At 69.0% G+C, this 54,905-nt stretch carries 65 protein-coding genes and 2 pseudogenes; 41 read left to right on the top strand and 26 right to left on the bottom strand.

Annotated elements, in window-relative coordinates:
• Positions 1–407 precede the first annotated feature (407 nt).
• From M3677_RS13475 to M3677_RS13435, 8 genes are all read left to right on the top strand, one after another.
• Entirely contained in the window at positions 408–824 is a 417-nt protein-coding gene (locus M3677_RS13475; RefSeq protein ID WP_308201983.1) for a M23 family metallopeptidase, read from the top strand.
• A gap of 12 nt (positions 825–836) precedes the next feature.
• Entirely contained in the window at positions 837–1,433 is a 597-nt protein-coding gene (locus tag M3677_RS18155) for a copper resistance CopC family protein (RefSeq protein ID WP_175325095.1), read from the top strand.
• 23 nt (positions 1,434–1,456) lie between these two features.
• Complete coding sequence (locus M3677_RS18485) at positions 1,457–2,689, top strand: M23 family metallopeptidase (RefSeq protein WP_251155654.1); 1,233 nt, start codon at positions 1,457–1,459, stop codon at positions 2,687–2,689.
• 15 nt (positions 2,690–2,704) lie between these two features.
• Positions 2,705–3,382, top strand: a complete 678-nt coding sequence (locus M3677_RS13455; RefSeq protein ID WP_175325093.1) for a thioredoxin domain-containing protein — start codon at positions 2,705–2,707, stop codon at positions 3,380–3,382.
• A gap of 23 nt (positions 3,383–3,405) precedes the next feature.
• Entirely contained in the window at positions 3,406–3,996 is a 591-nt protein-coding gene (locus M3677_RS13450) for a TlpA disulfide reductase family protein (RefSeq protein ID WP_251155653.1), read from the top strand.
• Positions 3,993–4,577: a signal peptidase II gene (locus M3677_RS13445; RefSeq protein ID WP_175325091.1), complete on the top strand. Its 585-nt coding sequence runs from the start codon at positions 3,993–3,995 to the stop codon at positions 4,575–4,577. Before M3677_RS13450 ends, M3677_RS13445 begins: the two co-directional genes overlap by 4 nt.
• A 40-nt stretch (positions 4,578–4,617) precedes the next feature.
• Positions 4,618–5,346 (top strand): cytochrome c biogenesis CcdA family protein, encoded by a 729-nt coding sequence (locus tag M3677_RS13440; protein ID WP_175325090.1) that lies wholly within the window; start codon positions 4,618–4,620, stop codon positions 5,344–5,346.
• Positions 5,347–5,511: 165 nt separating this feature from the next.
• Positions 5,512–6,435: a cytochrome c oxidase assembly protein gene (locus M3677_RS13435; RefSeq protein ID WP_251160807.1), complete on the top strand. Its 924-nt coding sequence runs from the start codon at positions 5,512–5,514 to the stop codon at positions 6,433–6,435.
• A gap of 78 nt (positions 6,436–6,513) precedes the next feature.
• On the opposite strand, the gene M3677_RS13430 is transcribed toward M3677_RS13435, so the two are convergent.
• From M3677_RS13430 to M3677_RS13420, 3 genes are all read right to left on the bottom strand, one after another.
• Positions 6,514–7,470: a peptidoglycan DD-metalloendopeptidase family protein gene (locus M3677_RS13430; RefSeq protein ID WP_251160806.1), complete on the bottom strand. Its 957-nt coding sequence runs from the start codon at positions 7,468–7,470 to the stop codon at positions 6,514–6,516.
• 142 nt (positions 7,471–7,612) lie between these two features.
• Positions 7,613–8,209, bottom strand: a complete 597-nt coding sequence (locus M3677_RS13425; RefSeq protein WP_251155651.1) for a DUF305 domain-containing protein — start codon at positions 8,207–8,209, stop codon at positions 7,613–7,615.
• A gap of 107 nt (positions 8,210–8,316) precedes the next feature.
• The gene (locus tag M3677_RS13420) at positions 8,317–8,769 is read right to left on the bottom strand and encodes a hypothetical protein (protein WP_251155650.1); all 453 of its coding nucleotides are present in this window, start codon (positions 8,767–8,769) and stop codon (positions 8,317–8,319) included.
• A 228-nt stretch (positions 8,770–8,997) separates the two neighbouring features.
• Between M3677_RS13420 and M3677_RS13415 the strand changes: the two genes are divergently transcribed.
• Entirely contained in the window at positions 8,998–9,474 is a 477-nt protein-coding gene (locus tag M3677_RS13415; RefSeq protein WP_251160805.1) for a DUF4396 domain-containing protein, read from the top strand.
• Positions 9,475–9,508: 34 nt separating this feature from the next.
• Here M3677_RS13415 and M3677_RS13410 read toward each other — a convergent pair whose 3' ends face one another.
• Positions 9,509–10,693 carry a permease gene (locus M3677_RS13410; RefSeq protein ID WP_251155648.1) on the bottom strand — a complete coding sequence of 395 codons (1,185 nt, stop codon included), beginning with the start codon at positions 10,691–10,693 and terminating at the stop codon, positions 9,509–9,511.
• A gap of 391 nt (positions 10,694–11,084) precedes the next feature.
• Here M3677_RS13410 and M3677_RS13405 point away from each other — a divergent pair, with 391 nt between their 5' ends.
• The 6 genes from M3677_RS13405 to eno all read left to right on the top strand — a co-directional run bounded on the left by M3677_RS13405 (position 11,085) and on the right by eno (position 15,212).
• The gene (locus M3677_RS13405) at positions 11,085–11,591 is read left to right on the top strand and encodes a universal stress protein (protein ID WP_175324845.1); all 507 of its coding nucleotides are present in this window, start codon (positions 11,085–11,087) and stop codon (positions 11,589–11,591) included.
• Positions 11,588–12,334, top strand: a complete 747-nt coding sequence (locus tag M3677_RS13400) for a 2,3-diphosphoglycerate-dependent phosphoglycerate mutase (protein ID WP_251160804.1) — start codon at positions 11,588–11,590, stop codon at positions 12,332–12,334. Before M3677_RS13405 ends, M3677_RS13400 begins: the two co-directional genes overlap by 4 nt.
• Positions 12,331–12,834 carry a CrcB family protein gene (locus tag M3677_RS13395; RefSeq protein ID WP_251160803.1) on the top strand — a complete coding sequence of 168 codons (504 nt, stop codon included), beginning with the start codon at positions 12,331–12,333 and terminating at the stop codon, positions 12,832–12,834. The genes M3677_RS13400 and M3677_RS13395 overlap by 4 nt, the downstream gene beginning before the upstream one ends.
• Positions 12,831–13,202 (top strand): CrcB family protein, encoded by a 372-nt coding sequence (locus M3677_RS13390; protein WP_251160802.1) that lies wholly within the window; start codon positions 12,831–12,833, stop codon positions 13,200–13,202. The genes M3677_RS13395 and M3677_RS13390 overlap by 4 nt, the downstream gene beginning before the upstream one ends.
• Before the next feature lie 47 nt (positions 13,203–13,249).
• Complete coding sequence (locus M3677_RS13385) at positions 13,250–13,735, top strand: inorganic diphosphatase (RefSeq protein WP_251160801.1); 486 nt, start codon at positions 13,250–13,252, stop codon at positions 13,733–13,735.
• 142 nt (positions 13,736–13,877) lie between these two features.
• Entirely contained in the window at positions 13,878–15,212 is a 1,335-nt protein-coding gene (gene eno / locus M3677_RS13380; RefSeq protein ID WP_251160800.1) for a phosphopyruvate hydratase, read from the top strand.
• Here the strand turns inward: eno and M3677_RS13375 are convergent.
• A complete protein-coding gene (locus M3677_RS13375; RefSeq protein ID WP_251160799.1) occupies positions 15,197–16,123 on the bottom strand; it encodes a LysR family transcriptional regulator in 927 nt (308 codons plus the stop codon). The two genes, eno and M3677_RS13375, sit on opposite strands and share 16 nt — an antisense overlap.
• A gap of 70 nt (positions 16,124–16,193) precedes the next feature.
• Here M3677_RS13375 and M3677_RS13370 point away from each other — a divergent pair, with 70 nt between their 5' ends.
• The 6 genes from M3677_RS13370 to M3677_RS13345 all read left to right on the top strand — a co-directional run bounded on the left by M3677_RS13370 (position 16,194) and on the right by M3677_RS13345 (position 21,986).
• Positions 16,194–17,351: a TDT family transporter gene (locus M3677_RS13370; RefSeq protein ID WP_251160798.1), complete on the top strand. Its 1,158-nt coding sequence runs from the start codon at positions 16,194–16,196 to the stop codon at positions 17,349–17,351.
• Positions 17,348–17,932, top strand: a complete 585-nt coding sequence (locus M3677_RS13365) for a uracil-DNA glycosylase family protein (RefSeq protein WP_251160797.1) — start codon at positions 17,348–17,350, stop codon at positions 17,930–17,932. Before M3677_RS13370 ends, M3677_RS13365 begins: the two co-directional genes overlap by 4 nt.
• Before the next feature lie 140 nt (positions 17,933–18,072).
• Positions 18,073–18,675 carry a recombinase family protein gene (locus M3677_RS13360; RefSeq protein ID WP_002857200.1) on the top strand — a complete coding sequence of 201 codons (603 nt, stop codon included), beginning with the start codon at positions 18,073–18,075 and terminating at the stop codon, positions 18,673–18,675.
• Positions 18,676–18,681: 6 nt separating this feature from the next.
• A complete protein-coding gene (locus tag M3677_RS13355) occupies positions 18,682–20,076 on the top strand; it encodes a Mu transposase C-terminal domain-containing protein (RefSeq protein ID WP_251160796.1) in 1,395 nt (464 codons plus the stop codon).
• Positions 20,073–20,885 carry an AAA family ATPase gene (locus M3677_RS13350; RefSeq protein WP_251160795.1) on the top strand — a complete coding sequence of 271 codons (813 nt, stop codon included), beginning with the start codon at positions 20,073–20,075 and terminating at the stop codon, positions 20,883–20,885. The genes M3677_RS13355 and M3677_RS13350 overlap by 4 nt, the downstream gene beginning before the upstream one ends.
• Positions 20,886–21,083: 198 nt before the next feature.
• A complete protein-coding gene (locus M3677_RS13345; protein ID WP_251160794.1) occupies positions 21,084–21,986 on the top strand; it encodes an arginase family protein in 903 nt (300 codons plus the stop codon).
• A gap of 36 nt (positions 21,987–22,022) precedes the next feature.
• Here M3677_RS13345 and M3677_RS13340 read toward each other — a convergent pair whose 3' ends face one another.
• Both M3677_RS13340 and M3677_RS13335 read right to left on the bottom strand, forming a co-directional pair.
• Positions 22,023–22,163 (bottom strand): hypothetical protein, encoded by a 141-nt coding sequence (locus tag M3677_RS13340; RefSeq protein ID WP_251160793.1) that lies wholly within the window; start codon positions 22,161–22,163, stop codon positions 22,023–22,025.
• A gap of 64 nt (positions 22,164–22,227) precedes the next feature.
• Positions 22,228–23,199 carry a phosphotransferase gene (locus tag M3677_RS13335; protein ID WP_251160792.1) on the bottom strand — a complete coding sequence of 324 codons (972 nt, stop codon included), beginning with the start codon at positions 23,197–23,199 and terminating at the stop codon, positions 22,228–22,230.
• 178 nt (positions 23,200–23,377) lie between these two features.
• Here M3677_RS13335 and M3677_RS13330 point away from each other — a divergent pair, with 178 nt between their 5' ends.
• From M3677_RS13330 to M3677_RS13320, 3 genes are all read left to right on the top strand, one after another.
• Positions 23,378–23,749, top strand: coding sequence for a PadR family transcriptional regulator (locus M3677_RS13330; RefSeq protein ID WP_251160791.1), 372 nt, complete (start codon positions 23,378–23,380; stop codon positions 23,747–23,749).
• A complete protein-coding gene (locus M3677_RS13325; protein WP_251160790.1) occupies positions 23,746–24,717 on the top strand; it encodes a hypothetical protein in 972 nt (323 codons plus the stop codon). The genes M3677_RS13330 and M3677_RS13325 overlap by 4 nt, the downstream gene beginning before the upstream one ends.
• Positions 24,718–24,787: 70 nt before the next feature.
• Complete coding sequence (locus M3677_RS13320; RefSeq protein WP_251160789.1) at positions 24,788–25,435, top strand: hypothetical protein; 648 nt, start codon at positions 24,788–24,790, stop codon at positions 25,433–25,435.
• Between the two features lie 219 nt (positions 25,436–25,654).
• Here M3677_RS13320 and M3677_RS13315 read toward each other — a convergent pair whose 3' ends face one another.
• Positions 25,655–26,497, bottom strand: a complete 843-nt coding sequence (locus M3677_RS13315) for an alpha/beta fold hydrolase (protein WP_251160788.1) — start codon at positions 26,495–26,497, stop codon at positions 25,655–25,657.
• A gap of 201 nt (positions 26,498–26,698) precedes the next feature.
• Entirely contained in the window at positions 26,699–27,265 is a 567-nt protein-coding gene (locus tag M3677_RS13310) for a histidine phosphatase family protein (protein WP_251160787.1), read from the bottom strand.
• 95 nt (positions 27,266–27,360) lie between these two features.
• On the opposite strand from M3677_RS13310, the gene M3677_RS13305 reads away from it, so the two are divergent.
• Positions 27,361–27,930, top strand: coding sequence for a GNAT family N-acetyltransferase (locus M3677_RS13305; RefSeq protein WP_251160786.1), 570 nt, complete (start codon positions 27,361–27,363; stop codon positions 27,928–27,930).
• A 91-nt stretch (positions 27,931–28,021) separates the two neighbouring features.
• Here the strand turns inward: M3677_RS13305 and M3677_RS13300 are convergent.
• The 4 genes and pseudogenes from M3677_RS13300 to M3677_RS13285 all read right to left on the bottom strand — a co-directional run.
• Positions 28,022–28,201 (bottom strand): annotated as a pseudogene (locus tag M3677_RS13300) (AAA family ATPase); the annotation flags it as partial.
• 39 nt (positions 28,202–28,240) lie between these two features.
• Positions 28,241–28,432: pseudogene (locus M3677_RS13295) on the bottom strand (helix-turn-helix domain-containing protein); the annotation flags it as partial.
• Between the two features lie 6 nt (positions 28,433–28,438).
• On the bottom strand, positions 28,439–29,041 hold the full coding sequence (locus tag M3677_RS13290; RefSeq protein WP_251160785.1) for a recombinase family protein: 603 nt from the start codon (positions 29,039–29,041) through the stop codon (positions 28,439–28,441).
• A gap of 238 nt (positions 29,042–29,279) precedes the next feature.
• Positions 29,280–30,053, bottom strand: a complete 774-nt coding sequence (locus M3677_RS13285; protein ID WP_251160784.1) for a hypothetical protein — start codon at positions 30,051–30,053, stop codon at positions 29,280–29,282.
• 68 nt (positions 30,054–30,121) lie between these two features.
• Between M3677_RS13285 and M3677_RS13280 the strand changes: the two genes are divergently transcribed.
• Positions 30,122–31,000 carry a hypothetical protein gene (locus tag M3677_RS13280; RefSeq protein WP_251160783.1) on the top strand — a complete coding sequence of 293 codons (879 nt, stop codon included), beginning with the start codon at positions 30,122–30,124 and terminating at the stop codon, positions 30,998–31,000.
• A gap of 259 nt (positions 31,001–31,259) precedes the next feature.
• On the top strand, positions 31,260–31,784 hold the full coding sequence (locus M3677_RS13275; RefSeq protein WP_251160782.1) for a GNAT family N-acetyltransferase: 525 nt from the start codon (positions 31,260–31,262) through the stop codon (positions 31,782–31,784).
• 222 nt (positions 31,785–32,006) lie between these two features.
• Here the strand turns inward: M3677_RS13275 and M3677_RS13270 are convergent, their stop codons facing one another.
• The 6 genes from M3677_RS13270 to M3677_RS13245 all read right to left on the bottom strand — a co-directional run bounded on the left by M3677_RS13270 (position 32,007) and on the right by M3677_RS13245 (position 36,055).
• The gene (locus tag M3677_RS13270; RefSeq protein ID WP_251160781.1) at positions 32,007–32,432 is read right to left on the bottom strand and encodes a hypothetical protein; all 426 of its coding nucleotides are present in this window, start codon (positions 32,430–32,432) and stop codon (positions 32,007–32,009) included.
• A complete protein-coding gene (locus M3677_RS13265) occupies positions 32,425–33,015 on the bottom strand; it encodes an RNA polymerase sigma factor (RefSeq protein ID WP_251160780.1) in 591 nt (196 codons plus the stop codon). The genes M3677_RS13270 and M3677_RS13265 overlap by 8 nt, the downstream gene beginning before the upstream one ends.
• Before the next feature lie 125 nt (positions 33,016–33,140).
• On the bottom strand, positions 33,141–33,950 hold the full coding sequence (locus M3677_RS13260; RefSeq protein ID WP_251160779.1) for a hypothetical protein: 810 nt from the start codon (positions 33,948–33,950) through the stop codon (positions 33,141–33,143).
• 207 nt (positions 33,951–34,157) lie between these two features.
• A complete protein-coding gene (locus M3677_RS13255) occupies positions 34,158–34,331 on the bottom strand; it encodes a hypothetical protein (protein ID WP_251160778.1) in 174 nt (57 codons plus the stop codon).
• Between the two features lie 337 nt (positions 34,332–34,668).
• Complete coding sequence (locus M3677_RS13250; RefSeq protein ID WP_251160777.1) at positions 34,669–35,193, bottom strand: adenylyl-sulfate kinase; 525 nt, start codon at positions 35,191–35,193, stop codon at positions 34,669–34,671.
• A 124-nt stretch (positions 35,194–35,317) separates the two neighbouring features.
• Positions 35,318–36,055 (bottom strand): alpha/beta fold hydrolase, encoded by a 738-nt coding sequence (locus M3677_RS13245; RefSeq protein WP_251160776.1) that lies wholly within the window; start codon positions 36,053–36,055, stop codon positions 35,318–35,320.
• A 70-nt stretch (positions 36,056–36,125) separates the two neighbouring features.
• On the opposite strand from M3677_RS13245, the gene M3677_RS13240 reads away from it, so the two are divergent.
• From M3677_RS13240 to M3677_RS13230, 3 genes are all read left to right on the top strand, one after another.
• Positions 36,126–36,842, top strand: coding sequence for a YafY family protein (locus tag M3677_RS13240; RefSeq protein WP_251160775.1), 717 nt, complete (start codon positions 36,126–36,128; stop codon positions 36,840–36,842).
• Positions 36,843–36,921: 79 nt separating this feature from the next.
• The gene (locus M3677_RS13235) at positions 36,922–37,614 is read left to right on the top strand and encodes a YafY family protein (RefSeq protein WP_251160774.1); all 693 of its coding nucleotides are present in this window, start codon (positions 36,922–36,924) and stop codon (positions 37,612–37,614) included.
• A 131-nt stretch (positions 37,615–37,745) separates the two neighbouring features.
• Complete coding sequence (locus M3677_RS13230) at positions 37,746–38,129, top strand: VOC family protein (RefSeq protein ID WP_251160773.1); 384 nt, start codon at positions 37,746–37,748, stop codon at positions 38,127–38,129.
• Positions 38,130–38,165: 36 nt separating this feature from the next.
• Here M3677_RS13230 and M3677_RS13225 read toward each other — a convergent pair whose 3' ends face one another.
• The gene (locus tag M3677_RS13225; protein WP_251160772.1) at positions 38,166–38,744 is read right to left on the bottom strand and encodes a TetR/AcrR family transcriptional regulator; all 579 of its coding nucleotides are present in this window, start codon (positions 38,742–38,744) and stop codon (positions 38,166–38,168) included.
• Positions 38,745–38,821: 77 nt separating this feature from the next.
• On the opposite strand from M3677_RS13225, the gene M3677_RS13220 reads away from it, so the two are divergent.
• Positions 38,822–39,556, top strand: a complete 735-nt coding sequence (locus tag M3677_RS13220) for an SDR family NAD(P)-dependent oxidoreductase (protein WP_144411401.1) — start codon at positions 38,822–38,824, stop codon at positions 39,554–39,556.
• Positions 39,557–39,670: 114 nt separating this feature from the next.
• On the opposite strand, the gene M3677_RS13215 is transcribed toward M3677_RS13220, so the two are convergent.
• Positions 39,671–41,332, bottom strand: coding sequence for a putative Ig domain-containing protein (locus tag M3677_RS13215; RefSeq protein ID WP_251160771.1), 1,662 nt, complete (start codon positions 41,330–41,332; stop codon positions 39,671–39,673).
• A gap of 245 nt (positions 41,333–41,577) precedes the next feature.
• Between M3677_RS13215 and M3677_RS13210 the strand changes: the two genes are divergently transcribed.
• Positions 41,578–41,934, top strand: coding sequence for a hypothetical protein (locus tag M3677_RS13210; protein WP_251160770.1), 357 nt, complete (start codon positions 41,578–41,580; stop codon positions 41,932–41,934).
• 55 nt (positions 41,935–41,989) lie between these two features.
• Here the strand turns inward: M3677_RS13210 and M3677_RS13205 are convergent, their stop codons facing one another.
• From M3677_RS13205 to M3677_RS13195, 3 genes are read right to left on the bottom strand one after another with little or no spacing between them, the layout of a single operon-like run.
• Positions 41,990–42,544: a GNAT family N-acetyltransferase gene (locus M3677_RS13205; RefSeq protein WP_251160769.1), complete on the bottom strand. Its 555-nt coding sequence runs from the start codon at positions 42,542–42,544 to the stop codon at positions 41,990–41,992.
• Positions 42,545–42,567: 23 nt separating this feature from the next.
• A complete protein-coding gene (locus M3677_RS13200) occupies positions 42,568–43,047 on the bottom strand; it encodes a MarR family transcriptional regulator (protein ID WP_251155627.1) in 480 nt (159 codons plus the stop codon).
• Between the two features lie 9 nt (positions 43,048–43,056).
• Complete coding sequence (locus tag M3677_RS13195) at positions 43,057–43,710, bottom strand: response regulator transcription factor (protein WP_251160768.1); 654 nt, start codon at positions 43,708–43,710, stop codon at positions 43,057–43,059.
• Positions 43,711–43,901: 191 nt separating this feature from the next.
• On the opposite strand from M3677_RS13195, the gene M3677_RS13190 reads away from it, so the two are divergent.
• Genes M3677_RS13190 through M3677_RS13175 form a run of 4 tightly spaced genes read left to right on the top strand, consistent with a single transcriptional unit; the run spans position 43,902 to position 48,475 of the window.
• Positions 43,902–44,822 (top strand): bacteriorhodopsin, encoded by a 921-nt coding sequence (locus M3677_RS13190; protein WP_251160767.1) that lies wholly within the window; start codon positions 43,902–43,904, stop codon positions 44,820–44,822.
• Complete coding sequence (locus tag M3677_RS13185) at positions 44,809–46,257, top strand: lycopene cyclase family protein (RefSeq protein WP_251160766.1); 1,449 nt, start codon at positions 44,809–44,811, stop codon at positions 46,255–46,257. Before M3677_RS13190 ends, M3677_RS13185 begins: the two co-directional genes overlap by 14 nt.
• The gene (locus M3677_RS13180; protein ID WP_251160765.1) at positions 46,254–47,378 is read left to right on the top strand and encodes a Brp/Blh family beta-carotene 15,15'-dioxygenase; all 1,125 of its coding nucleotides are present in this window, start codon (positions 46,254–46,256) and stop codon (positions 47,376–47,378) included. The genes M3677_RS13185 and M3677_RS13180 overlap by 4 nt, the downstream gene beginning before the upstream one ends.
• A complete protein-coding gene (locus tag M3677_RS13175; protein WP_209684795.1) occupies positions 47,375–48,475 on the top strand; it encodes an AI-2E family transporter in 1,101 nt (366 codons plus the stop codon). Before M3677_RS13180 ends, M3677_RS13175 begins: the two co-directional genes overlap by 4 nt.
• 45 nt (positions 48,476–48,520) lie before the next feature.
• Here M3677_RS13175 and M3677_RS13170 read toward each other — a convergent pair whose 3' ends face one another.
• Together M3677_RS13170 and M3677_RS13165 are read right to left on the bottom strand one after the other, a co-directional pair.
• Positions 48,521–49,504 (bottom strand): TerC family protein, encoded by a 984-nt coding sequence (locus M3677_RS13170; protein WP_209684796.1) that lies wholly within the window; start codon positions 49,502–49,504, stop codon positions 48,521–48,523.
• Positions 49,505–49,579: 75 nt separating this feature from the next.
• A complete protein-coding gene (locus M3677_RS13165; RefSeq protein WP_307810414.1) occupies positions 49,580–50,032 on the bottom strand; it encodes a MarR family winged helix-turn-helix transcriptional regulator in 453 nt (150 codons plus the stop codon).
• Positions 50,033–50,196: 164 nt separating this feature from the next.
• On the opposite strand from M3677_RS13165, the gene M3677_RS13160 reads away from it, so the two are divergent.
• The 5 genes from M3677_RS13160 to M3677_RS13140 all read left to right on the top strand — a co-directional run bounded on the left by M3677_RS13160 (position 50,197) and on the right by M3677_RS13140 (position 54,875).
• Positions 50,197–50,850: a hypothetical protein gene (locus M3677_RS13160; RefSeq protein WP_209684798.1), complete on the top strand. Its 654-nt coding sequence runs from the start codon at positions 50,197–50,199 to the stop codon at positions 50,848–50,850.
• Between the two features lie 294 nt (positions 50,851–51,144).
• A complete protein-coding gene (locus tag M3677_RS13155; protein WP_209684801.1) occupies positions 51,145–52,026 on the top strand; it encodes a S26 family signal peptidase in 882 nt (293 codons plus the stop codon).
• A complete protein-coding gene (locus tag M3677_RS13150) occupies positions 52,023–52,874 on the top strand; it encodes a LamG domain-containing protein (protein ID WP_209684803.1) in 852 nt (283 codons plus the stop codon). The genes M3677_RS13155 and M3677_RS13150 overlap by 4 nt, the downstream gene beginning before the upstream one ends.
• A gap of 142 nt (positions 52,875–53,016) precedes the next feature.
• Positions 53,017–54,225 (top strand): sensor histidine kinase, encoded by a 1,209-nt coding sequence (locus M3677_RS18480; protein WP_251160764.1) that lies wholly within the window; start codon positions 53,017–53,019, stop codon positions 54,223–54,225.
• Positions 54,222–54,875: a response regulator transcription factor gene (locus tag M3677_RS13140; RefSeq protein ID WP_251160763.1), complete on the top strand. Its 654-nt coding sequence runs from the start codon at positions 54,222–54,224 to the stop codon at positions 54,873–54,875. The genes M3677_RS18480 and M3677_RS13140 overlap by 4 nt, the downstream gene beginning before the upstream one ends.
• Positions 54,876–54,905: the final 30 nt, after the last annotated feature.

Here is a 54,905-nt window from a genome sequence, read left to right as displayed (position 1 = left end):
GAGCGCCTCGAAACCCGTTCGCGCCCCGTCACCCGCAGACGGGTGACTGCAGGAACCGGTGGTCGCAGCACCCCTCGCCGGACTGTGACGCCGCCGGCTCCAGTCGCAACGTCCGCTGGTCGGGCGCGTCCCGTCCCGTCAGCTGCAGCCGCGACGGCGGCAGCGGCAGCGGTGGTGCTATTCGCGTCCGCAGCCCTCCCGGGCCCGACTGCGGTCGCGGCCACACCCGGGATGCCACTAGCAACTGCGGCGCCCGCGCAGACACTGACCGTCGCAGCCGCAGCACTCGACCCGAACCTCACCCGCGACAGCTTCACGGTCTCCGCCCCTGCACCGGCCCCCGCGACGTCGGCAGGCTCGTCAGGAATACCGGCAGTGGGGGCGTCGACCGGCGGTGGGGACGTGCAGTGGCCGTTCCCCGGCCCGGTGCCGATGAGCTCCGGGTTCGGGTACCGGATCGCCCATGCGCAACCTGCTCAAGCGCCCACCAGGGGCTGGATTTGACGCCTGGTATGGGGACGCCGATCGGTGCCGTCGCTGCCGGCACCGTGCGCGTCGCCGGCCGACATTCGGAATTCGGCCAGTACGCGATCATCGACCACCGCATCAACGGTCGACTGGTTTCCACCCTCTACGCACACATGATCGTCGGCTCCTCGCCGCTGCGGGTCGGGCAGACCGTGGCCGCAGGCGACCGGGTCGGTCTCGTCGGTTCCTCCGGCCGGAGCACCGGCGCGCACCTGCACCTCGAAGTGCACCAGGACGGCACCACGCCCATCAATCCGGACACGTGGCTTCGCGCCAACGCTGGCCGTGTCTTCTAGGAAAGGTTCCCCGTGCGTCTTCGCGCTCTGATCGCCACCGCAGTTCCCGTTGCGGTCCTCGCCGCTGTCCTCGTCACCGCAACCCCAGCCGCAGCCCACGACGCCCTCGCGTCCGCCAACCCAGCCGCCGACAGTACTGTCGCCGGGGACCTCGACCAGATCACCCTGACGTACTCAGAGCCGCCGCTCGCAGCGCTGGAGAGCGGCATCATCATCAGCGTCGTCGACCCGGACGATGAAGAAGTCACCACCGGCCAGATCACCGTGGACGGCAGCACCCTCACCAAGCCGATCACCATCACCACGCCCGGTTCCTACACCGTCACCTGGCGGAGCGTGTCTGTCGACGGTCACCCCATCTCCGGCAGCTACCAGTTCACCTCCACCGGCAGCACACCCTCCCCCACCCCATCCGCGTCAACCCCGCAGGAGACCCCCACTCCGACAGCTGCAGCGTCATCCGCGGCGACTCCTGCCGCCTCCGGCGCGGAATCGGCCCCGAGTAACAGCGCCGGAATCTGGGTCCTTGCCGGCCTGACCGCCCTCTTCATCGTGGCAATCGTCGGGATTCTTCTCCTCACTCGCCGCCGCCCGAAGGCACCCGAGTGATGCGCCGGCATGTCCTCGCCGCCGTGACTGCCCTCACTGTCGCCGTCGCCAGCTTTGTCATAGCCGTCCCCGCCGCCGCGGCGACCGCGCCGACATGGGCTGATGTGCTCGAGGCGCGGAAGAGTGAAGCGGCCGCGGAATCGAAAGCCGCGGAGATCACTGCCCTGGTGCAGCAGCTCGAAACCGCGACCGCCGCAGCGAAGCAGACTGCAGCAGCCCGCGGCAAGGAGCTGCAAACTGCGCAAGATGCAGCGGACACCGCAACCGGCAAGTACGACACCCTCACCAAGCAAGCCAGCACCGCCCGTTCAGAAGCAGCAGGCGCTGAGGAGCAGATCGCGGCGTGGTCGGCGTACCTGTCCCGGTCGGCCGGGCGTGACCTGACCGCATCGATCACCGCGGATAGTGACACCCTCCTCGAGCGGCTCGGCACCGCGTCAAAGGTGACCGACACCATGAACGCTGCGCTCGAGGACGCGGCAACCCGCGCCGGAACCGCGGAGGCGTTAACCAAGCAAGCAGCCGCCGCCCGCCGCGAACGGGACCGGTTGCAGCAGAAGGCAGCTGACACCTTCGCTGCCGCTACGGCAGCCGCCACAGAGGCTGCCGAGGCCGAGACGGCGCAACGATCCCGGAAGCAGGAACTCACCGACCAGCTTGCAGTCCTGCGGGACCACACGCTCAACACCGAGTCGGCGTACGCAGAAGCGGAACGGCGCCGCGTCGCAGCAGCCCGAGCGGAAGCTGCCCGGATCGCCGCAGCAGCAGCTGCGGCCCGCGCAGCACAGACCCCACCAAGCACTGCAGACTCAGCGGCTGCACCAGGCGGGAACCCAGGGGCCGCGTCGTCGTCCGGATGGACGAAACCGATCCGGTCGTACTCGTCGTACCAGGCCTACGGCAACCGCCTCCACCCAATTCTCAACTACTACCGGCTGCACGCCGGCGACGATTTCGGAGCCGCGTGCGGCACCGGCCTCTACGCCGTCGCTGCCGGCACCGTCACCTACGCGGGCCCCTATGGCGACTACGGCAACCTCATCACCATCGACCACGGCGGCGGCGTCACCAGCAACTACGCGCACATGTTCTCCTCGGGGGTGCTCGTGCGAGCTGGCCAGAAAGTCAGCGCCGGCCAGACCGTCGCCGCAGTCGGTAACGCCGGCCTGTCCACCGGCTGTCACCTCCACTTCGAGATCCGTCAGAACGGCACCCCCGTCCCCCCGACACCGTTCCTCAACGCGCGCGGCGCGTGATTGAAAGGCCAGCACATGACCAAAAGCGCCCGCATCGGCATCATCTCCGGCGTCATCGCCGGAGCGCTCGTCATCATCCTCATCGCCGTGTTCGTCATCCGGGCGAACATCGAAAACACCCGTGCTGGTACTCCAGCCAGCACGGCAGCGGCCACAGCTGAAGCGCTCACGCCGACGCACGTACTCGGCGAGGAAGGCGACGGAGCGATCACCGTCGTTGAGTTCCTCGACTTCGAATGCGAAGCGTGCGGTGCGTTCTACCCCTACGTCGAACAGCTCCGGAAGGACTACGCCGGCAAGATCACGTTCGGGTTCCGCTACTTCCCGCTCCCCGGACACGGCAACTCCCGCACCTCCGCAAGCGCAGTCGAAGCAGCAGCTCGCCAGAACCAGCTCGAGCCGATGTACCAGCGGATGTACGAGACGCAAGCCGAGTGGGGTGAGCGGGGCACCGACTCCCAGGCCGACCGGTTCCGCGGCTACGCCGAAGACCTCGGCCTCGACATGCGACAGTACGACCGCGACGTCGACAGCTCCAGCGTGCAGAAGCTCATCCAGGACGACGTCAACCTCGGCACCCAGCTCGGTGTGAGCAGCACCCCGACGTTCTTCATCAACGGCAAACCGGTCACGCTGCAGTCGTACACCGACCTGCAGGACGCCGTCGACGCAGCACTCGAGGAAGCCCAATGAGGCCCCGGCAAACCCGGATCATCGTGGCAACCGTTGTGCTCGCCGTCAGCAGCGCGCTCGTGCTCACCGGCTGCTCCTCCAACAGCGACACCAACACCGGTCTGAGCGCGCAATACCGTGACGGCGGCACGAAAAACTACGTCTCCGGGGACGGCACTGTCACCCAAGTGCCCACTGCGAACCGGAAAACCGTCATCGACTTCGACGAGGTCTCCTCGGACGGAGAACCGATGCGCTCCGCCGACCTTCAGGGCAAGGTCGTCGTGCTCAACTTCTGGTACGCCGCATGCCCGCCGTGCCGCGCGGAAGCGAAGCACCTCAATACCGTCTGGGATCGCTACCAGGACCAGAACGTGCAAATGATCGGCGTGAACGTCCGCGACGCGAAGGGCACAGCGGACGCCTTCGAACGGCGCTTCAACATCCCCTACCCCAGCGTGCTCGACAATGATCAGGCCCGGATGCAGTTGGCGCTCTCCGGTGAAGTAGCCCCGAACGCTGTCCCCACCACCATCGTGCTCGACACCAAGGGTCGCGTCGCCGCTCGCATCGTCGGCGCGATCGATGGACCCGGCACCTTGTCCACACTCATCGACGACGAGCTGCGCCGATGACGCAGCCCGCACCCGTCGGCGCTGACCGACAACGATCACGCTGGCGATCCCGGCGCACACTCATCGCGGTCATCGTCACCGGTACCGCCATCGCGGTCCTCGACCAGATCAGTAAGCAGTGGGCCCTCTGGCACCTCGACCCGCACCGGACGATCCCCCTCGTCGGAGAGCTGCTCGGCCTGCGGCTGGCCTTCAACACCGGGGCAGCGTTCTCCCTCGGTAGCGACACGACCTGGATCCTGTCGCTGGCCTCGACCGTTGTCGTCATCGGACTCCTCACCCGAACCGTCCTCGGCATCCCGCCGAAATACACCGCAGGAGTCGGCGTGCTGCTCGGCGGCGCCGTCGGCAACCTGTTAGACCGGCTCGCCCGCGGCGACCAATTCGGCAGCGGCGTCGTCGTCGACATGATCAACTACGCCAATCTGGCCATCGGCAACATCGCCGATATCGCCATCGCGGTCGGCGTCGGCCTCCTCGCCCTCACCTACGCACGCACCTCGCCGTCCAAACGCCGCCACCGCGGAGCTACCACCGCCACCACCAACGCGGCGACCTCGACGTCAGAGAAGCTGCGATGACCTCGCTCGACGCAGCCTGCCCACGTGAGGAGCTGGAACGATGAACTGGCAGGAAGCCGTCTTCAGCGGGCAGATGATTGCAGCGATCCCGATCGCGCTCTTCGCCGGCCTGATCTCCTTCGCATCCCCGTGCGTGCTGCCACTCGTGCCGGGCTACCTCGGCTACGTCACCGGATCCGTCGCCGCATCCACGACCAGACGCACCATCATCGGCGCGCTGCTGTTCGTCACCGGATTCGGCATAGTGTTCATCGCCTACGGTGCACTGTTCGGCGCCCTCGGTACTTGGCTCGTGCAATGGCAGGACCTCATCATCAGGCTCCTCGGCGTCATCGTCATCGTGATGGGAGCAGCCTTCATCGGGTTACTGCGCCCACTGCAGCGCACCGTCCGGACGTCCTGGCGGCCACCCACGGGACTCACCAGCGCACCGCTCCTCGGCGCGACCTTCGGTCTCGGCTGGACCCCGTGCTTCGGCCCCACCCTCGCCACCATCACCGCACTCAGCCTCGACGCGGGCACCGCGGGCCGGGGCGCACTCCTCGGCCTGGCCTACTGCCTCGGCCTCGGGATCCCGTTCGTCCTCATCGCAGCCGGACTGGGCTGGGCGAAGAACACCGTCCGGTTCCTACGCACCCACATCCGCGCGGTCAACATCATCGGCGGCGCGATCCTCATCCTCACCGGCGCGGCCATGGTCACCGGCGTATGGACACGCATCATGTACGCCATGCAAGCCCTCATCTCCGGAACCACGATGCCGATCTGAGACCAAGCCACGACGACCCAGTTCCCCCCGCTGAGTCGCCGACTCAACGCGATCAGCCGTCACCACCGCAGACGAGGAAACGATGCAACCGCCACTCACCGACAGCGTTCACCGAGAACGAGCTCGACGGAGCTGCCCGGTTGAACAGCAGGAGCGACTGTAACGATGCCCCGTCTCGATTCGAACGTCCTCTGGTCCTGGGCGACGGGACCGCTGTCGCCCGTAGCGGTCGTCGCTGTTCTCCTAGCGACGACCTACCTCGTCCTGTACGTCAACGCCCGGCGCGGACCGCGTGCCCCAGCTCTCGGTCGGGCCGTGGTGTTCATCCTCGGGTGCGCGGTCATGTTCACAGCGACGACAACCGGCCTCCAGACCTACAGCCGCGAGCTGCTCTCAGCGTTCATGTTCCAGCAGCTGACTCTGCTGCTGATCGTCCCGCCGCTGCTGATTCTCGGTTCCCCGGGAACGGTGCTCCTGCGAGGCATGCCGCGTCGCGGATTCGGCCGCCGTGTGCTCAGGCTGGCGGTCGGCGTTCTCCGATCCTCGTTCGCCCGGCTGATCCTGCATCCGCTGGCAGTCGTGCCGCTGCTCGTCGTGCCCCTCTTCGGGCTCTACCTCACCGGGGCAGCGGATGCGCTTCTCTCCACGGAAGCAGGTCGAATCGCGCTCCAACTGACGTTCGTGGCTCTTGGCACAGTGATCATGCTGCCGCTCGCAACCGTTGACCCACTTCCCCGGCGCACGTCGTACGTCATCCGCATCGTCGATGCGTTCGTCGAGATGCAGATCCATGCCGCATTCGGGCTCACCCTGATGTTCAGCAGCGCACCCCTTGTGGCGACATTCGCCTCGCCGAGCGCCGAGTTCGAGACCACCGCACTTCGCGATCAGCAACTCGCCGGAGGTCTGGTCTGGACGTACGGCGAGCTACCGGTCGCCATCATCCTGCTCGCCAGCATCATCCGTTGGCAGCGACAGGACTCCCGAAAAGCCGCTCGCGCCACTCGCGAAGCCGACCGGCATGGAGACACTGAGCTCGACAACTACAACGCCTACCTCCAAGGCCTCCGACAAGGCAGTGGGCGCTGACTCGCATTGTTATACGAGGGCGCCCCCTCCACCCGTCTTAATAGCCGATGGCTGGTTGGACACCGCTGGGGCTAGGTGCTACAGCGTGCGTCCGGCGTTGGCGGTGAGCCACGGGATCGGGTCGATGGGTGTGGTGCCGCCGGGCATGACCTGCAGGTGCAGGTGCGCGCCGGTGCTCGCTCCGGTGTTGCCGACGAGGCCGACGAGCTGCCCGACGGCGACGATGTCGCCTGGTCGGAGCGGCGAGGAGCCGAATATCATGTGCGCGTACAGGGTGGACACGAGGCGACCGTCGATCTGGTGGTCGATGATGACGTACTGCCCGTACTCGGGGTGCGTTGTCGACACTCGGACAGTGCCGGCAGCGACAGCTCCGATGGGGGTGCCGGCGCCGGGGGTGAGGTCCGCGCCCTGGTGAATCGACGAGCAGGTCGCGCATGGGGCGCTTCGCGGACCGAACGGTGAGCTGACGGTGATAGTTCCGGCGACAGGCCATCGGATGTCGCCGATTCCGGTGTTCACGATCGTGCCGCCCGTGGTCGTGGGAACGCTCTGTTTCGTCGAGGCCGGTGTGGCCCCCGTTGGCGCGGCCTGCGAGGCGGGTGCGGTCTTGGTGATCACGGGCTTCGGGGCCGGCTTGGTGATCGTGTACCCATCGCGGTCGACCGTGAGGGCCAGCCCGGACGCGGTGAAGCTCTGCCCGGCGGCGGCAGGAGCGACACTGGACACGACTGCGGCGGAGCCGGTCGTCGCCTGCGCGGGCAGCGCCGCGGCAGCGGTGAACAGCGCCATCGCGGCCGCGGCACCAGTGATCGGGACCGCGGCGAGAACGCGTGACCGCAGTGAGCGGACCGGTGTTGCGGGTGCAGCCGCGACGGTCGGTAGCGGCCGCAGCGCCGGCTGGGCAGCGGCAGTGATCGTCGCGGTTCGGGTGCGGCTGGCGGTCGGGGCTGAGGCGGAGCGTTCGGCGGCGAGGGCTTCGCGGCGCGTCCGGGGTGCGGGAATGGCGGGGGTCAGGGGATGCTGCTGAGGCACGGGCAGGCTCCAAGAGTGGTGGTGGCCGGCAGGCCGAAACGGGAGGGGTGACCCGAACGCAAGTCGAGCAGGGAGGAGAGGGCGGGCCGGTCGTGGGCCGCGGCAGGAAAGGGGGGAGCCCGCCGCGACCCACGCCGGGGCTTTAGAGGGACGCGAGCATGTCCTGCATCTGGGTGATCTGCTCGGTCTGGCTGGACACGATCGACTTCGCCATCGCGACGGCGTCGGTGTTCTTGCCCTTGTCGACTTCGGTCTTGGCCATGTCGACGGCGCCCTTGTGGTGCTGGATCATCTGCTCGAGGTAGAGCTTCCCGGCGTCCTTCGCGGACGCCTTGTCGAGGTCGGTCATGTCGGAGTCGGACATCATCCCGGACATGGAGTGCCCCATCCCGGAGTGCTCCGACTCGACCGGCTCGCCCCAACCCTTGAGCCAACCGGTGAGCTGGTTGATCTCCGGGGACTGCTCGGCCTTGATCTGCTTCGCGAGTCCAGCGACGTCGGTATCGACGCCCGAGCCCTTGGCGAGGAGCATGTCGCTCATCTCGACGGCCTGCTTGTGGTGCGGCAGCATCATCTGCGCGAACATCACGTCCTGGTCGTTGTGCGCCGACGCCGCCGACGTCGACGAGGACGACGAGCCCGCGTCGGAGCCGCTATTGCTGGTGGAGCAGCCTGCGAGGGTGAGGCCGAGGGTCAGCGCGGCAGCGATCGCGAGCGTGCGCGTGGTGGTGGTGTGCATGATCTTCCGTTCCCGTGAATGCGTCAGGCGTTCCGGGCAGGCGGACGCCTCCCGGTTCTGGGCATGCGGAGGCCACCCATCGGGGGTGGGATCCCGCTGGGGGCGGATCAGATGCGGATGATCTGCAACGCCGTCAGTGATGGCGGTTTCGGTGCCGCGATGCGGCGCGGCAGCCGGTCAGCCAGCGCGAGAAGCCGCGCGAGCAGGTAGAGGATGCCGCCGGTCCGTGCGCGCAGCAGCGCCCACGTGAACAGGGCGATCGTCAGCGCGCACGCCATCCCCATCAGCGAGCACATCAGCGCACACAGGCCGCTGTCGCAGCCCGCATCGGTGAGGACGGTCATCACCGCAGTCGCAGGAGCCGCGTGCTCGGTGTGGCCGGCGGCGACGTGGCTGTGCTCGGCGGTGGCTGCGGGAGCAGCCATCGGGTGCTCGTGGCCGGCGGTGTGCCCGGCCATCGTGTGCATCAGGACCGTGAACCCGACCAGCAGCAGCAACGCCAGCGTCGCCGTGGCCTGCAACAGCAGCCGGCGACGCGGGGAGGTGGCGGTGGTGAGCATCAGTCTTTCGAGCAGACGGGTCGGAGGAGCGCTTCTATGGTGCGGTACCCCGAACGGCGGCGGCAACCTGGTGTCCGGATTCACACCGAACCCGCCGCGACCGGCCGAACCGGGAACATCGCGTGGAGTTTCGCGTCACAGCGCATGGTACCCCCTAGGGGTATATGTGAACTGTTGGCGTCGACCGCGCCAGATCGGAGCAGCATGGACACGCACGAGCACCATCAGATGAGCGGAGACGAGCACGCCGGCCACAGCGGCGGGCACGGGGCGACGACGTGGTCGATGGCTGCGCAAGCGACGCTGCACTGCCTCACCGGCTGCGCGATCGGTGAGGTCCTCGGCATGGTCATCGGCACCGCTGCCGGCTTCCACAACGCCGGCACGATCGTCCTGTCAATCGTCCTCGCGTTCATCTTCGGCTACGCCCTCACCATGCGCGGCGTCATCAAGTCGGGTCTGAGCCTCGGCGCTGCGTTCAAGGTCGCTCTCGCCGCGGACACCGTGTCGATCGCGGTCATGGAGCTGATCGACAACACCGTCATCGTTGCGATCCCCGGCGCGATGGACGCGCAGCTCAGCGACTGGCTGTTCTGGACGGCGCTGCTGTTCTCCCTCGCGATCGCATTCGTGATCACCACGCCCGTGAACCGGTGGATGATCAGCCGCGGCCTCGGCCACGCCGTCGTCCACGGCCACCAGTGACCGGTCCGCTAGTCAACTCGATCGCGGCGCGCGGTCAGGCGTGTGAGTGTTCGTGTGCGGGGTGGTCGTGGCCGCCGTCGTCGGGTGCGCCCTTCATCATCCGTAGCATCGACCAGGAGCCGCTGCGGATGAACACGGCCAGCAGGAACGACGCGATCAGCAGGAACACGATGTTGAGCCAGGTGGTGTAGTTCCAGCTGATAGAGGTCGCCACGATGCTCAGATGCCGGTTCGTAGGGATCAGGCCCAGCGGGGTGAACAGCAGTTCGACGGCGTAGCCGGCGAGGACCATCGCCCCGTAGAAGATCCCGGTGATCCGGAGGGCTGCCTTCCAGCCGTAGTACTTCCGGTAGATGACGATGATCGGGATGATGATCAGGTCCGCGAAGATGAAGCTGACCACCCCGCCGAAGCTGATCCCACCGTTCCACAACACCGCCGCGAGGGGCACGTTCCCCACGGAGCAGACGAAGCTCACCATCGCCAGCACCGGCCCGATGATCGGGTCGATGATGAACGCCAACGTCGGATGTCCCTCGAAGAAGACCGCCTGCAGCCAAGCCTTCGGCACCCAGGCATCGAACGCGCCGGCGATGAGCAGACCGATGATGATGTCGCGGAGCACGGACGCCCAGTCCATCACGAAGTACTGCGACACGCTCGTCAGCCCAGGCTTCGAGAACAACCGTCGCCAGAACCCCTGATCGCCCGGCACCGACATGTCCATCGCCGCGTGCCCCTCCATCGACCCAGCGAGCCCCTTGTCGGCCTGCTCACGGGCGGCGTCGAGGATCCTGCCGCGCATCCAGAGCCGGAAGCCGAGGGCGATGAGGATGATCATGATCGGCCCGCCGACAAACTCCGCGACCGTGAACTGCCACCCCATCACGAACGCCAGGATCAGCCCGAGCTCGACAACGAGGTTCGTCGACGCAACCTCGAACGCCATCGCGGCGCTCAGGCTCGCACCCTTCCGGAACAGGGCCCGCGCGAGCGCGACCGCGGCGTAGGAGCACGACGATGACAGGGCGCCAAGCCCGGTCGCGACACTGATCGCGCGTGGCGAGTCGTCGCGCATCAGCTTGGTGATCTGATCCGTACGGACGATCGCCTGGATGATGCCGGACAGGGTGAAGCCGAGCACGAGGGGCCAGAGGATCTCCCACCCCATCGAGCCAGCAGCCGCCAGCGCATCACCAACTCCTCGCAGCACGAACACGGGACCCTCCTTCGTCGGAATTCAACCTTGCTCCGCTGCAACGATCTCGGTATTGGCGCGAACGTGTGAAAGCACGCACGCGCAAGGCAGACGATGTCTCACTAGACGATCCCCAACCGGACACTTGGGCCCTCGGAGGCGGTCCGCGTCGGCTGTGAGCAGCTCCGCTCAGTGTCGCCCTTCAAGCTTCTTTCCCTGTCGTCCCGCGTCACGAAGCGGACCGGTTCTCGAGGTGCGGAAGATCGTCGGTGCGGGCATGGGGTGGTGGGTGCATACTGGTGGTGTCTTCGGACCCGGCAGTGGGGCTTGCCGGACCCAACCTCGACACTCGTCGACAACAGTCCCTATCTCAGCTGGTCGCGCTTCTGCACGCCTGAGGTAGGGAGATGTCATGGTCGAATCGAACACTGCCGGTGTTGTCGTCGTCGGTGTGCAGTCCGGGCAGGCGCACGACGTCGTCGGTGTCGCGGCTGCCGTCGCTGAACGCTTCAGCGCCCCGATGGTGTGTGTGGTCGTCGATCCGGCGCTGCTGTCAGCGGGGATGCGTGCGGACGGGTCGGAGATCATCGAACCGATCGACCCGGACACGGCGGACAGCGACCCGCAGCAGCTTCCCGACGATGACGTGCGGGTCATTCACGGTCTTGCTGCGGCGCGGTCAGTGGGCGTCGAGATTCTCTCCCGGGTCGGAGATCCGAGTCACGCACTCGCTGCGGTGGCTGAGGAACGTGACGCGGTGATGATCGTCGTCGGATCCCAGGCTGGCCGACGCCGGATGGCGGAACTGCTCACCGGGTCCGTCGCCGCGCATCTGACGCATCAGCAGCACCGGCCGGTGCTGGTCGTCCCGCACGACCCGGTCGGCGCCACCGTCCTCCTCCCGTCGGAAGCCCCGTGACTGGCACGCTGACGCTCCTGCGGCATGGGGAGAGCACCGCGAACGAAGCCGGCACCTTCACCGGGCTCCTCGACGTCCCGCTCACGCCCCACGGACGACGGCAAGCGTCCGCAGCCGGATGGCTCCTCCGGTCGAACCACATCACGCCGGACGTCGTGGTCACCTCCACACTGCGCCGTGCCGTCCGCACCGCCGAACTGGTCTGCGACGCCCTCGGGACACAGCTGCCCACAGAAGCGGTGTGGCAGCTCAACGAACGCAACTACGGCGCCCTGACCGGGATGACGAAGACCGACGCCCGCTACAGGCTCGGTGACGACGAGTACATGCGGCTCCGCAGGTCCCGTACCGGCACACCGCCACCGATGTCGCTGCAGCTATGGGAGGAACTGCGGTCGAGCTCCGCGCTGCACGGCCTGCCCGACGGCGCCCTCCGACGCACCGAGGCACTCTCGGACGTCATCGAGCGGGTCCGCCCCATCCTGCAGGAACGACTCCTGCCGAGGCTGCGGGCCGTGCGGAGCGTCCTCGTCGTCGCGCACGGGAACTCGCTCCGTGCGTTTTGCGCATGCATCGACGACCTCACCGACCCGGAGCTCGAGCAGCTCAACCTGCCGACCGGGCAACCCGTGCAGTACCACCTCGCCCCGACGGGTGCTCTCGTCCCTCGGGGTGGGGCGTTCCTCGATCCGGTAGCAGCACAGCACGCCGCGGCGCTGATCGCGGCAGAAGGCGGAACATGACCACCCGAACGGACACCCCGATGCCCGACGACCAGCTCCCTCCCGACCCCGACGTCGACGTCTCCGACCCGGCAACGACCATGCGGCCGGTGCATCTGCGGTGGCGGTACGTCGGCCTCGTCGCCATCGGTGGGGCAGCCGGTACTGCCCTCCGCGACGTCATCAGTAGCCTGCTCCCCGCCCAAGGCGGGGCGAGTTGGTCGATCTTCTGGATCAACATCACCGGAGCGCTGGCCCTCGGTGTGCTGTTGGAAGCGCTCGCGCACCGCGGGCCCGACGCCGGCCGCCGACGCGTGCTGCGGCTGCTCCTCGGCACCGGGGTCCTCGGCGGGTTCACCACCTACAGCACCCTCGCCGAGTCCACCGCCGCCCTGTTCCTCGACGGGCACGGCCTCGCCGGCACCGGCTACGCACTCCTAACCGTCCTGTCCGGCGCGATCGCGACCGCGGTCGGTCTCGTCGTCGCCGGCTGGTTCCGACCCCGCACGGAGGAAGCATGAGCCCGCTCCTGGTCCTCGCCGTCGCCCTCGGCGGCGGTGCCGGCGCTGCCGGCCGGTTCCTCCTCGACGGGCTCATCAACACCGGCCGAGAGTTCCGGCTCCCTGTCGGCACGTTGACGATCAACATCACCGGGTCGCTGCTGCTGGGGATCACCGTCGGCGCCGCCACCCACCTCGGCGCGGTGCCGGTCGCCGTCCTCGGCACCGGGGTGATGGGCGGCTACACCACGTTCAGCACCGCCAGCTTCGAAACCGTCCGCCTCGCCCGCAGCGGCCGCATCACCGCCGCCGCGATCAACGGTCTCGGAATGCTCGTCGTCTCCGTCACCGCCGCGACCGCCGGCATCCTCCTCGGCGGCACCCTGTGACCACCCCGCCCACGGACCACACACCCGCTCCAGAACCGGAGGCATCCATGCTGTTCGACGTCACGATCGAGATTCCCCGCGGTAGCGGCAACAAGTACGAAGTCGACCACGCCACCGGCCGGATCCGGCTCGACCGGGCGGTGTTCACCAGCATGGTGTTCCCCCAGGACTACGGCTCCATCGACAACACCCTCGGCGATGACGGCGACCCCCTCGACGCCCTCGTGCTCCTACCCCGTCCCACGTTCCCCGGCGTCGTCATCACGGTCCGGCCGGTCGGGATGCTGCGCATGGTCGACGAAAACGGCGGCGACGACAAGATCCTCACCGTCCCCGCCAACGACGACCGCTTCGCGCAGCTGCAGGACATCACCGACGTGCCGGAGCACACGCTGGCGGAGATCGAGCACTTCTTCTCCCACTACAAGGAGATCGAGCACGGCAAGCACGTCAGCACCAACGGGTGGGCCGACCGTGCTGCTGCCGAAGCCGTCATTCGCACCGCGCAGGAAGCCCACACCCGACACCCGTGACCCACGGGTCCACAGACTGCCACGGGGAGGCACTGGCGCCGAGTGATCGCCAGCAGGTCGTCCCTCCGCCTCCCCGCGGCTTCCCCTTCCAACCACACCCCCGCTCGACGCATGACCCGAACCGAACCGAAGGAGCGTCACCATGAACGACTACATCAGCGGCATCCACCACCACGGAGCCCATCAGGGTGAGTACGTCACCCACCACGACCACCCCGTCACCATCGACGCCGTCCACGGCGCCCGCATCCTCGACTCCCGCGGCTACCCGACCGTCCGCGTGTCCCTCGAGCTCGACGACGGCCGCACCGTCACGGGGGACGCCCCCGCGGGCGCATCCACCGGCGCCCACGAAGCCGTCGAGCTCCGTGACGGCGGTTCCGCGTTCGGGGGCCGGGACGTCGCCCAGGCGCTCCACCTGATCGACACCGACATCTCAGGGCTCCTCACCGGCCGGTCGTGGTCGGCGATCGGGCAGATCGACGCCGCCCTCGCCGAACTCGACGGCACCACCGGGTACCGCCGGCTCGGCGCGAACAGCGTCGTCGCGACCTCGATCGCCGCATCCCGAGCTCTCGCCCACGCCGCGGACCGGTCGCTCTGGCAGTGGATCGCCGAGATCACCGGCTCGACGCCGCGGATGCCGGTGCCGCACTTCAACGTCCTCAACGGCGGCGCGCACGCAGCGAACAAGTTGGACTTCCAGGAGTTCATGATCGCCCCCGTCGCGGCGACGTCGATGGCCGACGCCGTCCGCGTCGGCGCGGACGTCTACCACGCCCTCGCGGCCCTAGTGCGGGACCGGTTCGGCAGCCTCGGCCTCGGCGACGAGGGCGGCTTCGCACCGTCGATTGCCGCCCCCGAGGAAGCGCTCGACCTGCTCGTCGCTGCGATCCGTAGCGCCGGCTACGAGCCGGGCGTCGATCAGGTGGCGATCGCGCTCGATCCGGCCGCGAACGAGTTCTCCCAGGGCGACGGCTCCTACCGGGTGCTCAACGACAGCCTCGACCGGGACGGGCTAGTCGACTACTACCGGCATCTGGTCGACGCATATCCGATCCGGAGCATCGAAGACGGGTTCGCGGAAGACGACCATGAGGGGTTCCGCCGCATGCAAGCGGCACTCGGCGACCGGATCCAGATCGTCGGCGACGACCTCTACGTCACCGACCCACAGCGGATCCGCGAGGGCGGCGAGCAGCAGCTGACGAACGCGGCACTGATCAAGCCGAACCAGATCGGCACCGTCTCGCAAACCCTCGGCGCGATCGCCACCGCCACCAGCGTCGGGATGGCCAGCATGGTGTCGCACCGTTCCGGCGAGACCACGGATACATTCATCGCGGACCTCGTCGTCGGGACCGGCACCGGGCAGCTCAAGTCCGGCGCACTCGCCCGCGGGGAACGCGTCGCGAAGTACAACCGGCTCACCGAGATCGCCGAGCAGCACCCGGAGCTGCCCTACGGACTGATCTGACCACCGGTACTCGAGCTGCGGACGGTGTCCAGGAACGCCGTCACAGCGGGCCCCGGGCGGCCCGACCAGATCGCACGCAGCGGCCGGATCAGTGGCGGGCCGAGCAGCGGCACCCGGACGAGGGCACCGTCTTCGAGGTCATTGCTGACGGTGCGGAGGCTCATCACCGCGGGCGCAATGCCCGCTCGAGCGTTGGCGCGGATGATGCCCGTCGTCTCGAGCACCGCCGCTGGCGCGACCGGGCGGAGCCCAGCATCGTTGAGCCACGTCTCGACCGTGGCGCGGGTTCCGGACCCTTCCTCGCGCAGCAGCAGCGGCGTCTCCGCGAGGTCATCCGCGGTAATGCCAGAAGCGCTTGCCCACGGATGGTGCGGAGCGACGACGACCACGAGTTCGTCCTCATCGACCACCAGCGATGACAGATCAGCCGGCGCAGCAGGAGTCTCCGTGAACCCGACGTCGGCAGCGCCGGAACGGACGAGGTCCATCACAGCAGCAGAGTTCCCCGCGATCAAGCGCACCGACGCATCCGGCGCAGCAGCCCGGTGGGCGAGCAACCATGCGGGCAGCAGGAGTTCGGCGATCGTCTGCGACGCTGCAACGGCGAGGGACCCCGCGGGTTCTCGAAGCGCGGCGACTCCTGCTTCGAGCCGACGGGAGGCTTCCAACACCGGAACAGCCAGACCGAGCACCACTCGGCCTGCGTCGGTCATCGCGGTCCCTGATGCCGTCCGGCGCGCCAGCGGCTGACCGATCGCCTGCTCCGCGGCACGCAGGCGCGCCGACACCGCCTGCTGCGTCACCCCCAACACGTCCGCCGCGCGGGTCAACGAACCGGTATCCGCGACGCGGACGAGGAGCTCGAGAGTGTCGAGGTCCAGAGTCCGGTCCGTCAACCGCCGCAGTGCCACAAACGACCATTGTGCCCTGCCAACGAGTTCGCCGTTCCCGAACCACGGGGCACACGCGCACGCTTAGTACATGTCCGCTCACTTCGCCCACGCACCCGCAGCTTCCGAGCACGGTGCGCGAGACCGGCGGCTGTTCCGGGAGCTGGAGCGGCCGGGCCTTATCGTGTCGAACCTGACCCCGAACTGGTTCGCGTCGATCATGGGCACCGGGATCGTCGCCGTCGCCGCTGCATCACTGCCGCTGCAGTTCCCGGGCCTCCGCACGGCGGCGACGATCGTGTGGGCGATCGCAGCGGTGCTGCTCGTCGCCCTCACGGTCGCGACGGTCCTTCACTGGGTCCGGTACCGGAGTACCGCAGCGAAGCACCACCTCCACCCGGTGATCTCGCACTTCTACGGCGCACCGCCGATGGCGTTCCTCACCGTCGGCGCCGGCACCATCCTCCTCGGCAAGGACTGGATCGGCCTCCCCGCCGCCGTCACCATCGACTGGGTCCTCTGGAGCATCGGCACCATCGGCGGCCTGCTCACCGCGGTCCTGGTGCCGTACCTGGCGTTCACCCGCCACGAGAACAAGCCCGACTCCGCGTTCGGGGGTTGGCTCATGCCGATCGTCCCGCCGATGGTGTCCGCCTCCACCGGCGCACTCCTCCTGCCCTACGCCCCCGCCGGTCAGGCGCGCGAAACCCTGCTGTGGTCCTGCTACGGCTTCTTCGGCCTCAGCCTCATCACGTCCCTGGTCGTGATCACGCTGATCTGGAGCCGACTCGCGCAACACAAGGTCGGCGCCGCCGGCATGGTCCCGACCCTGTGGATCGTCCTCGGACCCGTCGGCCAGTCCATCACCGCAGTGAACCTCCTCGCATCGAACGCCCCCACCGCCGTCGACGCCTCCACCGCCCACGCCCTGCTGGTCGTGGCGTTGGTGTACGGGTTCGCGATGCTCGGCTTCGCGCTGCTGTGGACCGTCATCGCCCTCGCCATCACCATCCGCACCGCCCGCGAACACCTGCCGTTCAGCCTGACCTGGTGGTCATTCACGTTCCCCGTCGGCACCTGCGTCACCGGCCTGAACGGCCTGGCCCTGCACTCCGGACTCACCGTCGTCGCCGTCCTCGCAGTCGTCTACTACGCCGGCCTCGTCGCCGCATGGATCACCGTCGCCGTCCGCACCTTCCACGGCTCCGTCATCCGCGGCGCCCTCCTCGCACCACCACAGCCGGCATGAACACCCCCGACGAACTCGCGGACGAGGTCGCGGACGTTCGATCCCTGAACGCCCTCGCCGAGGCATGGCGCACCGCACCCGACGGCTCACGGCGGTTCGTCCCGAACTTCGACCCGAGATCCGGCGGCACATCCAGCCGCGTCCTGGTCCTCATGCAGTCACCCGGCCCCCAGACCATCGCCGCAGCGCACACGGCGATCTGCAGCGAGGACAACCCGGGCCCGACCGCGGCCGCGTTCCGCGCAGCCCGCATCGAGTCCGGACTCGCACGCAACGACTACCTCCGCTGGAACCTCATCCCGTGGGAGATTCTCGGCCGCGTCCGACCTGTGGACATCGACGAGGGGCGACACGCCCTCGAAACTCTGCTCGAGGTGCTCCCCGTGCTCGATGCCATCGTCACGTACGGGACCGCCGCCCTCGACGGAGTCATGCGGCACCTCACCCTGGACGAGCACCCCCGACTCGTACCCGTCATCGCGGCACCACACCCCTCTCCGGCCAACGGCCGCCATCGCGCGGAACAACAACGACGTTCCGTCCAAGCGCTCCGGCTTGCGGCGCTGACTCACCGGCTGTAGCAAATACGAACGATTCCGCTACAACTGCCCGTGCCGACGGTTCGGCAGCGTGTGAGGCGGCGTGTCTTGTAACGGAACCCAATCCCGGAATCTACGTGCCGCCACTACCCCTCCTGGTCGAGTTTCGCTACGTTCTCTCCATGGGTCACCTCCTCGGGTACGCGCGCGTGTCCACCACCGACCAGGACGCGTCGCTACAGATCGACGCGCTAGGCGCCGCCGGCTGCTACCGCGTGTTCGTCGACACCATGTCCGGGTCGCTGCAACACCGGCCCGAGCTCGACAAGCTCCTCGACCAGCTCCGCCCCGGCGACACTCTCGTCGTCTGGCGACTCGACCGGCTCGGTCGATCCATCCGGCACCTCATCGACCAGCTGCACGCACTCGCCGAACGCGGCATCGGGTTCCGGTCGCTGCAGGAGACCATCGACACCACCTCACCCGGTGGCCGGCTTGTGTTCCACGTCTTCGCTGCGCTGGCAGAGTTCGAACGGGACCTCATCAAGGAACGCACCAACGCCGGCCTCGCCGCCGCCCGAGCCCGCGGCCGCACCGGAGGCCGACCATCTCGGCTCTCCGCGGACCAGGTGCGCACCGCACGCCGGCTCTACGAACAGCAGGACATGACCGTCGCGCAGATCGGCGATGTCCTCGGCGTCAGCCGCACCACCATCTACCGGACGCTCGCGAAGCACGCCGAACCCGTCGCCCGCCGACGCGCAAAGCCCTCACCGACGATGTAGCCGGTCATGGACGCGAGCGAGCGGTGGCGAATCCTTCGACTGCACGTCGAGGACGCAATCCCGCTTGCCACCCTGGCCCGCAGCACGGGCGTCACCGAGCGCACCCTGCAACGCTGGCTCGCCCGCTACCGGACAGGCGGATATGCCGCCCTCGCCGACGACGCTCGCGCCGACCATGGCGTCCGACGCACAGCACCGGAACTCGTCCGCCTGGTCGAAGGGCTTGCGCTCACCAAGCCGCGGCCGTCGATCGCCACCATTCACCGTCAGGTTGGCGTCCACTGCGCTGAACGGGGACTGCCGTCGCCGTCGTACTCCGCCGTGCGGTCGATCGTGAACGGGCTCGATCCCGGAATGGTGACGCTCGCACTCGAGGGGCCAGCGTCATACCGTGACAAACACGAGCTACTGCTCCGACGTCGCGCGGACCGCCCGAACGCGATCTGGCAGGCGGACCACACGATGCTTGACCTGCTCACCGTCGGGCCCGACGGCAAGCCCGCACGACCGTGGTTGACGGTGATCCTCGACGACTACTCCCGCGCGATCTGCGGGTACATGGTGTTCCTCGGTGCCCCGTCAGCGGCGAACACCGCGCTCGCGCTGCGCCAAGCGATCTGGCACAAGCCGGAACCGGACTGGCCCGTCTGCGGGATCCCGGACGTGCTCTACACGGACCACGGGTCCGACTTCACCAGCCATCGTCTCGGCGACACCGCGGCTGTGCTGCACCTCCGCATCATCCACTCGCAGGTCGCCCGGCCCCAGGGGCGCGGGAAGATCGAGCGGTTCTTCGGCACGATCAACACCGAACTGCTCCCAACGCTCCCCGGCCACCTCGCAGCCGGATCCTCGGCGCCGACGCCGGCGCTGGATCTCGGCGGCGTCGACAGTGCCATCAGCACGTTCATCCGCAGCTACAACGCCCGCTCCCACCGTGAGCTCCGGACGAGCCCACTGCACGCGTGGATTGCAGACGGGTGGCTGCCACGGCTCCCGGAGTCCCTTGAACAGCTCGACGGGTTCCTGCTCACCGTCCCCACGACGCGGGTCGTGCAGCGCGATGGCATCCACTTCGAGGGCCTCCGCTACACCGCGGCCACTCTCGCGCCGTTCGTCGGTAGCACCGTGAGTGTCCGGTACGACCCACGCGACGTCACCGAGATCCGCGTATTCCACCGCGACGTGTTCCTCTGCACCGCGATCAGCACCGAGCACCAGACCGAGACGATCAGCCTCAAGCAGATCCAAGCCGCCAGGAACGCTCAGCGCCGGGCTTTACGCGGGCAGATCCACGAACGCATCGCGATCGTCAATCCCAAACTCGACGACACCACCACACCGCCAGCCGTCGAGACGGATCGGCCGCGACTGAAGACCTACGAGGAGGACCGGTCATGACGAGCCAGTTCATCGTCACCAAGGAGCACCGCCGGTTCGCGGAGTTTGCCGACGCGGTCCGGAAGCAGAACACCATCGGCGTCTGCTTCGGGCCCGCCGGCGTCGGCAAGACCCTCTCAGCGCGCCGCTACGCGCACTGGGACAGTATCGGCCCGTTTATCGCCAGGTGGGCCGCACGCAGTGAAGACGACACCAAGATCTACGCCGCGGCCCACCGCGCACGGACCGTCTTCTACACGCCCGAGGTCTCCGCGACGATGCGCGCCCTGCAAGAGGACCTCCGGCACGACATGGTCCGCACCGAACGCTGCATCGAGGAACACCTCGTCCTCCACGGCGGCCACGTCGACCACGCGCACGGCCCCAACCCGTCACTGCTCGAGCTGATCATCATCGATGAGTCCGAACGCCTCACCGGCAACGCGATCGAGTGGCTGCGTGACCAGTACGACCGCACCGGGATCGCGATGATCCTGATCGGCATGCCCGGCATCGAGAAGCAGTTCACCCACTACCCGCAGCTCTACAGCCGCCTCGGTTTCGCCCACCAGTACCGTCCGCTCGGCCACGACGAGCTGCTCTTCGTCCTCGAACGTCAATGGCGCAAGCTCGGCAAGACAATCGACCCCGACGACTTCACCGACGCGCAAGCCATCGCCGCCGTCGAACGCATCACCCGCGGCAACTTCCGGCTCCTCGAGCGCCTCCTCCCGCAGATCCAACGCGTTCTGAAGATCAACGAGCTCGACGTCATCACCAACGACGTCGTCGAAGCCGCCCGCAGCACCCTCGTCATCGGCACCACCTGACCCGACACCGATCGCAGCGAGAAGGACGACACAGAGCGCGGCTGCTCACAGTTCATCGGCGCAGATTGCTGCGGACCGCGTCGAAGTGCCCGAGCGTCCGGTTGACGACCGCCAATCGGACGCCTCTTGCCGCGGTGTGCCGTCGTATCCACTTAGCTTCGCGAGGAGACGCGGAGTCGTTCTGTCAGACTCGGTCGGATGATCGCGCTTGTTTCGGCCCCGACGAACCTCGGCCTGCGGCCACCAGAGCCGGGTGCGGTTCCCGGAGCGGCGAAAGCACCCGAGGCGCTTCGCGAAGCAGGTCTCTACCGCCGGCTCGTGGAGCAGGGAGCCACCGACGCCGGCGTGGTCCTTCCTGGCCGGTACGTCGACGACGACGCGACCCGCATCCCGGGCGTCGTGCGAAACGAGGGCGCGATGATTGATCACGCGCGGCGGCTCGCGGACCGCATCGACGCGGTACTGGCAACCGGTGCAGCGCCGTTGGTCATCGGCGGAGATTGCAGCGTGCTCCTCGGCGCGGGTCTTGCAATGAAGCGACGGGGCGGTGTCGGGCTGGTGCACGTGGACGGGCACACCGACTTCCGGCACCCGGGCAACAGTGACGAGTGCGCGAGTGTCGCGGGGGAGGACCTGGCCGCTGCAGTTGGGTCCCACTGGCCATCTGTGTCTGACATCGACGGTGCCGCCCCGTACTTCGACCCCGCACGGACCGCCCACGTCGGCTGCCGCGATGACGACGCCGAACTGGCGGAGGTTCGCCGCGTGGTCGGTGCGGTCGTCCCGACCTCGGAGTGGAGCGGTCGCGGTACTGCTGCCGTCGTCGACGTCCTGCGAACGACTGCGGGTGCTGCTGGCTACTGGTTGCAGGTCGACGTCGACGTGCTCGACGCAACCGTGATGCCTGCCGTGGACAGTCCTGACCCGGGCGGCTGCACGCCCGAGGAACTAATCGAGCTGCTTCGCGGGCTCGCACCTCGCGCTATCGGTGCGTCGATCACGGTCTATGACCCGGACCTCGACCCCGATGGCACGTACGCGCTCCTCTTGACGGACATTCTCACGGTCAGCCTTGGTGACCTCGGCAGCGAGTTGCGGTAGCGACGTCCGGTAGCGGATGGCCTGGCGGACTCCCACTCAGTAATCGGGGTCCTGACGGTCCTGGTCCTGCCAAGGGAGCATCCGGCCAGCGACGAGCGACAGGACCCCGCCGAACATGAACACGAGGGCGACAGCCCACCACGGGTTGCGTCGCTCTCGCTGTCCTTCATTGCTCATACGCTCACGGTAGCGAACCGCCATCGCCGTCCGATAACCGATCGGCTAACGAGACTGCGTTTTCCTACCTCGCCGTCTGCTCGTCGAGTACGTCGATTGCGGCTTGACCCCACCCCATCGGGTCGTCGCCGGGAGGCACGAGTGCGAGCGAGTACCAGAGCACGAGGACCGGCCACCACTGACGTTCCGCATCGGTGAGAGCTTGGACCGTTTGGTAGCCGTCCAGGAACTGCTGCCGAACGGAAGCTGAGACGGGCCCCCAGTCGCGGAAGAGCGTGCCGAGCATGACCGCCGAACGAGCGAGCTCGACGATTCGGTGATCGAGCCGGAGCTCCTCGAAGTCGAGAACGCCGACGACAGCGCTGCCGACGCACAGGATGTTTGCTGCGCGGTAGTCGCCCTGCACGATCTGTACAGACGGGAGGTTTGCCGACGCTTGTTTGAGCATCCGCCCGAGGACGTCCCGTGCGTCCGGGGACAGCGTCGACGGGTTGGAGGAGACCCAGCCTGCGATCTGCTCGGTGAGTGGTGCCGGTACGGACAGGAACTCGGATGGCGAGTTGCGCAAGGGGTGCTCGTGCAGCGCATCGTGCAGCCGTGCGAGCATCGCTCCCGCTGCACGAACCTGATCAGGGTCCTCGACATTGAGGTGGCTGCCCTCAATGACGCGTTGCAGTCCCATCGAGACACGATCGCTCGTCACCTGAACCTCATCCGCGAGGGTCGGTACCGGTGTCGACACGGGTAGTCCGAGTGCTCCGAGCGAAGCGGTGACCGTGGCGGCGAACGCGAGCCGATCGAACCGGTCAGGTGCGACCGACCACTTCAACAGGAGCCGTTCGTCGCCGGATCGCAACCATGCAAGTGCGTTGCTGTCGCTGATCACGACCCGCTCCGGGGACCCGACACGGAGACCCCAATGGCGCTCGACGGTCGAGGTGGCCCAATCGCCCACCGCCTCCGCATTGGCGAAGCCGAAACGGTCTCGGAGCACTTCAGTCGGGTCGTCCTGCGCCCACAACATCTCGATCGTCATTGATCCCCCTGCATCAAGAGCCAGGCATCGAGCCCGACACCCCACTCAATCTTGCCTTGTCTGACCCGCCTGCTTCCGAGTTCATGTCAGAGCCTCAGAACCCGAACGGCTATGGACGGCGCAAGGTTCGTATGAGCTGCGCTTCCAAATACTCTGATCGAATGAGTATTATGACGGCATGAGTAGCGGTGAGATGCGAGAGCCGACACTGCTGGTGCTGACGGCGCTGGCGGGGGGTCGGGCGCACGGGTACGCCCTGATCGCGGAAGCGGAGTCAATCTCGGACGGCCGGGTTCGGTTGAAGGTCGGCACGTTGTACGCGGTGCTCGGCCGTCTTCTCGATCAGGGGTTGGTGCAAGAAGCCGGAGAGGAAGTTGTCGATGGTCGCCTGCGGAAGTACTTCGAGATGACACCCGCGGGTGGAGACGCTCTCGAGAGCGAGGTGCGCCGACTCGAAGCGAACGCGAGCGCGGCGCGCCGGCGCATGCAGGGCTTCAAGACCGGGCACGTCACCGGTTCAGCGTTCATTGCTCGTGGAGGCATCGCATGACCAGCACGAACCTGGAAGAGCAGTACCGGGCAGCGGTGCGCTGGTACCCGCCGAAGTGGCGACGCCGATTCGGCGAGGCGATGGTCGGGGTCCTCCTCGACGTCGCGGACAATGAAGGCCGAACCGCCCCGGCCACCGGCGAGCTCGCCGACCTTCGTGGACGAGGGCTGGCGGAGTGGATCAACGTCGTGTGCCCGCAGGACGTGCGGGCACTCGTGGCGTCTATCTCGGTCGGAGCTGCCGCCGCGTTCACGCTGACGTACTTCTTCTTCGTCTCATGGCCGCAAGGCTTCGACAGGGGCACCATCCCCGACAACGTTCCACTCTTCGGGCCGTTCCTGAACGCCGCGCCACTGTTCATCGCGCCTGTGCTGCTCATGTTCGTCGCGGCCGTCGCCGGGTCGCGGGTACTTACCCATGCGATCGGGGTTGTGGCGTTGCTCGGAGTAGTCAGCGCAGCCCTGCTTCGCTCGGCAACTGGAAACTGGAACGGACCTGGCTCAACCACCGTCGTGTTCGTCGCGTTGCTGGTCATCTTCGCCTCCATCGGCGATCCACGCCGCAGACTCCCAAGCCTTGCCGCGTTCGGCTTCGTCGGGATTGCGTCGGCGCTCTTCGGTTTCCTGCGACTCCCCACTGCGCGTCCGTGGGAGACACAATTCGTCGGAGATGCCGGCTGGTGGAGCATCGCGCTCGCTCCCTGGGTGCTGGCATCAGCTGGAGGAATCGTCCTCGTCAGCGTCCTCGTCCTCCTTGCTCAGCGGCGGACGGTCCTGGCTGCGGCGATCGCCGTCGCCTGGCTCCCGTGGGCGGCCGCAGCGACTGTGACACTGAAAGTGTTCGCCGGCGAGGAAGCCGACTCGTTCGTGATGGCGATCGGCTCGGTCGCACTCTGCCTCTTCGCGTTGCAGCAAGTGCGCACGAGAATGATCCGGCGAGGCACAAGGGACGCGCCCACACGAGCTTGAAGCCACCGACCTCAGTAGACCGTCCGATGATCGATCGGCTATCGGGACGGTGTTCTCGTAGTGTGCGGGGATGCAGTGGCAGCAGGCGCTTCTCGATCAGCTCGGTGTCGCGAGCCCGGCCGTAGATGCGGTGCGGCCGTACGGTTCCGTGCCCACACCCTCGGAACTCGATCGGTGGAGCGACCTTGACGCTGAGGTCGATCTCTCCGCAGACGTCGAGGGCCGACTGCTCCTCGGAGCTGAACTATGGGCGTGGCAAAGCAGTCTCGATGACGATGTGCAGCGGGTTCGCGCGGTGCAGCGGGTTCGCGCGGTGCTGCGGGACGGTCGCCGCTGCGACTTGGCGGTGCGTGGCGCAATGCTCACGCTTCCGCCGCCGCCCGTCGACAACGCTGTGCGGTTCGACCTTGCCCTCGCGGCGGCACGCTTCGGTCGGGGTGCGAACGTCATCGGGCTGCACCTCACCCTCGGGGTGGTCCGTGAAGCCCTCGTTCACAGCATGGTCCTGGCGGATCGGCAGAGCGGCAGCGGGCATCACCGGTCGGGAACACCCACCGACGTCGTTGCCACGGAGGCGCTGGCGCTGTTGCCCACTGCCCCAACGCCAGATCTGACAGTGCGAGTGGCGAAGTTCTACAGCGAGCGTCGTGCACTGATCGAGTCGGACTACGAGCCCGATTGGAGCGGGCTGACAGCGATCGTCACACCATCGAGCTAGGTGCCCGCCGTCCAACAGTTCATCGGTCGGTGAGGCAGGTCGACTACGAACCGAATAGGCCGAGAGCCCCCGCAACGGCCACAGAGCAACCCGCAACCACCGCCACCACGCCCCCGATGATCGCGGCCAGTCGCTGATCCTTGTTCATCCCCATGCCCCGAGCTTAGAAGTGTCCGATAGCCGATGGGTGGCCGGGCCCCTCGGACCCGGCCACCGAAGTCACCGACTCAGCAGGGCCGTACGCGCGGACTCTACGAAAGCGTGCGGATCATCGACCCACGGGAAGTGTCCTGCCCCGTCCTGAACTCGGAGGGTCGCGTGCGGGAACAAGTCGACGAGCTGCTGCATGACCGGCAGCGGCAGGCCCACGTCGACGCCGCCGGCGATGACTGTCACTGGCGCGCGCAGCTCAGCAAGAGCTTCCCGCGTGGTCGGTGGATCGAATGCGCCGTCAGCCCCGAAGGCGGCGGCGGCACGCGGGTTCCTAGCGGTGTTCATTGCGGCCTCATACTGAGCCACACCGTCGTTCCACCGCCCGTATGTGAACGGGGCAATCGCGTTCCAGTCAGTGTCCGTGGCTTCGTCGGCTTGGATGCGGGCGAGCGCTGCGGCGGCCTCGGCATACCAGGACTCTCCGGCTCGTAGGCGCGCGACCGCGGAGCGGTCGGCGTCAGAGATGTTGAGTCCGACGGCACGTGTGCTCGGGGCGACGAGAACGAGGCGCTTCACGTGCTCGCCGTACCGCTCGGCGTACCGAGCGACGATGTTCGCGCCCGCCGAATGACCAAGGAGTGTGACGCGATCGAGCGCGAGATACTGTCGGAGGGCTTCGAGGTCTTGGACGATGAGGTCGCATCGGAGAGCAGCAGCATCGGTTACGACGCCAGGCAGAGCCCCGGGCAAGTTGAACAGGATGAGTTCGGCGTGCTGGCTCAACCCGCCGAGGTCCTCTAGGTAGTCGGCTGGTAGGAGCGGACCGCCGGGGATACAGATCACGGGTTCCCCGTGCCCGATGCGGGTGTAGGTGAGAGTGCCGACGCGCGGCGAAGTGAATGACTGCATGTGTGCGCTTTCGTGGCTCAGGCGCGCAGCAGTTGACTGAGGTCGCTGTCAGATGAGCGACGACGGAGCCTGATGCTGGCGCGTCCATTGGACTGTCGTAGTAACTGGACTCACCCCCTCAGGTCTTGTGATGCTCACCGTAGCAAGGGTGCATCCGCGTCCGATAGACGATCGGCCGCCGAGCCTGCCCACCACCCTTGCCTAGCGAAGGTGACCGGTGTCGTTGAAGGCCACCAGGGAAGGGCCTCGATCTGCGTCCCACCGGATCGCAGTTACTGCGCAGTTGTCATGATGCAGAGCCATCCAGCGCCAGGACGGTGCGTCGAGAACTTCCCGGACGAACCACCCGATCACGAAATTGTGAGTCACCACGAGGTCCGTAGAGCCCGCGTCGGACTCGATCGACAGCGACTCGAAGGCTTGCCGAAGCGCACGCGCGTCCTCATCTCGCTCGTCAGCAGGAACAGCGTCCAACCAAGCCAACCAGCGATGCGGGTATTCACGGCGACGATCCACTGACGGAACAGGGGTGCGGTCGCGCACGAGGTCAGAGAGGCGACGCTCGGCCGCGGGTAGATGTCGCGACACGATGCTTGCCGTCTCCGCTGCGCGAGTGAGGGGGCTCTCGTAGATACGACCGATATCAGCACCTGACAATCGCTGGCCGAGCAGTTCGGCCTGCTCGCGACCTCGCTGAGACAGCCCGCCGTCTGGCCGGGCGGGGTCCTGCTCACCATGCCGGGTGAGGTAGAGCAGCCGTTGACTCATGTCCGCACCGTAGCGTCACTCCATCGACAGAGCGATGGACTGGCCGTCTCGATAGCCGATCGGTCACTGAAACTGACTCTTGGGAGGATGACAGGGTGCGCACTTCTCCGTGGCCCGCTCAGAGCGGGGCCCTCCTCCTCCGCGATCCTCGGCCCGAGGATGCAGACCAGCTCGTCGCGCTGCGGAACGACCCAGTCGTCAACCGGTTCATGCTTCGCACCCACGTCGATCCTGACGCCTACGCGAGGGAGTGGGCCAGCATCCCCGACAGCGACACCGACTTCTCCTGCATCGCAGAGCTAGACGGCCAGCTCGCTGGCCTGGGCTTCCTCGACGTCATCGACGGCCTAGGACAACCCGATATGCCGCTGGCGACGCAAGGCGTCATCGGTTATATGCTGCAACCCGACCTCGCCGGACAGGGACTGGGAACAGTCCTGGCACGCGGCCTACTGACCGCAGCGTTCGACGTGCTCCGGCTCCGGCGCGTCACCGCGAGCTGTAACGCCGACAACATCGCCTCCGCCCGCGTCCTCGAAAAGAACGGCATGCGACGCGAGCAGCACGGCATCGAGGACTCCTGGCACGCCGACCTGGGCTGGGTCGACGGCTACCAGTACGCGATGCTCGACCGCGAGTGGGCCGCCGCTCGGACCGTCCGATAGCCGATCGGCTACTGAGACGGTCCTGACGTCGATCTTCCGTCTGTGAGCAGCTTCGCTCGGTGTCGTCGTTTTCGCGGCGATCGGTGGTCGGTCAGGTGGTACCGATGACGAGGGTGCTGCGCGCGGCTTCGACGACATCGTTGGTGATGACGTCGAGCATGCCGATGAGAATCATCGCGATGCCGGTGCGATCGTACTGGTCACGCAGCCACTCGATGGCGTTCCCGGTGAGGCGTTCGGACTCGTCGATAATGATCAGCTCGAGCAGGGACGGGTTAGGGGCGTGTGCGTGGTCGAAGTGCCGGAGTTCCGGCGCCGTCCGTCGGACGCCACGATCGGTCCGGGTGCCGTCGGCCAGGGCGACGTACCCGCCGGTGCGGTAGCGGGTGAGCCAGCGTTGCAGGGTGCGCTCGCTGACACCCGTACTGCGGGCGAGGGCAGCGAGCGGGATGGCGTCGTCGACGTGTAGTCGAAGGATCTGCCACCGCTCGCTCGCGTCCATGACTGGTTACATCGTCGGTGAGGGCTTCGGCCGCCTGGCGATGATCGGTTCGCTGTGGCGGGCGATGGCCCGGTAGATGGTGGTGCGGCTGACGCCGAGGACATTGCCGATCTGCGCGACGGTCATGTCCTGCTGTTCGTAGAGCCGGCGTGCGGTGCGCACCTGGTCCGCGGAGAGGCGAGATGGTCGGCCGCCGGTGCGGCCGCGGGCTCGGGCGGCGGCGAGGCCGGCATTGGTGCGTTCCCTGATGAGGTCCCGTTCGAACTCCGCCAGCGCGGCGAAGACGTGGAACACGAGCCGACCGCCGGGTGAGGTGGTGTCGATGGTCTCCTGGAGTGACCGGAACCCGATCCCGCGCTCGGCGAGTGCGTGCAGCTGGTCGATGAGGTGCCGGATGGATCGACCGAGGCGGTCGAGTCGCCAGACGACGAGGGTGTCGCCGGGGCGGAGCTGGTCGAGGAGCTTGTCGAGTTCAGGTCGGTGTTGGAGCGACCCGGACATGGTGTCGACGAACACTCGGTAGCAGCCGGCGGCGCCTAGCGCGTCGATCTGCAGCGATGCGTCCTGGTCGATGGTGGACACGCGCGCGTACCCGAGGAGGTGACCCATGCGAAAAAGGTAGCGAAACTCGACCAGCAGGGGTAGTAGCGGAACATAGATTCCGGGACTGGGTTCCGCTACAAGACACGCCGCTTCGTCGAGGTCGTCAATGTGTTAGCCGTTGGATGTGGCGGAATCGGAGGTTTGAGGGACGCCCTGGATAGAGACCGCGAGTACGTGTTGACCAGGCACTGGGGGTAGGCGACCAGGTCGTCCCGGCCGGAGCGGTCGCCTGCGGGCCGCAGCATCAGGTGGTGAGGGCGATCTGGGTCGCGCGCGCGATCACGTCGGGCGGGTCAGTGGCACCGGTGACGAATACCGTGATGACTGTTGACCAGTGGACACCGCTGAGTACCGCAACGGCCCCCGCGGTTGAGCTGTCTACGAGAACGGTCCCCGTGGCGGTCCACCCATCCGGCACCGATGTGCGAAAGGACCTGGCAGTCTCACTGTTCGCTGCTGTGAGGAGCGCTTCTCGGTACGCGCTGTTCAACTGCTCGTCGAGGAAATCGCCGAGGAGTGCAGTGTTGATGTCGCTGCAGGCCTGCCGGGCAGTTGTCGTACGCGTCGTTGTCACGCGGTCGCCCAGAGCAGCGAGACCAGCGGCAACGCTGCTGTCGCCACCGAGCCGTAGGATCTGTGCGTCAACGTCAGAGGGATCTTCCGCGACCGGTAGCGTCGTCCCGCTCGGGTCGTTCCTGGCAGCGATTGCGGGAAGAACCGAAGCGAGAAGAGCGTCTGCGGGTACTTCGATTTCGCCCTTGTAGGTCGAGACCGCACCAGTTGCGCCACTCATCACACAGGTACTGACGGTTGCGTGTTCGGCTTGCTCTAGTGCGAGCAACGCGCTCTCCGTGGTCGTTGTCGGACGGGCGCTCGATGATGGCGCGGTGAGGACCGGTGCTTCGTCAGCCGATGCAGCAGCACTCGGGTCCGCCGTCTTGCTCGGCTCAGCCGCGACGGTGGTCGATGCTCTGGCGCAACCGCTCAAGATCAGGGCCGACACGGCGATGGTCAGCACTTGGCTAATCATGCGGTGCAGTGGCCCGTGTGCGCAGACAGACATTTGAGTCACCGTATCGTTATTCCGTGCTTCGCCCTCTCCGACGATCCATCATCCGTCTGACCCCTCCTGCGGTGGTGGTGGCAATCGCCTTGGGCATGGCCCTCGCAGGCTGTTCCGCGTCTCCGGAACCCGCCGCCTCCCACACCACCCCGGTGGCCTCTCGGACGCCGCAGGCGATCACCGCGGCACAGTTCTCTCAGCGTTTGGCCGCCTACGAGCGGAAGCACGACATTCGTATCTGGGTCGATGCCATTGATACTGGTAACGACCACCACTTGGGCTTCCGCGCCACCGAAACGGTACCGATCGACATGCTCAGCTTTACCGCGAGCGTGCTCGTGCTTGCGAACGCCTCCGATGACCAACTCGCAGCGTCTCCGGCCGCGTCTGAAACCGGGGTCGAAACGGGGACCCCTGCGACGCTCCTGGATGCTGTCAGCGCCGCCCTACAGACCAATGCGCCGCAAGCGGAGCAGACGCTCGTCACCTGGCTCGGCGGAGATGATGCGTTCCGTCGCCGCGCGGGCGAGCTCCTCGAGCAGCAGGGTGCCGGGCCGTCAGCGCGGAGCTTCGCAGCCCTGCTCGACAACGCTGTATACGGCGAAACGCTTGCCCCGGACCGTCGCGGCACGTTACGGAACATCCTGCTCAACAGCCCGGAGTCCCCTGCGACCGCTGCGGGCACCGACGCGCCGTGGGAAGTAGCCGGGGTCAGCGACACAAGCCAAGCCGGCAGCCTCGCCGAGGTCAGCACCCTCGAAGTGCCCTACCGTGCCTCGGGAGACGCGGCCCCCGTCGTGCTCGCACTCGTCGTCACCGGCGCTCCCGACGTTGAGACTGCGAACCGAGCCGCCCAGGAAGTGTCTCGGCTCGTCACCCACGTCCTGCCGCCAACGCGTTGACTAACAGAGCGGGGGCTTCCCACGCTCCGAAGCTGGGCGTGAGCTAGCCCGGCCCCAACCGACATCCGGTCATCCGGTCATCCGGTCATCCGGTCATCCGGTCATCCGGTCATCCGGTCATCCGGTCATCCGGACTCGATCACGACACCGAATACGGCGAGAACGACGACGCGGAACAAAGCTGCTCACAGGCGGATCGCGCCGAACTTCCGCCCTCCGTCCGATGAACGATCGGTAAGTGAGACGTTGTGATGCCGCGGTGAGCGTCCTCCACACTGGTCTGGTGGTGAGCATCCGGCGGGCACGTGTTGATGACGCCGAAAGGGTCGGACTGTTTCAGACGCTGATGTGGGAGCAGACCTACCGTGGCATCGTCCCGGACTCTTTCTTAGACGCCCGGTCCCTCCGTCCGACGACGGATCGCTGGGCAGAGCGCATCGGCAGCGGCAGTCGACTCGTGTTCGTTGCAGAGTCGCCCGAGGAACAAGTCATTGGTGTCGCGAGCACGAGCCGCAGTTCCGGCGACTCGAGCAGATTGCCGACCCTGGAGCTCTCGACGATGTACGTAGATCAAGAGGCCCAGGGCACGGGGGTTGCCTCAAGCCTCCTGAATGCTGCGCTCAACGAAGAGGATGCTCACCTCCTCGTGTTCTCGTTCAACGAGCGCGCTCAACGCTTCTACGCCAAACACGGCTTCCAGCGCCGAGGAGATCGACAGATCGATTCAGGGACTGGGCTCTACGAAGAACGCTGGGTGCGAGAGACCAGGAGACTGTCTCGGTAAACGGTCGTGCGCTCGAAAGGGTGGCGCCCTGCCGCCGGCCCGGATGGGGATGGTCGTCCGGATACGCACGACTGCGGAGCCGCCCCTGGGGGCAGCTCCGCAGTCACGTTCAGACGGACTTGCTGACGGCGGTCTCCTTCATCCATGCGGTGATGTCGATCGGCTGCGTCGGGGGCAGGGTCAACGCATCAGGCCTGATCGGGAACCCCTGCACCGCGGCCACTACTCGCGCCCGACGACGATAGCGACGCTCACGCCGTTCTGACCAGCGACGCTCGCACGGCATGCGCCGATGTCATTCGTCGCCTTCTCGTTCGCGGCGGTGTTGGCCGGGAAGTAGATGCGGACCCAGTTCTCACCCTCGGGCGAGGAGGATGCGACATCGGTCCAACCTGCCTCTGCCATACACTCGATGAACGCGTGCTGGTACGGCACCGCGGTCTGCATGTCGTAGGGGATGTCCGACGGGCCGTTGACAACGAAGGCCGCACCGGTGAGCGCTCCGACGACGAGCGCCCCAGCGCCGACTCCGATCGAGAGACGACCGATCCGCCGCTTGCGCAGCGAGGAGAAGCTCCGTCGGCCGGCGATGCGGTCATCCAGGGCCCGTCGCCCGCGGTCGAGGGTCGCGGCGTCGGGCTCAGACATGACGGTTCCCGATCGAAGGAGTTGCAGTTCGTCCATTGGTTCGTTCCTGTTCCGGGGCTGCGCCCCTGCCTGTTGCGGTCCGGAGCTGCGCTCGCGCACGGTTGATGCGTGATCGGACCGTGCCCACGGGGATGTGCAGCGCCGCGGCGACGTCCTCGTAGCTCAGGTCCGCCGACGTGTGCAGCAGCAACGCGTCGCGGTCTCGTGGTGACAGTCGCGTGACCGCTCGCATCACCTCGGTGAGGGCCGCGGCGTGCGGCGCGACATCATCGACGCCGACCAATGCGAGCGCGTCGTCGTCGACGGACTCGCTCAGGTGCCGGTGCTCTTGTCGGCGGTGCTGCCGGATCGCCACGGTGGCGAACCCGAGCAGCCACGGCAGCGCGGACACGACGGACATGTCGAAGCGCTTCCGGCGCTCGAAGGCCGCGAGGAACGTGTTCGACAACACGTCCTCCGCACCCTCAGCCCCAACGCGGCTTGCCGCGTAGCGGTACACGGCGCGCGCGTGCCGGGCGTACAACTCCCCGAACGCGGGCGGTTGATCCAGCGACAGGCGGATCAGCTCACTATCTGTGCTCACACCCTGTATCCGCACCTAGCAGGAGAAAAGTTCACACCGTGATCCTCTCCCGACGGTCTTGGCCCCTCGAGGATCCGGCACCGTAGAGCGTCCGATAGGCGATCCATCACCGGACGTCGCTCAGCTCAAGGCCTCGATCGCGGCGCTCGGCGCGGGTTAAGTAGATCGCCATCCCAGCTCAGGTCGTCATCCTCGTGGACTTCGAAGGCCTCGTAACGGTCGTCCGCGAGGACGCTGTCGACGAGTGCGCGTGAGCCGGCGACGATCGTCGAGTCCCAGTCCTCCTCTGACGCGACCACCCAGGCGTGATCCTCGGGCCAGATTAGCGACGTGTATGGCCCCTCCTGGCCGTAGCGGCTGCATTCCCATCCCGGAACGGTGCGTTGCGCCCACGTCGGGTCCGCGAGCTCACGCAAACTCGAGCTGAACAACCACATGTCCCGACCGGGCCAGTGCATCTGCATGCGAGCTCGAGCGCGCCCGTTCCCGCTTCGCTCTGCCCAGGGCGGGTTGCCGGTGCCCTCCCACGCTCCAATGACCAAGTCATTCGGTGTTTGTGTCGCGACCAGTAGGTGCGAGGTCAGGGCTGCCAGGTCCTCCGGATCAAACCAGCCGTCGTTTGACTGATCGACCCGCCACCCATCAGGCCAATCCCTGGTCTGCTCTTCGTCAGTGATCCGCCACCACTGCACCAGGGGATGCATCACTCGGCTGTTGCGGCGCGCGACCTCGGCCCACCTCCAACGCGTGTTCTCAGCGTCGATGGCATTGCCCCACTCGTCGACCGTGGTCGGGTCAGTGCGGTGTGCGTCTACCGTGTGCAGCAGCCGCGCGTACGCCTCGAAGCCCTTGCCAGCGACACCACCGACGGTCGCCCATCGGCCGGCGCGCTCCACCAGCCACACACCGCGCGCGGCTTCGGTCAGGAGGATCACCCGGCCAGCATGACAGGGTAAACGCCGTCGCCTGCCCGGGACGCAGTCCCAGTTGACCATCGGCTACCGGACGCTCGGCGATGGAACCGATGCTTCGCTCTCGTCTCCGCCCTGAGCGCGTGATCCAGATCGCGACTCCCGCGTGAGTCGACACCTCGACGAGCGACGATCGCCCCAGCATCGAAGGCTGCTGGGGCGGTCGTCGCCTCACCGCGGTCCTGACCTCTGCCGCTTCCGTCGGGCGATCACGGCATCTCCAGCGATGAGGGTGAGTGCTGAGGCGGCTCCGATGATGGCGAGCAACCACCAGCTGATGTCGGTGAGGAAGCCGATCAAGCCGAGGACGACGATGGGAATCGGAATGAATTTCAGCAAGTTCATTGCACCTCAACTGCAGTTGCTTCGAGCAGTCTTCACGAAGGGTCGAGACTCGCCGCCGATCTTCGTCTGATAGCAGGAGTTGCCCGCGTACTTCTTGTTCGAGTAGATCTTCGCGATGCTGGATCTGAGGCTTCCAGCTGACCGTGATGGCGGGTCGGCTGGTCGGGGGTGTGGGGGCGAGTAGCACTGGAGTGCGGGGACATGCCCTCCCCCTCCGCAGAGTCCCGATAGCCGATCGTTCGCTGAGACAGCATCAGGACCGTCACTCGCGACCGGCCGCCGATCGCGCGACCCGCTCACAGCCGATGCGATGCCGTTGAGCGGTTGCCGAGCAGGGTCACTCCCAGTTCAGGGCGGTGATGACGCGCCGGGCGACGCAGTCCAATGATTCGGCGGACACGTCGATCGTGATGCTCGCCGCGTTCTCCTCGTCGAGAATCCCATCCAACTGCCCGCTCCGGGACAGGTGCCAATCTCGCTCTTCGCCGGGCTCGTGCCGTTCCAGGAGGCGCTCTCGAACGCGATGCAGGTCAACTCGGAGACGAACAAGAACGACCGGACAGCCGAGCGCCTCGCTGTACTGCTGAAGCGCTCCCGCACCCTCGACCACCCCGGCCACGACAAAGCGAGTCACGCCAGCGCGACGGTAGTTGTCCGCCACCGACCGAAGGTTGGCAGCTTCAAGAGCGGTGTTGAACGGGTCATCGGGCGGGGCTGGCCAGCATCGCCGGAGCTCGTCAAGGTCAATGACGGCGTGCGGCACCTGCGAAGCGCGCAGGCGCTGACCGACCGCGTAGGCCGTGGAGGTCTTCCCGGACCCGACGGTGCCAGTGATGAGCACGCACGTCGCCAGCTTCGACATGATCGCCACCCTAAAGTACGGACCGGGCAACGAGGCGGCTGCTGGCAGGGGGCCACTACGAACGTGGGTGACCAGAATGTTCCGGTAGCCGATGGGCTACCGGACGTCGTCGTCGGAGGCGCCACTACCGCGCGGACTCCTGGGCGATCAGCCGTCCCAGCGCTTCTGGACGACTCCACATCGGCCAGTGCCCGGTCGGGAGATCGACGACGTCGACTCGCTCGAGCTTCGCGATCGGCGCGAACATCGGATGCCCGGCGCGGGCAAGCTCGAGGACCTGCGCGCTCGGGAAGGAACAACACACCAGCGTGGTCGGCACACGCGTACTTCCCTGATCGTGCAACACGACCGGATCGCGCAGGACGGAGGCGGGCTGCGACACGGCCTGCATGCGGAACTGCTCGAGGTCCGTGTCGCTCAGACCGTCGATGCTGGCCTGGGCGGAGAGTTGGCCGAAGGGCGGCAGCGGCAGCTCGACGACGTCCTCCGGGAGATCGGGCGCGGACGCGACCCCGGATGCCATCGGGCCCGAGTCGACCCAGATGACGCGGCGGACGAGGTCCGGGTGTCGGTCGAGGAAGACGCTCACCGGAGCGTTCGCGCCGCTGTGCGCGACGATCACTGCTTGCTCGTCCCTGGAGATCCCGAGACGCTCGCTGAGGCGTTCGACGGCCGCGACCTGATCGGCGAGGGTCCTCGTCAAGCGGTCGTGGTCCCCGCGATCCAGTCCCGGCAGGGTCAGCGGCACGGCCTGCCACTGCGCAGCGTCCAAGGCCTCGATGACCGCATCCCACGCCCGAGCGCCGAGCCAGTGCCCGGCGATGAGGATGATCGGTGTCCTGTGAGGGGAGTTCGTCGTCATGGGACCACTGTGGGGGTGTGTATGGACAGCTGTGTGTCACCATCTCCGTCATGATCTTGCGACTGCTCCGGTGAAGCGCGTCGAGCGTCTGCACGCGTTGTCGGAGATGCTGCAGCGTGGCGGTACCCGTGGGTACAGCGCGGATCGACTGGCCCGCGAGTTCGCCGTGTCGACCCGGACGATCAAACGCGACCTCGCCGCGCTGTCGAGCAGCGGCGCAGCGGTCTGGTCCCGACCCGGACCCGGCGGGGGGTACGGGCTGGCCGCAGGATCGACCCTGCCGCCGGTGACGTTGTCGTCGACGCAGGCATCAGCCCTGCTGGCAGCCGTTGCCGCTGCACCGGATGCTCCGTACGCGGATCAAGCAGCAGCTGGCGTGCAGAAGATCCTCGACGTCCTCGACCCGGTCACCCGTGGCCGAGCGGTCGAACTGGCAGGCCGCGTCTGGGTCAACACCGTCCAGGCCCCCTCTCGTGCCGTGCGATCGGCACTCGAGGAGGCCATGACGGCGCAGCGGGTGGTCCGACTCCGGTACAGGTCCGCAGCCGACGAGATCACCGACCGGGACGTCGAACCCATGCTGTTCGCCTCCACCAACGGACAGTGGTACCTCATCGCCTGGTGCCGGCTCAGGGGCGCGATCCGCTGGTTCGCGATCACGCGCGTGGACCGCGCGAGCGTCACAGGTCAGCCGTGCACTGCCCATTCACTGGAGGAGATCGGTGTGCCTCCACAGCAGGCTCGACCCGCGCACGGACGCGAGTGGGGGGTGGGCAGCAGGAACTGACCCGCTCGGCGCTGTCCGCCGCCCCCACGCGTCGAGGCGGCGGTCGTCGAGCCGGTCCGCCCTGCCGGATGATGGGTCCGTGAACCGCACCGACCGCCTCTACGGCATCGTGGAGGAGCTCCGGGCCGCCGCACCCCGGCCGCGGAGCGCACGCCGTCTCGCGGAGCGGTTCGAGGTGTCCGTGCGGACCGTCGAGCGGGACCTGGCGGCGCTGCAGCAGTCGGGTCTGCCGATCTGGGCCGAGCCCGGCCGCACCGGCGGGTACGTCATCGACGCCTCGGCGACGCTCGGCCCCGCCGGCTTCACGCCGGACGAGGCCCTCGCGGTGCTGATCGGCCTCGGCGCCCTCGGCAACAGCCCGTTCCGGCAGGCCGCCCGGACCGCGGCACGCAAGGTGCTCGCGGTCATGCCGGACCGCGACGCGGCTCGCGCCGGTGCCGCTGCGTCCCGGGTGCACTTCCTGGAGGCCGACGAGGACCCCGTCACGCCGGTCGCCTTCGCGGAGGCGCTGGGTGCGGACCGGGTGGTGCGCCTGCGGTACCGGGCTGCGGACGGCGCGGAGTCGATCCGGGACGTCGAACCGCTGGGATCGATCGAGAAGGACGGGCAGTGGTACCTGGTCGCGTGGTGCCGACTGCGTGACGGCGTCCGTGCGTTCCGCGCCGACCGGATGGTGGCGATCGAGGTCACCGACGAACGACCACCGAGGCGCGTGCTCCGGACCGAGGACCTGGGCGTCGAGTACGGGCGACTGCGCCCGGTCGTCGACTGACCGCGTCCGCGCTCTCACGACGGGATCCCGCGGACACGGACGGGATCCCGCGAACACCGACAGGACGGTGTCGCGACCCCCGGTGAGGCTGGGCGCCGACCACGTCAGCACCAGCACCACCGGAGGACCCCTTGTCGTTCGCATCCATCCGCATCGTCACCGACGACCTCGACGGTCTCGTCGCCTTCTACGAGCGGGTCACCGGCCGGCGCGCCGAACGCCCCGCACCCGTCTTCGCGCAGTTCACCGGCCCCGGCGCGGCCCTCGCGATCGCCGGTACCGCCACCGTCGCGATGCTCGGCGGGGCCCTGACGCCCGCCACGAACCGGTCGGTGTTCATCGAGTTCGCGGTGGCCGACGTCGACGGCGCCTTCGCGGAGCTCCGGCTCGGACCGGAGGACGTCGTCCTCGAGCCGACCACGATGCCCTGGGGCAACCGCTCGGCGTTGGTCCGTGATCCCGACGGCAACGTCGTCAACCTGTTCAGCAGGCCGGTGCCCGACCGCGCCCGGTGACCACGAGGTCGGGCCGCGCCCCTCCCGGTGGACCGGCTACTGCGCCGGTCCGAGCAGTGCCCGTGCGGCTGCCGCTGCCGCCCGGGCCCACGGTCGGGACGGGTCGGCCTGCGCACTGGCCATGGCGCCGTCGTAGAGCAGGCAGAGCTGGAGCGCGGTGCCGTCGACGTCCGCGGAACCGGCTTCTGCCAGGAGGCCGCTGAACAGTCCGCGCACCCAGTCGCGGTGCTCGAGCGTCACCTCGTGCGTGGGGTGTCCGGCGCCGTACTCGGCCTCGACGTTGATGAACGGGCACCCGCGGTAACCGGGCTCGTCGAACCACTCGCCGAGCAGCGCGAACACGGCGACGATCCGCTCCTGCGGTGTCGCGCCGCGCTGCGGGAGCTCGGTCGCGACGTGGTCCTGCCAGGCGGTGCTCCGGCCGCGCAGGTAGCCGAGCACGAGGTCGTCCTTCGTGCGGAAGTGCGTGTAGAGGCTCGCCTTCGAGATGTCCGCTGCTGCCGCGACCTGGTCGACCCCGACGGCGTGGATGCCCTGCTCGTAGAACAGCCGGTCGGCGGTCACGACGGCGCGTTCGTACGCGGGACGGCGGCGTGTCTTGGTGGGCTCGGCCATGGTTTGACTTTACTGCACCGATCTGTACAGTTACCAGCACCACAAACCAAACAGATCTGTTCAGTTAGGACTGTCCCATGAGCACCACCGCCCTCATCACCGGTTCCACCAGCGGCATCGGCCGCGCGACCGCCGAGCTCCTCGCCTCGCGCGGCGTGCACGTCGTCGTGTCCGGCCGCAGCGCCGAGCGCGGCGAGGAGGTCGTCCGCGGCATCCGCGCGGCCGGCGGTACCGCAGACTTCGTGCGCGCCGAGCTCGGCGACGCGGAGAGCGCCAGGGCCCTCGCCGCTGCGGCGCTGCGCATCGGTGACGGTCGGGTCGACGTGCTCGTGAACAGCGCGGGCATCTTCCCGTTCGGCCCGACCGCCGACACCACGCCCGAGGGGTTCGACGAGGTCTACGACCTCAACGTCAAGGCGCCGTACTTCCTCGTCGCAGCGCTCGCGCCGGGCATGGCGGAGCGTGGCACGGGCGCGATCGTCAACGTGACCACGATGGTCGCCGAGTTCGGCGCCGCCGGCATGGGCCTGTACGGCTCGACCAAGGCGGCGCTGGTCCTGTTGACGAAGTCGTGGGCGGCCGAGTTCGGTCCCTCCGGCGTCCGCGTGAACGCGGTCAGCCCCGGACCGACCCGTACCGAGGGCACCGCGGCCATGGGTGAGGCACTCGACCAGTTGGCCGCGGCCGGTCCGGCGGGTCGCCCGGGCTCCGCGCAGGAGGTCGCCGAGGCGATCGCGTTCCTCGCGGCCGACGCGGCGTCCTTCGTGCACGGCGCGGTCCTGCCCGTCGACGGCGGCCGCATCGCCGTCTGACCCACCCGTCCACGGACGCGCGACGGCCCCGCTGCGTCCGGGAGGGACGTGGCGGGGCCGCGGGAGGAACCTCCCGTCCGTCAGGTGGGCACCTGACGGACGGGAGGGACCGGGTCAGGAACGGGCGCGTCGACGACGCAGCGTGCGTGCGCCGATCAGGCCGGCACCGGCGACGAGCAGACCGAGTGCCCACGCGATCGGCGAGGTCTCGTCGGCGCCGGTGTAGGCGAGCCGGCCGTGGCCCTTCGGCGCCGACGCGGTGCCGTGCTGCACCGCAGCGGGTGTCGTGGTGCCGCCCGGGACGGCCGCGACCGGCGTCGGCGTCACCTGCACGTCGAACGCGGTGCTGAAGTCGGACGCGCTGACCGTCAGGCGGTGCACCGAGGCGTGCGGGAAGGTGACCCCGACGAAGCCCGAGTCACCGAGCAGGGAGTCCTGTTCCACGACGTCGGACGCGACGTTCGAGCGGACGTCGATGGTGGTCACGCCGAGGTCGTCCTCCTCGTCCTCGACCGCGTTGCCGAACTCGTCGACCAGGGTGCCGGACAGCAGCAGCGTGCCGCCCTGCGGGACGGTCGGGGTGCCGCCGGGGACCTCGTCGATGAACTCCGACCCGCCGAAGGGCGTCTGCTCCCAGTCGGTGTGCTCGGTGACGACCGACCCGTCGGCCTTGATGATCCAGGACCGGAGCGAGCCGGACTTCTTCGTCGCCTCGTCGTCGAACCAGCCGACCGGGAAGCCGGCCTTCGCGTAGTCGATGAAGTCGGCGCGGTCGACCGCGGTCGCCTCGAGCCCGACCGGTGCGGCGGCCTGCACGTCGAGCTCGACGGTCTGCGTCACGGTCTCGGTCCCGCTCGTCGCGGTGACGGCGAAGTCCCAGTACGAGGCATCGACGGTCGTCCCGCTGAGCACGCCGGTCGCCGGGTCGAACGAGATCCCCTCGGGCAGCTGGTCGGCCGGGGTCCAGCCGTCCGCGTCCTCGCCGTCCTCGGAGTTGTAGTAGTCGAGGGCCAGCACGGGCTTCGGTGAGCCGATCGCGCGGAAGGTGTACGAGAACGCCTCGCCCGCGGTCGCGGTGAGGGTCAGGTCGCCCTCGGTCGTGATGCCGTCGGTGACCGGCTCGCCGTCCTCGTCGACGAAGACCGGGGCCTGCGTGATCGGGTCGGTCTGGGCCGACTCGGACTCGACGGCGATCCCGCCCTGCGTGTTCGTGACGGCGACCATGACGACCTTGCCGGCGTCGGTGGGCTTCACCACGTAGCTCTGGCCCTGGCTGACGGACGTGCCGTCGACGGTCCACGAGTAGCTGAGGTTCGTCGGGGCGGTGAAGCCCGAGGGCTCGGCAGTGAGCTTCGACCCGACCGCGGCGACGCCGTCGATCGTCACGGTGCCGGCGGCCGCGGGGCGGTCGGCGGTCGTCGAGGAGCCGGTCGGCTCGTCGCCCTCGGACGGGGTCGGCGCGTCGGTGGCGGGGGTCTCGGTGGCGGGGGCGTCGGTCGTCGGAGCAGCCGTCGACGGTGCGTCGGTGGCGGGGGCGTCCGAGGTCGGGGTCCCCGTCGCGGGTGCCTCCGTGCTCGGCGTGTCGGTACTCGGGCTGTCGGTGCTCGGGGCGATCGTCGACGTGGTCCCGCCGTCCGCGACGGCGGTGCTCGTCGTCGGCTCGACGGCGGAGGCCGACGTCGCGGTCATGATGCCGAGGCCGGTCGTGAGGCCGACGAGGGCGATGGTCGTGCCGACGGCGCAGGCGCGTCGGGCGGTGGAGGTGCTACGGCGCACGGGTTCCCCCAGGGGTCAGGTGACAGAACGGGAATCTGTCGGTTCGCGCAGAGTAGGAGGATCCTGGGCGCGCGGCTGGTCCCCCGCCCGAGGGGCAGACGGGAAAGTCCCGGTCAGCACCGGTCGTTCCACCGTGGGCTGAACGGGAGCTCAGGCAAGATCCGCCGCGCGGATGACCCGGGTGGCCGGGTGGCGACGCGCGAACCGGCGCACCCGCACACCTCGGGACGACCTACCCTGGACGGATGCTCTCCCGCCGTGACGCCGCGATCCGGCTCGACATCCCCCTCGAGATGGCCGCTCGCCACGGCATCCCGTCGCACATCGGCGAGGCCGAGCTCGAGCGCATCGAGCAGGACCCGCCCGCCTGGCTGGTGCAGTCCCGGGGCAACCGCACGGGGACGAAGAAGGTCTGGACGCACCTGGAGTGCGCCGTCTGCGGGTTCTCCGAGCAGGAGCGGCCGAAGAAGTGGTGGCCGGACTGGACGCTGCTCGTGTGCGACGACCACGACCAGGTGCCGCCGCCCGCGGCCGGGACGACGCGGCACCTCGTGTACGGCGTCGGCAGCCGGTTCACCGCCCTGGTCGACGAGCCGTCCTGATCGTGACGAGTCGGGCTGACCGTGACGAGTCGGGCTGATCGCGACGACTCCTCGGTCAGTCGTCGAGCGTGACGGCGTCCCACGCGAACGTCGTCACCCGACCCGTCTCCCAGTCCCGCCGGAGCACGCCGTACGCCACCGACGCCAGCGGTGCTCCGCCCTCGACCGGCCACGACTCCCGGTAGTGCGCCTCCTGCACCCACCCGGCGCGCAGGAACACGCGACGCATCGCGGTGTTGTCCTCGCGCGTCTGCCCCTCGAAGCGCGTCACGTCGGGCATGGTGCGGAACACGTGACCGGTCACCGATCGGAGCGCCGGTACCCCGAGTCCCTGCCCACGGAACGCCGGGGCGAGCCGCAGGTCGAGCAGTGGTGCCGGGTCCTGCAGGTCCTCGAGGACGACCAGCCCGACGCGTCCGAGCCGCTCGTCGTCGAGCCACCACGAGTCGTGCTCGTCGTCGCGGAACGCACCGCGGTCGATCGCGCGCTCCAGGTCGACACGGGTGGGCTGCGGACGGACGTGGAAGGGGAAGCGGGCCGACGTGTGGAAGGTGACCAGGGCCTCCCGGTCGGCGCCCTGCGGGTCGGTCCTGGTCAGCGTGATCGTCACGCCCCCACGGTACGACCCGGGGATCACCGTTCGGGTGGGGTCGCGAGCAGGAGCTGTGCGTCCAGCACCGGGTCCGCGACCGCGGTGCGTGCCAGCGCGTCCGCCGCCGTGCGCACGGCGGACCGCTCCTCGGGGGTCATCCGACGGAGCGCCGCCCGGAACTCGACGGCCCGACGCGCCAGCACGTGCTCGACGAGCGCGAGGGCGTCCTCACCGGCGGTGACCAGGACCTCGCGACCGGAGGTCCTCCTGGTCACCCACCCGTCGCGGACCAGACGGTCGACCATCCGGGTGATGCCGGAGGGGAGCAGCCCGAGCTCGACGGCCAGGTCCCCGGCCCGCAGCGGCCCACGCGTGGCCAGGAGGACGAGGATCCGGTACTGCTGCAGCGTCACCTGCTCGAGCGCGGGCGCGAGGGAGCGGAGCACGATGCCGAGCCCGACGACCGACGCGTCCACGACGGACGACTCCGTTCGTGACTGCTGCTCATCGTCGTCGCCCACCGGGCCAGCCTACGGCGACGTGGCACGGTCGACGCTGCGGTGGTCGGGCCGGAACCCGTGGTCGGTCCCCCACAGCACCGCGTCGACCCGGGTCCGGGCGCCGATCTTGCTGTAGAGCGTGCGGATGTGGGTCTTCACCGTGTTCGGGCTGAGGTGCGTCAGGTCGGCGATCTCGTCGTTGCGTTTCCCCTGGGTGATCAGGGCGAGGATCTCGGACTGCCGGTCCGAGATCCCGAGCTCGCGGCCGGGCCAGTCGACACCCGGCCCGCTCGCCACCCGACGTCGCGGCTCGTCCAGCACCCGCTCGCCCGCCGCGACGCGGAGGAGCCCGTCGGCGAGCTGCTCGGCGGTCGAGCTCTTCGCGAAGTAGCCCGTCGCGCCACGGGACACGGCGGCGTCGATGAGGTCCTGGTCCATCTTCCACGTGAAGACGGCGACGGTCCGGATGCGGGGGTTCGCGGCCAGCCGGGTCACGTCCTCGTCGTCGGGCTGCGGCTGGGCGAACGTGTCGTAGAGCGCCACGTCGACGTCCACGGTCACCCGGTGACGGGCGTCGAGCTGCACGACCTCGAGTCGGTCCGAGAACGGGGCGAGCAGGTCGGCGAGGCCGCGCAGGACGAGTTCGTAGTCGTTGACGAGTGCGACGCGGATGCGCTCGGACATCTGGATCCTCTCAGGACCACCCCTGGGGGTGAGACGGGCGCGATCGTGCCCTGGTTCGTTCGGGATCACCACGCTACGGACGGTGCTGTACCCCATCCGCAGCCGGGCCTGGGAACCGCGACGGTTGCCCAGGAGCAAGTTCTCCTGGTCGGCGGCGTCCCGTCGGCCCTCGATCCCCCGGAAGGACCCCCATGTCGGATGCACTCGCTCCGTGGAACGCGACGCTGACGCTCGCGGAGCACACGCTCATCGTCTACGCACTCTCGGTCGCGGGACTCGCGCTCTTCGCGTTCTTCGTGAAGTCGTGGGTCTCGGTCAGCGAGGTCACCGGCCGGTACCGCAGCGGCGTGTACGCGGGGTTGTGCATCACCGGCATCGCGTTCCTGTCGTACGTCCTGCTCGTGCTCGAGTTCGCGATCGGCTACGACCGCAAGGGTGCGTCCTGGGTGCCGAACGCGAACGCGATCCTGTCCTGGGCGCCGCGCTACTTCGACTGGACCGTCACCGTGCCGCTGCTGGTGATCGAGCTCATCGCCGTCGCCACCCTCGCCGGTGCCGCGGCCCGTCGACTGCGTGCGGTGGGCATCGCCGCCGCGTTCCTGATGATCAGCACCGGCTTCGTCGGCGGCGTCGTCATCGACTCCGGCACGAACACGGGCGCGCTGTGGACCTGGGGCATCATCTCCGGCATCTTCATGGTGATTCTGTACGTCCTCGTCGTCTACGTCGTCGTCAAGGGGGGCCGTGACCTCAAGGGCACCCCCGCCGCCGCGACGCTGCGGAATGCCGGCATCCTGCTGATCATCACGTGGATGGCGTACCCGGTCGTCTTCGGCCTGCAGGGCTGGGGGCACGGGGGCGCGGTCATCACGTGGATGCAGATCATCCTGTCCGCGGCCGACATCGTCGCGAAGGTCGGCTTCGGCTCGATGATCCACAAGATCGCCAAGCTCCGCTCCGCCGAGGACGTCCGCACCGGCGTCGACACCCTCCCCGAGGCGCTCTGGATCTCGTCCGAGAAGCTCTCCGACGGCACGCTCCCGAACACCGCCACGGCGCACCACTCGCAGCACGCCACCGCCGCCCCCGGTGCGCAGCGTGCTCGTCGCTGACCCGACGGTCGCGACCAGCCAGGGGGTCGGAGCGCACGGCGTTCCGGCCCCCGGCCCCGTCCGTCCGGCACTGCCCGGCACCGTCGACGTCGCGATCGTCGGGGCCGGCTGTTCCGGCCTGGCCACCGCGATCCGGCTCGCCGAGGCCGAGGCCGAGGCCGAGACCGGGGCCGGGGCCGAGACCGGGGCCGGGGCCGGTGTCGGTGCTGGTGCCGAGGCCGGTTCCGCGGGCGCACCGACCGTCCTCGTGCTCGAGGGGCGCTCGACGCCCGACCCGCGCTCGTGGTGCTCGTGGGACGACGGCAGCGATCCCCTGCCGGAGGCGCGGTCGGCGAGCTGGGACCGGTGGGAGGTCCGCACGGACCACGGAACGAGCACCGGGACCGACCCCGCACACCCCTACGTGCTCGTCCGGGCCGCCGATCGTCGGGAGGCAGCCGAGCGACGGATCGCCGCGGGTGGCCACGACACCGCCGGGACCGTCCGCGTCGTCGGCGGTGCCCCCGTCTCGACGGTCGTGCGCACCGACGACGGGTGCGTCGTGACCTCCCGACTCGGGACGGTGCGCGCACGGCAGGTGCTCGACGCCCGTGGACCCCGGTGCCCGGACCACGTCGGAGCAGGCCGCGTGCTCCTGCACCAGCGGTTCGTCGGACACTGGGTCACCGCCGACCGACCCGTGTTCGACACGTCGACCGCGACGCTCATGGACTTCACCGGGCAGGACGCCGCCGGACCGGTCCGGTTCGTCTACGTCCTGCCGGTCTCCCCCACCGAGGCGCTCGTCGAGAGCACGGTCTTCACCCCGGACGCCGCCGACCCGTTCGACCACGAGGGCCACGTCGCCGGCTACGTCGGGCGACGGTGGGGGCTCCGTCCGGACGAGTGGCGCGTGGTCGACGAGGAACGCGGGTGCATCCCGATGACCGACGCACCCGCACGGCCCGACGCCCGGTGGTCGGCAGCGACCGCCGTCGTGGGGACGACCCGACCGAGCAGCGGCTACGGGTTCGCCCGGAGCAACCGGCACAGCGCCGTCGTCGCGCAGCACCTCGCCGCCGGGACCGCGGTGCCGCCGTTCGTCGACGGGTGGCGGACGCGCTTCCTCGACGCGGTGTTCCTGCGGTTCCTGCGGGACCGGCCCGAGCAGGCAGCGGAGGCGTTCCGGCGGCTCTTCGCGCTGCCCGGTCCCCTCGTCGTCCGGTTCCTGTCGGAGCGGTCGAGCCCGGTCGACGAGCTGCGCATCGTCTTCGCCCTGCAGAAGCGTCCGTTCCTGGCGGCACTGGCGCGGACGGCCCGTGACGCGGTCGTCCGCACCCGGACGGACCGGGACACGGTCGCCCAGACCCAGACCCAGACCCGGACCCGGACCCGGACCCGGACCCGGACCCGGACGGACCGGGACACGGCCGTCCGCTCCGGGGGCCGATCGTGACCGCGGTGCCGGCGGACGTCCTGCCCGACCGCGGGCTCGCAGCGCCGCCCGCGCTCCGCACCTGGGTCGCCGACCGCGTGCTCGCGCCGGTGACCGCGGTGCTCGCGCTCGTCGCACTCGCCTGCGCCGTCACGACGCTCAGCGGCGCTGCCGTCCCCGTGGCGGTGCAGCTCGTGCCCTTCGCGGTGAGCGTGCTGGTCTTCGGGCTCCCCCACGGCGCCCTCGACCACCTGGTCCCCGCGCGCCTGCGGCCGGGGACGAGCACCGCGCGGTCGGTCGTCACCGTCGTGGCGCTGTACCTCGTCGTCGGCGCGGCGACGGTCGCGCTCTGGACCACCGCACCGCTGCTCGGCTTCGCGGTGTTCGTCGGGATCACCTGGTTCCACTGGGGGCAGGGCGACCTGTTCGTCGACCGGCTGCTCGGCGACGGCGTGCCGGGTGCGCTCGGGTCCACCCTGACCGTGGCGGTGCGCGGAGCCCTGCCGATGACCGTGCCGTTCGTCGCGCAGCCGGGTGCCGCCGCGCACGTGGTCGTCGAGTCGGCGGCGGTGGTCGACGGCGGGCTCGACGGCGCCGTGCTCGTGGTGCCCGGCGCGGTCCGGCTCGCCGGCGCCGTCCTGGTCGCCGCGCTCGTCGTGCTGCACGTCGTGGTCGTCGCCCGTGCCGGCGGACCGCGCTGGCGGCAGGTCTCCGAGGACCTCGTGCTCGTCGCGTTCTTCGCCGTCGTACCGCCGGTGCTCGCGGTCGGCCTCTACTTCACGCTGTGGCACGCGGTCCGGCACATCCTGCGCCTCGAGCTGACCGAGCCGACGAGCGCGGGACAGCTGCACCGCGGCCGGCTGCTCGCGCCGTTCCTCCGCTTCGCCCGCCAGGCGTGGCCGATCACCGCGATCGCGGTGGCGATGCTCGTGGCACTCGCCGCCGTGGTCCGCCGAGCCGACCTCGGCGTCTACCTGGTCCTCATCGCGGCGCTCACCACCCCGCACACCGTCGTCGTCACGTGGATGGACCACGTGCAGCGCACCTGGTCCCGACGCACACCGGACCACGTGGCGCACCCCCGTGCCGAGCGCTCAACCGATCGCCCGGCACCAGCACCCCGAACGAAGGACACCCCGTGACCACAACACCCGCTCCCCGCCCGTCCGGCCTGCGCACGGGCGCGGTGTTCGCCGGTCGCATCCTCGTCATCGCGGCGGCCGTCGGCCTGGTCGGGTGGATCGCCTTCACCCTGTCGAACGTCGTGGTGCCCCTGCTCATCGGGCTGGTCGTCGCCGCGCTGCTCGTGCCCTTCAGTGCCCTGCTGCAGCGTCACGGTGTCCCGGGGTGGCTCGCGATCGTCCTCGCGCTGCTGTCGCTCGTCGTCGGGATCGCCCTGCTCGTCTTCCTGGTCGTCTGGCGCGTCAGCGAGCAGCTCCCGAGCCTCGAGGACCGCACGGTGGCGCTCATCGGCACCGTGCAGGACCTGCTGCGGCACCCGCCGTTCGGCCTGCCGTCGGTCGACCTCGACACGCTCTCGACGGACGCCAGGACCTTCGTCGAGCAGCACGCCGCCGAACTGCAGCAGGGCGTCGTCGTCGCGGGCGCCACCCTCGTGCACCTCGGCGAAGGGCTCTTCATCGTGACCTTCGTGACGATCTTCGCGCTCACCGGCGGACGGAGGATGTGGGAGTGGGTCGTCTCGCTCTTCCCCCGGGCCGCGCAGCACCGGATCGGCGTCGCCGGCGAGGCGGGGTGGACGACCCTGACGCACTTCATCCGCGTGCAGGTCGTCATCGCGGCGACGGACGCGATCGGCATCGCACTCGGCGCGTTCCTGCTCGGGGTGCCGCTCGCCGGGCCGATCGGTGTCGTGGTGTTCGTCGGGGCGTTCATCCCGGTCGTCGGGGCCTTCGCCGCCGGGGCCGTCGCGGTGCTCCTGGCACTGCTGTTCAAGGGCTGGGTGGTCGCCCTGGTCATGCTCGGGGTCGTCGTGCTCGTGCAGCAGCTCGAGGGCCAGGTGCTGCACCCGTTCCTGACCGGGTCCGTCGTCGCCGTGCACCCGCTCGCGGTGCTGCTCGCGGTGATCGCCGGCACGACGATCGGCGGGATCGCCGGCGGGTTCTTCGCCGTACCGCTCGCCGCGACCGCGAACTCGATGATCCGGGCGGCCCGGCAGGACGACCCCGACGTCGAGATCGCCCTGCCGATCCCGCAGAGCGCCGAGCCCGCCGCCTGACGCGGCCGCAGGGTCAGCGCCGGCCGACCACCGCGGCCCGGACGGTCAGCGCCCGCTGACCACCGCGTCCCGTCGCATCCGGACGAGGCTCGCCCCCGTCGCGCCCGCCATCGCGACGAGGATCACCACGAGGGACACCCAGGTCGGGATCTCCGGTGCCCACGAGAACCCCTCGCCCCCGTTGAGGAACGGCAGCTCGTTCTCGTGCAGGGCGTGCAGCACGAGCTTCACCCCGATGAACGCCAGGATGAGCGCGATCCCGTACTTCAGGTAGACCAGGCGCTCGAGCAGCCCGCCGAGCAGGAAGTACAGCTGCCGCAGACCCATCAGGGCGAACACGTTCGCGGTGAAGACGATGAACGCGCTCTCGGTGATGCCGAAGATCGCGGGGATCGAGTCGAGCGCGAACAGCAGGTCCGTCGTGCCGATCGCGATGAGCACGATGAGCAGCGGTGTGAAGTGCTTCGCGCCGTCCTGGGAGACGCGGAACTTCATGCCGTCGAACTCGTCCGTGATGCGCACCCGACGGCGCAGCAGGCGGACGAGGGCGCTGTCCTGCTGCTCCTCGTCGTCGTCCTCACGGAGCTGCTGGATCGCGGTCCAGATGAGCCACGCGCCGAACAGGTAGAAGATCCAGGTGAAGTCCTCGATGAGCTGCGCGCCGACCAGGATGAACACCCCGCGCAGGACCAGGGCGATGATGATGCCGAGCATCAGCACCTCCTGCTGGATCGCCTTCGGCACGCTGAACCGCGCCATGATGATGACGAAGACGAACAGGTTGTCGATGCTCAGGCTGTACTCGGTCAGCCAGCCGGCGACGAACTGCCCCGCGGCGTCCCCGCCGGCGAAGACGAGCATGAGCACCGCGAAGACGAGCGCGAGCCCCACGTAGACACCGACCCACGTGCCCGATTCGCGCAGGCTCGGGACGTGCGGTCGGCGGGCGACGATGAGCAGGTCGACGAGCAGGATCGCGACGAGCGCGATGATGGAGCCGACCTCGAAGACGACGGGGAGCTGGGGCATCGTTCCAGTCTGGGGCATGCGGACGGGAGGCGCGCGGCGGGCCCGCGACGTCCCTTCCGTCCGCCGCGTCCCGGTTCAGTCCCCGCGGACGCCGATCGCGTCGGCCGCCTGCTCGTACAGGCTGGTCGCCAGGGAGTTCAGCACCTCGTGGAGCTCGCCGCCGTGCGCGCCGTCGACGGCGCGCAGCATCGCGCCGTAGCGCGTGCGGTAGTCCTCGACGACGGCGTCGCCAGCCGGGAGCAGGCGCAGCAGGGACCCCCGTCGGTCCGCGGGGTTGGGTGCGCGCTCGATCAGTCCGGCGGCCGTCATGCGGTCGATCATGTTCGTCACCGCACCCGAGGTCAGCCCGAGGTAGCCGGCCACCTCGGTGGGGGTCGAGTACCCGGTGTCGCTGACGAGCACGAGCGCACGCAGGGCGTTCTCGTGGATGCCGGCTCGCGCGCTGAGCTGGCCGACCAGGCTCGTGTTCGCGCGGACGACCGCGGCGAACGCCGCCATCAGGTCGGCGTCGTCGGTGGAGGGGGCCACGGGACCTGCTTCCGTCGAAGGGGGGACACGGGGCGTCCCCCGCTCTGGGGTAAGTATACGAGTGGTCAAATTGGTGAACAACTGACTATCTTGATCATTGAAGCAAGTGAGCCCGAACCACTTGCTCCGACTGCCCGCACCACCACCGAACGATGAGGTACACCGTGTCCACCAAGCTCCGCACCTCCGCGATGAAGCGGATCCGTTTCGCCCCCGTGGCACTCCTCGCCGGCATCTTCGCCGCCGTCCTGCTGTCGCTCTCGCTCACCGGCACCCTCTCCGGGTTCGCCGCGAGCATCACCAACTCGAGCAACACCGCCGCGACCGGCACGCTGGTCATGCAGGAGCAGAACGCCGGCGCGACCGTCACCTGCCTCAGCACCGACGGTGGTTCGGTCTCCACGAACGCGGCGACCTGCTCCACCATCAACAAGTTCGGTGGCAGCACGACGATGACGCCCGGCAACACCGTCAACACCGCGATCTCGATCAAGAACACCGGTACCGCGAACGCCGCGACCTTCACGCTGACCCCGGGTGCGACCTGCACGCAGTCGGCCAACGGCACGCAGAACGGCACCGCGACCGACCTGTGCGCGAAGATGAACCTCGTCATCACCTCGGGCTCGACCACCGTCTTCAGCGGCACCCTCGCCAGCTTCAAGGGTGCGCCGGCCTCGTCCTTCACGATGCCCCAGGCCCCCGCCGCCGGCGCCACCGTGCCGTTCAACTTCGCGGTCACCCTCGACCCGTCGGCCGGCAACACGTACCAGGGCCTCGCAGCGTCCGTCCCGATGACCTGGACCTTCACCGCCTGACCCGCAGGGAGCGAGCCGGCGTGACGCCCTGATCCCGTCCCGCCGGCACGGTACCCCCCGCTCCCAGACCGAACTCCACAGACCGACGCCCCCCGACCGGCCTCCCCCCTTCCGGCCGGGTGACGTCACCCCCGGCGCAGTCCGACCGTCATCCCCCCGTCCGGTCGGACGCGTCCACCCCGGCGGCGCTCGGACGTCCCCCCACGCCCGAGCGCCGCCCCCCTTCCCCACGCACTCCCCGCACCCGCACCACCCGCCGTCCCTCCGGGGCGGCCGACCCCACCGGAGCAGCAGATGAGCCAGACCGCAGCGATCCCGCTCAGCGGCACGCTCGACCGTCCGGTCCTGCGCGGCCGTGCCGTCAGCCGCTCCGAGACCGTCCTCGCCTGGACGGTCGCCGCGGTCGCCGCCGTGCTGCTGACCGCCGCGGTGCTGTTCCTGTCCGCCGGTGGTCGCTGGTTCGTCGTCGAGACGCCCTCGATGGGCGTGGCCGCCCCGGTCGGCACCCTCGTGCTCGACATGCCGGTCGACGTGGACACGCTCGCGGTCGGCGACGTCGTCTCGTTCGCGACCGATGCGAACCCCGGCGTCGTCTACACGCACCGCATCATCGGCATCGACGCGCAGGGCCTGCACACCCGCGGGGACATCAACGGTGCCACCGACCCGTGGACGCTCACGCAGCACGACGTCATCGGCGCACCGGTGCTCCTCGTGCCCCACCTCGGCTGGCTGTTCCGCGCCGCACCGATCCTGCTCGTCGGCACCCTGCTGATCTGGACGCTCACCAGCGCCTTCACCGACCGCGTGACCCGCACCTGCCTGCGCATCGCCGGTGGTGCCCTCACGACCTCGTACGCAGCCTTCGTCCTCAAGCCGTTCGTGAACGTGACCACGATCACGAACACCTCGAGCCCCGAGGGTGTCGAGGCGACCATCGTCTCCTCCGGGATGTTCCCCGTCCGCGTCGAGGCCCACGGCGGCACCACCGTGCACCTGGTCGACGGCCAGGTCGGACGCGTCGTCATCCACGAGCTCACGGCGAACGGGCACTACCAGCTGACCTCGAACATCCACCTCGACCCGGTCGGCTGGGCTGCGCTCGTCCTGGTGTGCCTCGTGCCGCTCGTGCTCTGCCTGGCCGTCGGCCGTGTCGAACCGGTGCGTGCCTCGTGAGGGCCGGTCGCCTCCGCGACGGCCGGGTCGTCGCCGCACTGCTCGTCGTCGCCCTCGCCGTGGTCGTGCTGCTCAACCAGTTCGCTCCGACGCGGTCCGCGTACAGCGCGACCGTCGCGAACACCGGCAACACCGCGGCGACCGCGCCGTACTTCACCTGCGGTGCCGCAGCGCTGGCCGACGCCTCCGGCGCGCTGTTCGCCTACGACCTCGACGAGGCTGCCGGCGCGAAGACCGCGGCGGACTCGTCGGGCAAGGGCAACGCCGGCACCTACCAGGGGTCGATGACCACGACCGCGAACCCGGCAGCGTGCTCCCGCGACGGTGGTCCGGCGTACACGCTGAACGGGTCGACGAGCTTCGTCTCGACGCCGCGGGCCTACGCGAACCCGACGACCTTCAGCGAGGAGGTCTGGTTCCGCACCACGGTGGCCGGTGGACTGCTCATCGGCTTCGGCAGCAACCAGGTCGCCACCTCGGGGCAGCACGACCGGCAGATCTACGTCAACACCTCGGGGCAGCTCGTGTTCGGCTCGTACAACGGCACCACGCAGGTGATCACGTCCCCGAAGGCCGTCACCGACGGTGCGTGGCACCACGTCGTGTCGACGATGTCGCCGACGAACGGGATGCGCCTGTACCTGGACGGCACCCTCGTCGCGTCGAACACCGCGTTCAAGGCCCCGGAGAACTACACCGGGTACTTCCGCATCGGGTACGACACCATCAGCGGGTGGCCGGGGGCGCCGTCCAGGGAGTACTTCACCGGGTCGATGCGGTACGCCGCGGTCTACTCGACGGAGCTGTCCGCGACGCAGGTCGCGAACCACAACGCCGCCGGTCGCTGACCCACCGGCACGACGGACGGGAGGCGCGTGGCGGGGTCGCCGCGCGCCTCCCGTCCGTCCGTGGGCGGGTGGGGGAAACCCCCACCCGATCGTGCGGTCACCACCGTCGAGCGGTGCTCGCGTCCGCCCCTACTGTGAAGCCGTGCAGAAAGCGATCGCCCTCTGGAGCTCCGCCGTGGACCTCCTCCTCGACGCGTTCCTCGGCCTCGTCTGGACCGTCCTCCTCGTCACGTTCCTCGCCACCTCGATCGGCAGCATCCCCGCCGCCGGGGTCGGGGTGCTCCTGCTGATGGCCACGACCCTGACGGCCCGGTGGGCCGCCGAGCTCGAGCGCCGCCGCGCCGCGGCCCTCCGCGACGTCGAGATCCCACGGCCGATCCGCCGGACGACCCGCACGACCGGGCTCTGGCGTCCCGTGGTGCAGGCGTTCGTCGACCTCGCCGACCCGGTGACCTGGCGGGCGCTGGCGCACCACCTGGTGTCCACCGTGCTCGGCTGGGGGTTCCTCTCGCTCGTGACGCTCGCTCCGTTCATCGTGACGACGGCTCGATCCGGTCCCCTGCCGGGACTGCTCCCCGGTGGCACGGCCGGTGGTGTCACGGCGAGCGTGGTGCTCCTCGTGGTGACCGTGCTCTACGTGTGGGGCGCCGGCAGTCTCGACCGGGCGCTCGCACCGCTGCTCCTCGGCTCCAGCCGGACCGCGGCGCTGCAGGACCGCATCCACGCCCTCGCCGACGCCCGGCAGGGTGCGGTCGACGCCGCGACCACCGAACGACTCCGCATCGAGCGCGACCTGCACGACGGCGTCCAGCCCCGGCTCGTGGCGCTCGCGATGACCCTCGGCATGGCCCGGTCGCGCTTCGACAGCGACCCCGCGGCCACCCGGGAGCTCCTCGACCAGGCGCACCGCGACGCGAAGGACTCGATCACCGAGCTCCGACAGCTCGCCCGAGGCATCCACCCGGCGATCCTCACCGACCGGGGGCTCGACGCCGCGCTGTCCGCCGTGGCCGCACGCAACGCCGTCCCGACGACCGTCGACGTGGTGCTCACCGGTCGACCGCGGCCCGAGGTCGAGGCGGTCCTCTACTTCGCCGTCGCCGAGGCGTTGACGAACGTCGCGAAGCACTCCGGTGCCACGCGGTGCTCCGTCACCGTCGACCAGGTGCCCGGCGGTGTCCGGACCGTCGTGTGGGACGACGGGGTCGGTGGCGCCGGCACCGACGGTCACCCCGGCGGCGGACTGAGCGGGATGCGCGACCGCGTCCGCGCCGCCGGCGGCACCCTGCTGACCGAGAGCCCCGTCGGCGGCCCGACCCGAGTGACCGTGGAGCTCCCTCGCGCATCGTGATCGCCGAGGACGCCGTCCTTCTGCGGGCCGGACTCGTCCGCCTGCTGACCGACGCCGGGCACGAGGTGACGGCGGCCGTCGACACCGCTCCCGCCCTCCTCGACGCCGTCGCCGCCGACCGCCCCGACCTGGCGATCGTCGACGTGCGGATGCCCCCGACCTCCACCGACGAGGGGGTGCGCGCCGCGGTCCTCATCCGCGCGCAGCACCCCGGGGTCGCGGTGCTCGTGCTCTCCCAGTACGTCGAGGAGCGCTACGCGGCCGACCTCATCACGAGCGACACCGCAGGACTCGGGTACCTGCTCAAGGACCGCGTGGTCGAGGTCGACGAGTTCCTCGGTGACGTCGCGCGGGTCGGTTCGGGTGGCACCGTGTTCGACCCCGAGGTGGTCGCGCAGATCCTCGCCCGCTCGCGCCGCACGGACGGCATCGACACCCTGTCCCCGCGGGAGCTCCAGGTCCTGCAGCTCATGGCCGAGGGTCGGTCGAACAGCGCGGTCGCCGCTGCGATGCACATCACCGAGAGCTCGGTCGAGAAGCACGTCTCCGCCGTGTTCACGAAGCTCGGCGTCCCGGCCGAGGGCACCGGCAACCGCCGCGTGCTCGCCGTGCTCCGCTACCTGTCCGAGGCCGCCGGCCGGGGACGCTGACCGCGCACCCGCCCCGCCCCGCCCGCCCAC

Origin of the sequence: Curtobacterium sp. P97, assembly GCF_023712445.1 — a bacterium.
Lineage (GTDB): Bacteria > Actinomycetota > Actinomycetes > Actinomycetales > Microbacteriaceae > Curtobacterium.
Note: the sequence above shows the minus strand (reverse complement) of the source record. Positions and strands in the feature narration are given on the sequence as shown.

Bases quoted from the DNA above. Each gene is read 5' to 3' on its own strand.
- M3677_RS13220 (WP_144411401.1), top strand. From the start codon at position 38,822: ATGAGCACCACCGCCCTCATCACCGGTTCCACCAGCGGCATCGGCCGC.
- M3677_RS13250 (WP_251160777.1), bottom strand. From the start codon at position 35,193: ATGTCGAAGCTGGCGACGTGCGTGCTCATCACTGGCACCGTCGGGTCC.
- M3677_RS13290 (WP_251160785.1), bottom strand. From the start codon at position 29,041: ATGGGTCACCTCCTCGGGTACGCGCGCGTGTCCACCATCGACCAGGAC.
- M3677_RS13210 (WP_251160770.1), top strand. From the start codon at position 41,578: ATGCTCTCCCGCCGTGACGCCGCGATCCGGCTCGACATCCCCCTCGAG.
- M3677_RS13355 (WP_251160796.1), top strand. From the start codon at position 18,682: ATGGACGCGAGCGAGCGGTGGCGAATCCTTCGACTGCACGTCGAGGAC.
- M3677_RS13345 (WP_251160794.1), top strand. From the start codon at position 21,084: ATGATCGCGCTTGTTTCGGCCCCGACGAACCTCGGCCTGCGGCCACCA.
- M3677_RS13350 (WP_251160795.1), top strand. From the start codon at position 20,073: ATGACGAGCCAGTTCATCGTCACCAAGGAGCACCGCCGGTTCGCGGAG.
- M3677_RS13330 (WP_251160791.1), top strand. From the start codon at position 23,378: ATGAGTAGCGGTGAGATGCGAGAGCCGACACTGCTGGTGCTGACGGCG.
- M3677_RS13420 (WP_251155650.1), bottom strand. From the start codon at position 8,769: ATGCTCACCACCGCCACCTCCCCGCGTCGCCGGCTGCTGTTGCAGGCC.
- M3677_RS13155 (WP_209684801.1), top strand. From the start codon at position 51,145: ATGAGCCAGACCGCAGCGATCCCGCTCAGCGGCACGCTCGACCGTCCG.
- M3677_RS13405 (WP_175324845.1), top strand. From the start codon at position 11,085: ATGGTCGAATCGAACACTGCCGGTGTTGTCGTCGTCGGTGTGCAGTCC.
- M3677_RS13395 (WP_251160803.1), top strand. From the start codon at position 12,331: ATGACCACCCGAACGGACACCCCGATGCCCGACGACCAGCTCCCTCCC.
- M3677_RS13370 (WP_251160798.1), top strand. From the start codon at position 16,194: ATGTCCGCTCACTTCGCCCACGCACCCGCAGCTTCCGAGCACGGTGCG.
- M3677_RS13340 (WP_251160793.1), bottom strand. From the start codon at position 22,163: ATGAGCAATGAAGGACAGCGAGAGCGACGCAACCCGTGGTGGGCTGTC.
- M3677_RS13170 (WP_209684796.1), bottom strand. From the start codon at position 49,504: ATGCCCCAGCTCCCCGTCGTCTTCGAGGTCGGCTCCATCATCGCGCTC.
- M3677_RS13415 (WP_251160805.1), top strand. From the start codon at position 8,998: ATGAGCGGAGACGAGCACGCCGGCCACAGCGGCGGGCACGGGGCGACG.
- M3677_RS13390 (WP_251160802.1), top strand. From the start codon at position 12,831: ATGAGCCCGCTCCTGGTCCTCGCCGTCGCCCTCGGCGGCGGTGCCGGC.
- M3677_RS13225 (WP_251160772.1), bottom strand. From the start codon at position 38,744: ATGGCCGAGCCCACCAAGACACGCCGCCGTCCCGCGTACGAACGCGCC.
- M3677_RS13310 (WP_251160787.1), bottom strand. From the start codon at position 27,265: ATGAGTCAACGGCTGCTCTACCTCACCCGGCATGGTGAGCAGGACCCC.
- M3677_RS13455 (WP_175325093.1), top strand. From the start codon at position 2,705: ATGACCAAAAGCGCCCGCATCGGCATCATCTCCGGCGTCATCGCCGGA.
- M3677_RS13320 (WP_251160789.1), top strand. From the start codon at position 24,788: ATGCAGTGGCAGCAGGCGCTTCTCGATCAGCTCGGTGTCGCGAGCCCG.
- M3677_RS13315 (WP_251160788.1), bottom strand. From the start codon at position 26,497: ATGCAGTCATTCACTTCGCCGCGCGTCGGCACTCTCACCTACACCCGC.
- M3677_RS13440 (WP_175325090.1), top strand. From the start codon at position 4,618: ATGAACTGGCAGGAAGCCGTCTTCAGCGGGCAGATGATTGCAGCGATC.
- M3677_RS13195 (WP_251160768.1), bottom strand. From the start codon at position 43,710: ATGTCCGAGCGCATCCGCGTCGCACTCGTCAACGACTACGAACTCGTC.
- M3677_RS13385 (WP_251160801.1), top strand. From the start codon at position 13,250: ATGCTGTTCGACGTCACGATCGAGATTCCCCGCGGTAGCGGCAACAAG.
- M3677_RS13335 (WP_251160792.1), bottom strand. From the start codon at position 23,199: ATGACGATCGAGATGTTGTGGGCGCAGGACGACCCGACTGAAGTGCTC.
- M3677_RS13435 (WP_251160807.1), top strand. From the start codon at position 5,512: ATGCCCCGTCTCGATTCGAACGTCCTCTGGTCCTGGGCGACGGGACCG.
- M3677_RS13270 (WP_251160781.1), bottom strand. From the start codon at position 32,432: ATGTCTGAGCCCGACGCCGCGACCCTCGACCGCGGGCGACGGGCCCTG.
- M3677_RS13190 (WP_251160767.1), top strand. From the start codon at position 43,902: ATGTCGGATGCACTCGCTCCGTGGAACGCGACGCTGACGCTCGCGGAG.
- eno (WP_251160800.1), top strand. From the start codon at position 13,878: ATGAACGACTACATCAGCGGCATCCACCACCACGGAGCCCATCAGGGT.
- M3677_RS13245 (WP_251160776.1), bottom strand. From the start codon at position 36,055: ATGACGACGAACTCCCCTCACAGGACACCGATCATCCTCATCGCCGGG.
- M3677_RS13445 (WP_175325091.1), top strand. From the start codon at position 3,993: ATGACGCAGCCCGCACCCGTCGGCGCTGACCGACAACGATCACGCTGG.
- M3677_RS13365 (WP_251160797.1), top strand. From the start codon at position 17,348: ATGAACACCCCCGACGAACTCGCGGACGAGGTCGCGGACGTTCGATCC.
- M3677_RS13425 (WP_251155651.1), bottom strand. From the start codon at position 8,209: ATGCACACCACCACCACGCGCACGCTCGCGATCGCTGCCGCGCTGACC.
- M3677_RS13325 (WP_251160790.1), top strand. From the start codon at position 23,746: ATGACCAGCACGAACCTGGAAGAGCAGTACCGGGCAGCGGTGCGCTGG.
- M3677_RS13255 (WP_251160778.1), bottom strand. From the start codon at position 34,331: ATGAACTTGCTGAAATTCATTCCGATTCCCATCGTCGTCCTCGGCTTG.
- M3677_RS13360 (WP_002857200.1), top strand. From the start codon at position 18,073: ATGGGTCACCTCCTCGGGTACGCGCGCGTGTCCACCACCGACCAGGAC.